Below are 53,725 nucleotides of genomic sequence, written 5' to 3'. Positions count from 1 at the left end.
TGCCGCAAGTAGATTGCCCCGAAGCGGCAAGAGCGAGCGGTGTTATTCGCCGAATTAGCATGATGGTGGATGCGAAAACCGCCGCAACGTCCACGTATCGTCTGACGACTCACATGCGCATCGCTGACGCTGATCGGTTCGCTAGGGTTATGTTCGCCGCACTGGAACGGAATGGCCAGAGGGCGGCTGGTCTGACCTCATCGCCAGGTCCGCGGTTCCGGCGGTTCATGGCCCAGGCCCGGCGCGACGCCGCGGTCGCCACAAGCCTTTGGAACATGGAAAAGGGGCGGGAAGATGCACTTCCCGCCCCCAACTTCCTCAAAACAAGACGGCTGTTACTGGTCCAGGAAGCTGCGCATCTTCCGGCTGCGGCTCGGGTGCTTCAGCTTGCGAAGCGCCTTGGCCTCGATCTGGCGGATGCGCTCGCGCGTCACGCTGAACTGCTGGCCGACTTCCTCCAGCGTGTGATCGGTGTTCATGCCGATGCCGAAGCGCATGCGCAGCACACGCTCCTCACGCGGCGTCAGCGACGCGAGCACACGGGTGACAGTTTCCTTCAGGTTCGCCTGAATCGCGGCATCCACCGGAATGACGGCATTCTTGTCCTCGATGAAGTCGCCGAGGTGCGAATCCTCCTCGTCGCCGATCGGCGTCTCGAGGCTGATCGGCTCCTTGGCGATCTTCATCACCTTGCGCACCTTCTCCAGCGGCATGGAAAGGCGCTCGGCCATTTCCTCCGGAGTCGGCTCGCGGCCCTGCTCGTGCAGGAACTGGCGGCTGGTGCGCACCAGCTTGTTGATCGTCTCGATCATGTGCACCGGGATGCGGATCGTACGCGCCTGGTCGGCGATCGATCGCGTGATCGCCTGGCGGATCCACCACGTCGCATAGGTCGAGAACTTGTAGCCGCGGCGATACTCGAACTTATCGACAGCCTTCATCAGGCCGATGTTGCCCTCCTGGATCAGATCCAGGAACTGCAGCCCGCGGTTGGTGTACTTCTTGGCGATCGAGATCACGAGGCGCAGGTTCGCCTCGACCATCTCCTTCTTGGCGATGCGCGCCTCACGCTCCGCCTTCTGCACCATGTTGACGATACGGCGGAATTCGCTGAGCGCCATGCCGGTCTGCTGCGAGATTTCGCTGATCTCGATGCGGATGCGATCAACGGCCGCCGCCTCGTTGGTCGCGAAAGCGGTCCACTTCTTGTCGAGGCCGTTCACGGTCGCCAGGAACGTGTCGTCCAACTCATGGCCCATGTAGCGATCGAGGAAGTCCTTGCGGCTCACCTTGTGCCGCTCGGCCAGGCGCAGCATCTGCCCGCCCAACGCGGTCAGGCGCCGGTTGTAGCTGTATAGCTGGTCGACCAGATACTCGATCTTGGCGTTGTGGAACTGGACGCTCTCGACCTCGGCGGTCAGCTCCTCGCGCAGCTTCTGGTACTTGCGCTCGTCCGCCGCAGTCAGCTCGGTCCCGCCGCCCATGGCGTCGAGCCGGCCCTGCTGCATCTTGGAAAATTTCTTGTAGATCGACGTGATGTTGGCGAACTTCTCAAGCGCCATTGGCTTGAGCGTTTCCTCCATCTGCGCGAGGCTGAGGGTATTGTCCTCCTCCTCGTCGTCCGACGGGCGCGGCGCGCGGCGCTCGGTCATGTCGTCGTCGTCATCCGACGCCGCTTCTTCCAGCTCTTCCTCTTCCTTGAAGCTGGTGCCGGCGGTCTTCTCGCTGATCTCGCCGTTATCGTCTTCCTCGGCGCCCTCGACCTGTTCGGCCGACGGTCCCTTGGAGAGCATTGCGTCGAGATCGAGGATCTCGCGCAGCTGCATCGTGCCTTCGTTGAGCTGCGTGGACCAGTCGATGATCGCGTTGAAGGTGATGGGCGATTCGCACAGGCCCATGATCATCGTATCGCGGCCGGCCTCGATCCGCTTGGCGATCGCGATCTCGCCCTCGCGGCTCAGCAGCTCGACGGCGCCCATCTCGCGCAGGTACATGCGCACCGGATCGTCGGTGCGGTCGACCGTTTCCTTCTTCTTCTCGACGACGGGCGCATTGTCCTGGTCGCCGTCGACCGATTCGACCTCGTCCTCGGGCTGCTCCTGCTCCTCGCCGTCCTCGCCCTGTTCCTCGTTCTCGACGATGTTGACGCCCATTTCGTTGAGCGCGGACATGATGTCCTCGAGCTGGTCGGACGACATCTGGTCCTGCGGCAGCGCGGCGTTGAGCTGTTCGTAGGTGATGTACCCGCGCTTCTTGGCGCGGGCGATCATCTTCTTGATGTCCGCGTCATTGAGGTCGATCAGCGGAGCATCGGCCACTTCAACGCCGTCTTCTGCACCGCTACCGTTAACCTTCGCCATCAATCGTCCTCGGATCCAAAAGCGCGGGCGTCTTCGTTCGACTGAACGAGATTTGCAAGCCGAAGCTCCAGCGCCTGTTTCTCTCTCACCAACGCCACCTGCCGTTCGAACGCTTCATCGGTGAAGCGCGCCTGCATGGCGGCGGTTGCATCAGCCAGCGCCGCATTCACTTCGGGCCCGGCGACAAGGATGGCGATCGCTTCGTCAAGGTCTTCCCTGGCGCGCGCTTCGTCCCCGATCGGCTGGGTGAAGGAATAGGGCATCGTATCTGCTCTCAGCAGGTCGCGGGCGACTGCTTCGAAACCACTGTTCCGCAATATGGTGACGAGCCGCGCGCTATCAAGCGCCCGATCTTCCAGCGCAACATCCACCACTGCCTCGAACAATCGCCCGAGCGCCCCGTCCGCCATCCGCAGCGAACCCAGCACTTCCATATGCCGGGCGATCTCCGCGGGGTGGCGGATCAGTCCGGCGAGCACCGCCTTAGCGATGACCGGGTCAACCCCGGCCGCGCGGAACGCCTTGGCATCCTCGGTGACGGGCAGGGGAGGGGGCGTCCACTTCTGTCCCGGCCGGCGCGGGGTGAAGGGCGCGCGCGGCTCGAAGGCTTTGCGCGCTGGCGCCGCGAACTGCTCGTCATAGCGTCGCCGGAACTCGGCCTGATATTCGGATCGCACGACCGGATCGACGATCGTCTTCGCCAGCTCACCCATCCGTGCGCGAAAGCCGGCGCGCTGCTCGGGCGTGGTCATCGGCTCGGCCGCCAGCTCATGCGCCCACAGCCGGTCGACCAGCGGCACCGCCTCGCGCACGCACACCTCGAAAGCGCCGGCGCCCTTGGCGCGGATCAGATCGTCGGGATCCTGCCCCTCTGGCAGCGTCACGAACGACAGGCTGCGCCCCGGTGCCAGCATCGGCAGCGCGCGATGCGCGGCGCGGATCGCCGCCTTCTGCCCGGCATTGTCGCCATCGAAGCACAGCGTCGGCACATCGACCATCCGCCACAGCCGCTCGAGCTGATGCTCGGTCAGCGCGGTGCCGAGCGGCGCCACCGTCTCGCCGATCCCCGCCTGCGCCAGCGCGATCGCGTCCATGTATCCCTCGACCACGAACACCCGGTCCGCCTTGCGCGCGGCGGGCGAGGCACGATCGAGATTGTAGAGCGTGCGCCCCTTGTCGAACAGCGGCGTGTCCGGGGAGTTCAGATATTTCGGCTCGCCATCGCCGATGATCCGTCCGCCGAACGCGATCACGCGGCCGCGCGCGTCGCGGATCGGGATCATCAGCCGCCCGCGAAAGCGGTCATACGGCTCCTTGCCCTCAACGCTGATCAGCAGCCCCGCCTCGATCAGCATCGCATCGCCAAACGACTTGAGCGCGCTGCGCAGCTTGCCCCGCGCATCCGGCGCGAAGCCGAAACCGAAGGTGCGCGCCGTGTCGGCCGAAATCCCCCTCCGCGCGAGCAGTTCACGCCCGGCCGCGCCCTCCAGCCCCTCAAGCTGCGCCCGGAACCAGTCAGCCGCGGCCTGCATCAGCCCGTGCAGCGACTGCGCTTTCTCCGCCCGCTCCGCCGAGCGCTTGTCCTGCGCCGGCATCTCCATACCGGCGGCTTGCGCAAGTTCCTTCACCGCATCGATGAAGGGAAGCCCGCGCTGATCGGTCATCCACCGGATCGCATCGCCATGCGCCGAACAGCCGAAGCAATGATAGAAGCCCTTGTCATCGTTGACATAAAACGATGGCGTCTTCTCGTTATGAAACGGGCAGCACCCCTTGTGCTCGCGCCCGGCCTTGGTGAGCTTGGTAGTCTTGCCGATCAGCGCGGAGAGCGAGGTACGCGCGCGCAGTTCGTCGAGAAAGGCGGGGGTCAGGGACATGGTGGTTCGGTCTGCTTGGACAGGCCCTCCCCCAACCCCTCCCGCAAGCGGGAGGGGAGTTCCGCAGGACGACCTTCTTCATCCCCCTCCCGCTTGCGGGAGGGGCTAGGGGAGGGCATGTCCGCGAGCACCCGCTCTATCTCGCAGATCACACCCTCAAGCCGCTCCAGCACATCATTGTTCCAGAACCGGATCACACGATAGCCCTGCGATTCGATGAAGCGCGTTCGCGCGTAATCACGCTCAGCACCGACGCCATGCTGCCCGCCGTCCACTTCGATCACCGGCTTGGCGCTGCGCGACACGAAGTCGCAGATGAACGGCCCAGCCGGAAACTGCCGGTTGAACCGCACACCCGCCACCTTCCTGGCGCTGAGGCAGGCCCACAGCTTCCGCTCGGCATCCGTCATCATGGCGCGGAGTTCACGCGAACGTGCGGTCGGGCGAGCATAACCGCGATCGGGCATGCGCATCACATGCCCTCACCCAGCTCCTCCGGCAAGCGGGAGGGGAGCAATGTTGTGCCGCTTCCGACCCAAGCGCTACGCCAACGCCGCCTTCACCAACCCGCTCGCCTTGGACATATCCAGCACGCTCCCATGCCGCGCCTTAAGCTCGGCCATCACGCGCCCCATGTCCTTCATGCCGCTCGCGCCCATCTCAACCTTGATCGCCTCGATCGCCGCGCTCGTCTCTTCCTCGCTCAACTGCTTCGGCAGGAAGCGATCGATCACCGCCACTTCCGCTTCCTCGGCCGCCGCCAGTTCCTCGCGCCCGCCATTGCGAAACATCTGGATCGATTCGATCCGCTGCTTCTTCATCTTCTGCAGCACTTCCACGACGAGCGGATCGTCGTCCGGCGCCTGGGCGGCGGTGCGCACCTCGATGTCGCGGTTCTTGATCGCCGCCTGGATCAGGCCGATCGCGGCGCGGGTGTCCTTGTCGCCGGCCTTCATGGCGGCAATCTGGGCTTGCTTGATATCGTCTCGAATCATGGTGCACCGGCCCATATCAGATTGACGCGGGGGAGGGTGGGGTTTAGCGCGCCGCTCTTAACGTACATCGCCGCTTACCAGGAGTGCCCGCCCCCATGGCCGACGCCAAGCCCTCGCACGCGCCTCAACCGGATGGCGCCACCGGCGTCCTTGTTCTCGCATCGGGCGACGTGCTGTGGGGCCATGGCTTCGGCGCCGAGGGGCAGGCGGTGGGCGAAGTGTGCTTCCACACCGCCATGACCGGCTATCAGGAGATCATGACCGATCCCTCCTTTGCCGGTCAGATCATCACCTTCACCTTCCCGCACATCGGCAACGTCGGCGCTAACCCCGATGACGTCGAGGCGGACGAGCCGCACGCGCTCGGCATGATCGTGCGCGAGGATCCCACCGCCCCGTCCAACTTCCGCGCGGCCGAAAACCTCGTGGGCTGGATGAAGCGCCACGCCCGCATCGGCCTGGCCGGCATCGATACCCGCGCGCTGACGCGGCGCATCCGCGGCGGCGGCGCCCCCAACGGCGTGATCGCGCATTCGGCCGATGGCACGTTCGACCTCGACCTGTTGCTGAACATGGCACGCGAGTGGCCCGGCCTCGAAGGCATGGACCTCGCCAAGGCCGTGACTCGTGAGACCCACGGCACTTGGGGCGACGATCGCGCCAGCGGCATCTGGCGGCTCGGCTTCGGCTACGAAACACGTCCTTCGACAAGCTCAGGACAAACGGAGGAAGATGGCAGCGCTCCTAGCCCCGTTCGTACTGAGCCTGTCGAAGCACGTGCCCCGAGCGACCGCCCCCATGTCGTCGCAATCGACTACGGCAGCAAGCACAACATCTTCCGTAACCTCGTCCAGGCCGGCGCGAAGGTTTCCGTCGTCCCCGCGGAAACCGATTTCGCCACGATCATGGCGCTCAACCCCGACGGCATCTTCCTGTCGAACGGTCCCGGCGATCCCGCCGCGACCGGCGAATACGCCGTGCCGGTGATCCGCCAGCTGCTCGAGACGGACAAGCCACTGTTCGGCATCTGCCTCGGCCACCAGCTGCTCGGCCTCGCGGTCGGCGCGCGCACGACCAAGATGTTCCAGGGCCACCGCGGCGCCAATCACCCGGTCAAGCGCCTCTCCGACGGCGCGGTCGAGATCACCAGCATGAACCACGGCTTCGCGGTCGAGCGCGACAGCTTGCCGGCGAACGCCCGCGAGACCCACGTCTCGCTGTTCGACGGCAGCAACGCCGGGCTGGAACTGACCGACAAGCCCGCGTTCAGCGTGCAATACCATCCCGAGGCAAGCCCGGGCCCGCAGGACAGCTTCTATTTGTTTGAACGGTTCGTAGGGTCGTTGCGGTGAACATGGCGGGTCGGCTTGCCGCCCCGTTGTTAATCCTGGTCTCGGCCGCCTGTTCGCAGGCGGCCCCGGCCAACCAGCACCAGTTACAGGCGCGCCTGTCTTCGATCCCGGGCAAGTGCGGGGAGGAGAGAGCGCGGCTGAAGGCAACATCGGCCACGCAGGTGACGGTGGAGCTGCCCGGCGACATGCCGCGTGAGGTCTCGCAACAGGTCTCTGCGTGCATCGCCGCCGAAGTGAAGAAGATCTCGGGAGCCAGCCTCAGCCCGATCGGCGCTGCGGCCGGTGCCGCCGACCAAGGACCAAGAGAGACATAATGCCAAAGCGCACCGACATCTCCTCCATCCTCGTCATCGGCGCAGGGCCGATCGTCATCGGCCAGGCGTGCGAGTTCGATTATTCGGGCACGCAGGCGATTAAGGCCCTCAAGGAAGAGGGGTATCGCATCGTCCTGGTCAATTCGAACCCGGCGACGATCATGACCGATCCCGAGCTCGCGGACGCCACCTATGTCGAGCCGATCACGCCCGAGATCGTCGCCAAGATCATCGAGAAGGAGCGCCCCGACGCGGTGCTCCCGACGATGGGCGGCCAGACCGCGCTCAATACCGCGCTGTCGCTGTTCCGCGACGGTACGCTGGAGAAGTTCGGCGTCACCATGATCGGCGCCGATGCGGAGGCGATCGACAAGGCCGAGGACCGGCTGAAGTTCCGCAACGCGATGGACAAAATTGGCCTCGAAAGCGCCCGCTCCGCCGTCGCGCATACTGAGGCGGAAGCGCTGGAGGGGCTGGACAAGGTCGGCCTGCCCGCGATCATCCGCCCGAGCTTCACGCTCGGTGGCACCGGCGGCGGCGTCGCCTACAACCGCGAGGAGTTCATCGAGATCGTCCGCAAGGGCCTCGACGCCTCGCCGACCACCGAGGTGCTGATCGAGGAGTCGCTGCTCGGCTGGAAGGAATATGAGATGGAGGTGGTCCGCGACCGCGCGGACAATTGCATCATCATCTGCTCGATCGAGAATATCGATCCGATGGGCGTCCACACGGGCGATTCCATCACCGTCGCGCCGGCGCTGACGCTGACCGACAAGGAATATCAGATCATGCGCAACGCCAGCATCGCGGTGCTGCGCGAAATCGGCGTGGAAACAGGCGGTTCGAACGTCCAGTTCGCGATCAATCCGAAGGACGGCCGCCTGATCGTCATCGAGATGAACCCGCGCGTGTCGCGGTCGTCGGCGCTCGCCTCCAAGGCGACCGGCTTCCCGATCGCCAAAGTCGCGGCGAAGCTCGCCGTCGGCTACACGCTCGACGAGATCGAGAACGACATCACCGGCGCTACCCCGGCGTCCTTCGAGCCGACGATCGATTACGTCGTCACCAAGATCCCGCGCTTCGCCTTCGAGAAGTTCAAGGGCGCCGAGGCAGTGCTGTCGACCGCGATGAAGAGCGTCGGCGAAGTCATGGCAATCGGGCGCAATATCCACGAGTCAATGCAAAAGGCGCTGCGTGGCCTAGAGACCGGCCTCAGCGGCTTCGACAGGGTCGAGCGCCTCGTCGGCGCGCCGCGCGCCGAGATCGAGGCCGCGCTCGCGGTCGCTTCGCCGGACCGGTTGCTGGTCGCGGCGCAGGCGCTGCGCGAAGGCTTCACCGTCACCGAAGTCCACGCAATCGCAAAGTACGATCCGTGGTTCCTGGAGCGGATTGAAGAGATCGTGCGCGCGGAGGAAGAGGTGTGCCGCAACGGCCTGCCGATCGACGCAGCCGGCATGCGCCGCCTCAAAGCAATGGGCTTCAGCGACAAGCGCCTCGCCTGGCTCGCGCTCCAGTCGGCCAACCTGCGCGGCATGCACCGCGGCATTGCTCAAGGCTCCGGCCTGATCCATGAGGCGGTCAAGGCGATGACCGGCGGGGTCACCGAGCAGGAGGTGCGCGAGCATCGCATCAAGCTCGGCGTGCGCCCCGTCTTCAAGCGCATCGACACCTGCGCGGCCGAGTTCGACGCCAAGACGCCCTATATGTACTCGACCTACGAGGCGCCGACCTTCGGCGAGCCCGAGAACGAGGCAATGCCGTCCGACCGCCGCAAGATCGTGATTCTGGGTGGTGGACCGAACCGGATCGGGCAGGGGATCGAGTTCGATTATTGCTGTTGCCACGCCTGTTTCGCGCTGGCGGACGCCGGCTTCGAGACGATCATGGTCAACTGCAACCCGGAGACGGTGAGCACCGACTACGACACCTCCGATCGCCTCTATTTCGAGCCGCTGACCGCTGAGGACGTGTTGGAGATCCTCCACGTCGAACAGTCCACCGGCGAACTGGTCGGGGTGATCGTCCAGTTCGGCGGCCAGACCCCGCTCAACCTGGCGCGCGCGATCGAGGCAGCGGGGATCCCGATCCTCGGCACCTCGCCGGCCGCGATTGACCTTGCCGAGGACCGCGAGCAATTCGCCGCTCTCGTCAACAAGCTGCGCCTGCTCCAGCCCAACAACGGCATCGCACGGAGCCGCGACGAGGCGATCAACGTGGCCGAACGCGTCGGCTATCCCGTGCTGATGCGCCCCAGCTTCGTGCTCGGCGGCCGCGCAATGGAAATCGTCGACGGCCCCGCGCAGCTTGACGATTATATCCAGACCGCGGTGCAGGTGTCGGGGGATGCCCCCGTGCTGATCGACCAGTATCTGCGCGACGCGATTGAGGTCGACGTCGATGCGATCTGCGACGGCGACGACGTGGTGGTCGCCGGTGTGCTCCAGCATATCGAGGAAGCCGGCGTCCATTCGGGCGACAGCGCCTGCTCGATCCCGCCTTATTCGCTGCCGCCCGAGATCATCGCCGAAATCGAACGTCAGACCGAGGCGCTCGCCCGCGGTCTCGACGTGCGCGGCCTGATGAACATTCAGTTCGCGGTGAAGGACGGCAAGGTGTACCTCATTGAGGTCAACCCGCGCGCCAGCCGTACCGTGCCCTTCGTCGCCAAGGCGATCGGCGCCCCCATCGCCAAGATCGCCGCGCGCGTCATGGCCGGTGAGAAGCTGCGTGACCTGCCCAAAATTGACCGCAGCATCGATTATTATGCGGTCAAGGAAGCGGTGTTCCCCTTCAACCGCTTCCCCGGCATCGATCCGGTCCTCTCGCCGGAAATGAAGTCCACCGGGGAAGTCATGGGAATCGATCGCGATTTCACCACCGCCTTCGCCAAGTCGCAGCTCGGCGCCGGCACGGTGCTGCCAACCGGCGGTGCGGTGTTCGTCAGCGTCAAGGATGAGGACAAGGCGGCTATCGTGCCCGCAGTGCGCGAATTGGCGGATGCCGGCTTCACCATTGTCGCAACCGGCGGCACCGCCGATCACCTCCAGCGCGCCGGCATTTCGGTGGAGCTGGTCAACAAGGTCGCGCAAGGGCGCCCGCACATCGTTGACCGGATCAAGGACGGCGGGATCGCGCTGATCTTCAACACCACGGAAGGATGGCAGAGCCTCAAGGACTCGCAGCCGATCCGCGCGTCGGCGGTGAATCAGAAGATCCCGTATTTCACCACGGCGCAGGCCAGCGTCCAGGCAGCGAAAGCGATCACTTCGGCGTCACGAAACCTTGAAGTACGGCCGCTTCAATCCTATTATTCGCAGCCGCACAATTGATCCCCGACATTCTGTTTGAGGTGCGAAGCGGCCGCCAGGGGGCCGCTCGGGGACATGTTTATTGAAGGGTGACGCGCGATGGCGACCGTCGAGAAGATGCCGATGCTGCAGGAAGGCTATGAAAAGCTGAATGCGGACCTGAAACGGCTGAAGATCGAGCGGCCGCAGATCGTCGATGCGATCGAAGAAGCACGCGCCCACGGCGACCTTTCGGAAAACGCCGAATACCATGCCGCGAAGGAGCGTCAGGGCCAAATCGAGGCGACCATTGCGGACATCGAGGACAAGCTCTCCCGCGCCCAGATCATTGATCCGCGCGAGCTGTCCGGCGACAAGATTGTGTTCGGCGCGACGGTGACGCTGCTTGATGAGGACGAAAAGCCGATCAAGTACCAGATCGTCGGCCAGACCGAGGCGGATGCCAAGAGCGGCCGGATCAGCTACAACTCGCCCCTGGGTCGCGCGCTGATCGGCCGCAGCGTGGACGATGAGGTCGAGGTGTCGGTGCCCGCGGGTGACCGTTATTACTTGGTGTCGAAGATCGAGTTCATCTGATCTGCACGTGGGAAGGCGGCCTGCCGCGGCTTTCCCACTCGTCACGTCAGGCGTCGACTGTGGATCAAGTTTCCGCGAGTGCTAGCGTCGCCTGGAAACAACCTGGTACTCACCGTCGTACCGGCACAAGGCCGGCGTGACGGGAACCATCCTACAGATCTGGTGCGCGCAGAGACCTGAATAGAGTTCTCTCAGAGGACACAAAAGGTCTCACCCTATCCGCTATCCCGCGTCAGCAACAAAAGAACCATTGCTGCCGCGCTTCTTGTCCCAACGCGCAACACCTCCGTGTGCTGCGTACTCTCTGTGAAAATCACTTCTTCGCGCCTCGGCCTCTTCGCGTGAATCAAGATCGCCAGCGTACGTGGAATCTTGGATCCAGGCGCACGGCCGGGATGACGAGCCGGGGAGGGCAGTTTGAAACAAAAATGCCGGGACAAAGCCCGGCATTATCTGCAACTTCTGCAACTCTCACTCAGCTTGCCGACTTCAGCAGGTCCGGCTCCAGCAGGCGGTGCAAATGCACCACCACATATTTCATCTCGGCATCATCGACGGTGCGCTGGGCGGCGCCGCGCCATGCTTTTTCCGCCGAGGCATAGTCGGGGAACACGCCCACGATGTCGATGGACTTGAGATCGGCGAAGTCCAGCGTGCGCGGGTCGGAAACCCGGCCGCCGAAGACGAGGTGTAGCTTGCTCATGGCCGGCTCCCTTATCGCCTCGGCGCGCAGGTTTGAACCCTCTCCGTGCCTTATCCGTGTGTCGTCTTGATCTCCTCGCGGCCGGCCTGCGCCGCCGCAGTGCCGGCGTGCGACGCGGCCTTGGCGACACTCTTGAGCAGCGACTTCACCTGATTGCGCGCAGCATCCTTGGTGAGCCCCAATTCCTCCAGCTCACCGCGCCCTGTCTCTTTGGCGGCAGCCAGCGCCGCGACCGCCGCCGCGCTCACCGTTTTGCCAACCGGCGCGAGCAGCTGCTTTTCACGATCGCTACGCGGAACCAGTGCGCCGATCAGCGCACCTACCGCCAAGCCGCCAGCGAGCGCGCCGAGCGGGTTCCCTTCGATAAAGTCCCCCGCCTGATGCGCCGCGTCGCGGGCTGTATCGCGTGAGCTTTCCACCGTGTCACCGGCGCGCGCCACGGCGCTTTCATAGGCGTGGCTGGCGCGATCGCGCAGCGTGTCCTGCCCGCTCGCCTGCGCGCCATTCTGGTTTTGGCCGGTCTGGTTGTTGGTATCGGTCATTATCTGTTCCTCTCGGCCGATTGGGGCCAGTCACCTGGGATCGAACGCGCTAGTGGCGCCTCGGTTTCGCGCTTGCGGCCGAGTAGGGCGGCGGCGATCCGGCGTCGTGCCAACCATGCCGTGGCAAGCGTCACCACCCAGACCACTGCTTCGGGATTGGCACGGGCGGACGCCACGCCGCTACGCAGCGCTTTTTCTCCCGTTTCCTGCAAGTTCTCGACCGCGTCGCGTGCCACCACGCGCGGGTTAAGCCGCATCTGGAGCGCGCCCGCAGTATTGGTCAGGCGCTGGCGGGCGGCCGCGGCACGCTGCTCGGCAAGTTTGACATTTGCTGCCTCCGGGTCGGCGCTCACGATATCACCTTCTTGCTCAGCTGCGCCTTGCCCATCAGCCCAAGGATCGTCGCCACCGCGAGCACGCCCGCCACGACGGCCAGCGTTGCCCAGCCCGGTCCGATCAGCGGCGCCAGCGCCATGATCAGTCCGACGAGCAATGCGATCAACGCTGCCAGCGCAAGCACCGCCGCGGCGCCGAAGTAGACGACTGCCCATTTGTAGCGCGTGACCGCAAAACCGGCCCGCGCCTTGACGAGCGCGACCTCCGCTTGCGCCGCCTCGCGCGCGTCGGTCGCGAGTTGTGATACGAGTTGGCCGATGCCGGCCTCCTCGAGGTCAGCGCGTTCTCCCCGCATGCGGGTCAGGCCTGGTCGCGACTGTCGAGCCCTGCCGACAGAAGGCGTGCGGCGACGAAGCCGACGGCCGCCGCCACGCCGATCGCTGCCGCCGGGCTCTTGCGCACCAGTGTGCGCGCATCGTCCAGCAGCTCGTCGACGCTGCGGTCGTTGAGCGAGGAGGAAAAGCCTTGCACCTGCTCCGCTGCGCTACGGGCATATTGCCCATATTGCTGCCCAAGCTTGTCATCGACCTGGCCGGCGGCGTCGTTCAGCATTGTGACGAGCTGGTCGAGCGCGCCGGTCGCCTTGGCCTTGCCCTGATCGGCATAGCCACGCGCGCGATCACCTGCTCCGCTCTTCAGCTTGGCCACGCCGTCGCTGATCGTCTGGCGCGCGGTCGCCGGCTCTGCGTCGCTGGTGGAGTTGTTCGCCGGCCCGCCCGGCTGTGACAGCGGGTCACCGCCATCGGTGTCCGTGCCCTTCAGCGGGTCGATCGGCTGCAACGCGTCGGTTGCCGCGAGCGGATCGGCAAGCGCGGGCGCGACGTCCTGGTCGGTCATCGGCTTGAGATTGTCGTCGGCCATTATGAGGTCCTTCCTTGATCGAGACGGAGAACCCCGCCGCGTGCGGGGTGGTTCCATCGCGAATTGCCGGGGACCGCGCGCCTCGTTATCGGGCATGCCGAACCCGTTTCCCGTCATCCTAGAAGGATCGTTACGTGACCGCAATCATCGACCTGCAAGGCCGCCAGATCATCGACAGCCGGGGCAATCCCACGGTGGAAGTCGATGTGTTCCTGGAGGACGGCAGCTTTGGCCGCGCCGCAGTGCCGTCGGGCGCGTCGACCGGCGCGCATGAGGCTGTGGAGAAGCGCGATGGCGACAAGAGCCGTTGGCTGGGGAAGGGCGTCGATGGAGCGATCGAGGCGGTGAATGGCGAAATCGCCGACACGATTCGCGGCCTCGAGGCGGAGGATCAGCTCGAGATCGACACGGCGCTGATCGAGCTCGACGGCACGGAGAACAAGGGCCGGCTCGGCGCCAATGCCATCCTGGGCGTCAGCCTCGCGGTTGCCAAGGCAGCGGCGGATGCACGTGGCCTGCCGCTCTATCGCTACGTCGGCGGTGTCTCGGCCCACGTCCTGCCGGTGCCGATGATGAACATCATCAACGGCGGCGAACATGCGGACAACCCGATCGATTTCCAGGAATTCATGATCATGCCCGTCGGGGCCGAGAACATCATGGAGGCGGTTCGCTGCGGGTCGGAAATCTTCCACACGCTCAAGAAAGGCCTGCATGAGAAGGGCTTGGCGACCGCAGTTGGCGACGAAGGCGGCTTCGCGCCCAATCTCGCCAGCACCACGGACGCGCTCGATTTTATCATGCAGTCGATCGAAAAGGCCGGCTACACGCCCGGCGAAGACGTGATGCTCGCGCTCGATTGCGCCGCGACCGAGTTCTTCAAGGACGGCAAGTACGTCATCTCCGGAGAGGGCCTGACGCTCGAGCCCGGCGCAATGGCGGACTATCTCGCCGATCTCGTCGCGCGCTATCCGATCCTGTCGATCGAGGACGGCATGGCCGAGGATGATTTCGAAGGCTGGAAGGCGCTGACGGATGCGGTCGGTAACAAGGTGCAGCTGGTCGGCGACGATCTGTTCGTGACCAACCCGGCGCGCCTGCGTGACGGCATTTCGCGCGGTCTCGCCAATTCGCTGCTGGTGAAGGTCAACCAGATCGGCACCCTGTCCGAAACGCTGGAGGCGATCCGCATCGCCGAGCGCGCCGGCTACACCGCCGTGATGAGCCACCGTTCGGGCGAGACCGAGGACGCCACGATCGCCGACCTCGCCGTCGCCACCAATTGCGGGCAGATCAAGACGGGCAGCCTCGCGCGCTCCGACCGGCTCGCCAAGTACAACCAGCTGATCCGCATCGAGGAGGAGCTCGGGACGGTCGCGGCTTATGCTGGCCGGGACGTTCTGCGCCTGCGCTAAAAACACCCGGAAACTACTTGAATCCAGGGGGGCTTTCGGCGAGAATCACACACGTGAACCGCCGCAAGCCCTCGACCCTTCGCGCTACCCTGAAGCGCGCCGCCTGGCCGGCGCTCGCGCTGATGGTGATGGCGTTCTTTGGCGGCTATGCCGTGCTCGGCGCCAACGGGCTGCTGGCATTCGGCGACTACAAGCGGCAGGTGGAGCAGCGCGAGCGCCGCTACGCCGCGCTCGATCAGAAGCGCGAGGAATTGCGCAACCGCGTGGCCTTGCTCGATCCCCGCCACGCCAACCCGGATATGGTGGATGAACTGGTGCGTCGGGAATTGAACGTTGCACATCCGGACGAGGTGATCGTTCCGCTCAACTGAGCGACCGGGCGACGGGCTCTTCCCTCCGCCCCTGATCCACGCCATGCTGATCATCGTCAGGGGGTATGTCTTGAAATCCATGTTGCTCGCCGCCGCCGCCGTTTGCGCGGCCGTTCCTGTTGCTGCCGAAACGGTGGTCATTACCGCGGCGCGGATGCTCGATGTCGAAAAGGGCGCGATCGTCCAGCAGCCGGTGATTACCGTCACTGATGGGCGAATCACTGCGATCGGCGGCACTGCGCCCGCGGATGCCAAGCGGCTCGACCTTGGCGACGTAACGCTGGTCCCCGGCCTCATCGACATGCATGTCCACCTCGACAGCACACCGCTCTACGGTGGCTACACCGGGCTCCAGTTTACCGACACTTTCTGGACCGCGCAGGGCGTCGGCAATGCCGAGGCGATGCTGCGCGCCGGCTTCACCACCTTGCGCAATCTCGGTTCGGAAAATTTCAACGATGTCGCTTATAAGCAGGCGATCGAGGAGGGGCTGATGGTCGGCCCGCGCATCGTGCCCGCGGCGCATGCCTTGTCAGCGACTGGCGGCCATTGCGACAGCACCTTCTATCCGCCGAGCTTCAACCAGCGCGGCAAGGCCGTGGGCGACACACCCGACGAACTGCGCACCCATGTCCGTCAGCAGCGCAAATATGGCGCGGAAGTGATCAAGGTCTGCGCCACCGGCGGCGTGTTCAGCCGCAACACCGAACCGGGCCAGCAGCAACTCTCCGAAGCCGAACTCCGCGCCGTTGCGGACGAAGCGCACCAATGGGGCCTCAAGACCGCCGCGCACGCGCATGGCGCCGCGGGCATCAAGGCCGCGATCCGCGCCGGCATAGACACGATCGAGCACGCTAGCCTGATCGACGACGAAGGCATCCGCCTCGCCAAGGAGCGGGGGACGTACCTGTCGATGGACATCTACAACACCGAATATACGCAGGCAGAGGGCGCCAAGAACGGCGTGCTCGAGGATAATCTGCGCAAGGATCGCGAGGTCGCCCAGATCCAGCGAGATAATTTCCGCAAGGCCAATGCGGCCGGCGTCAAGATGGTCTTCGGCACCGACGCGGGCGTCATGCCGCACAAGGATGCCGGCAAGCAGTTCCGAATCATGGTCCAGTACGGCATGAGCCCGCTTCAGGCGATCCGCGCTGCCACCGTTACCGCTGCTGAGGCGCTGGGTCGCAGCAAGGACGTCGGCACGATCACGGTCGGTCGCTACGGCGACATGGTCGCGGTCGCCGGCAACCCGCTGTCCGATGTGGCCGTGCTGGAACGCCCGGTGGCGGTCATCAAGGGCGGTGCACGGATCGACTGAGGCGGGGCGGGCACCATTGACCCCTTGCGACTCCCAACGTATAGGCGCGCCCGTTCGTGTCGGGTCCGCTCGCACGGGCAAGCTTGAACATTGCTGGATGCTTAGAGGGCCAGGGAGGTCGCGTTCGACCGCCCCGAGGTCCTTTTCGTATTCCTAGTGCTGTTATGGCTCCAGCAAAGTAACCTACGGAAAGGTGAAGGCTTCAATGCCGACGATCAACCAGCTGGTCCGCAAGGGCCGCGACCCGCAGAAGGCCAAGAGCAAGGTCCCTGCGATGGAGCAGAACCCGCAGAAGCGCGGCGTTTGCACCCGTGTTTACACGACGACCCCGAAGAAGCCGAACTCGGCGCTGCGCAAGGTGGCCAAGGTTCGCCTGACCAACCAGCGCGAGGTCATCAGCTACATTCCGGGCGAAGGCCACAACCTGCAGGAGCACTCGGTGGTGCTGATCCGCGGCGGCCGTGTGCGTGACCTTCCGGGCGTGCGCTACCACGTGCTGCGCGGCGTGCTCGATACGCAGGGCGTGAAGGACCGTCGCCAGTCCCGTTCCAAGTACGGCGCCAAGCGTCCGAAGTAAGCCGGTCGGCTACCTGTTCGACCACCAAGGCTGAAGTTTAGAAGGAAGATAAAAGATGGCACGTCGTCGTCGTCCCGAGAAGCGGGAAATCCTGCCTGATCCCGTGTATGGGGATGAGGTTCTCTCCAAGTTCATGAATTCGGTGATGCTGGACGGCAAGAAGTCGGTCGCCGAAGGCATCGTCTATTCTGCGCTGACCACCGTTGAGACCCGCGCCAAGCGCGAGCCGCTCGGCGTGTTCCATGACGCGCTGAACAACATCAAGCCGGGTATCGAAGTCCGGTCGCGCCGCGTCGGCGGTGCGACCTACCAGGTGCCGGTTGAGGTTCGTCCGGAGCGCGCGCAGGCGCTCGCGATCCGCTGGCTGATCGCCGCGGCGCGCGGCCGCAGCGAGAACACGATGGACGCGCGTCTGTCGGGTGAGCTGCTCGACGCGTCGAACAACCGCGGCAACGCGGTGAAGAAGCGCGAAGACACGCACCGCATGGCCGAAGCTAACCGCGCCTTCAGCCACTACCGCTGGTAATGGCCGCGGCTTCCGTCTTGGAAGCGCAACGCAGCTGAACTATATCGTGGGGAGCCGGCCGTGGGCCTGCTCCCCACATCGCTAAGGAAAGCCCGACATGGCCCGCAGCCATCCGCTCGAACTCTATCGCAATATCGGCATCATGGCGCACATCGACGCCGGCAAGACGACGACGACCGAGCGCATCCTCTATTACACCGGCAAGTCCTACAAGATTGGCGAGGTCCACGAGGGCACCGCGACAATGGACTGGATGGAGCAGGAGCAGGAGCGCGGGATCACGATCACGTCGGCTGCCACCACCTGCAAGTGGAAGGCCGAAGAGGGCAATGGCCCCGAGCATCTGATCAACATCATCGACACCCCGGGTCACGTCGACTTCACGATCGAGGTCGAGCGTTCGCTGCGCGTGCTCGACGGCGCGGTTGCGTGTTTCGACGGCGTTGCCGGCGTGGAGCCGCAGTCCGAGACGGTGTGGCGTCAGGCCGACAAGTACGGCGTGCCGCGCATGTGCTTCGTCAACAAGCTCGACCGTACCGGCGCTGACTTCTATTTCTGCGTGCAGTCGATCATCGATCGCCTCGGCGCGAAGCCGGCGGTGCTGTATCTCCCGATCGGCATGGAAGGCGGCTTCAAGGGCCTGGTCGACCTGGTCGAGAACCGCGCGATCATCTGGCTCGAGGAGTCGCTGGGTGCGAAGTTCGAATATCAGCCGATCCCCGACGACATGGCCGAGAAAGCTGCCAAGTATCGCAGCGACCTGATCGAACTCGCCGTCGAGCAGGACGACGACGCGATGGAAGCGTATCTCGAGGGCAACGAGCCCGACGCGAAGACGCTCAAGAAGCTCATCCGCAAGGGCACGCTGAACATGGCGTTCGTCCCGGTCGTTTGCGGCTCGGCCTTCAAGAACAAGGGCGTTCAGCCCCTCCTCGACGCGGTGGTCGACTTCCTGCCGAGCCCGCTCGACGTTCCCGCGATCAAGGGCGTGAAGCTCGACGGCGAAACGCCGGACGAGCGCCCGTCGTCGGACGACGCACCGTTCTCGGCGCTGGCGTTCAAGATCATGAACGATCCGTTCGTGGGCTCGCTCACCTTCGCGCGCATCTATTCGGGCGTCCTCACCAAGGGCGGCTACCTGAACTCGGTGAAGGACAAGAAGGAAAAGATCGGCCGTATGCTCCTGATGCACGCGAACTCGCGTGAGGACATCGAGGAAGCACGTGCGGGCGACATCGTCGCGATCGCTGGCCTCAAGGAGACCACGACCGGCGACACGCTGTGCGATCCGGCACATCCGATCATCCTCGAGCGGATGGAGTTCCCGGAGCCCGTGATTGAGCTGTCGGTGGAGCCGAAGACCAAGGCCGACCAGGAAAAGATGGGCATCGCGCTCAATCGTCTGGCTGCCGAGGATCCCTCGTTCCGCGTGTCGACCGATCACGAATCGGGTCAGACGATCATCAAGGGGATGGGCGAGCTCCACCTCGAGATCCTCGTCGATCGCATGAAGCGCGAGTTCAAGGTCGAGGCGAACGTCGGTGCGCCGCAGGTGGCATATCGCGAATACCTCAAGAAGCCGGTCGACATCGACTTCACGCACAAGAAGCAGTCGGGCGGCACGGGCCAGTTCGGCCGCGTCAAGGTGAAGCTGACGCCGGGCGAGCGCGGTGCGGGCATCGTCTTCAAGGACGAGATCAAGGGCGGTAACATTCCGAAGGAATATATCCCCGCGATCGAAAAGGGCTTCCGCGAGACGGCGGCTACGGGTTCGCTGGTCGGTTTCCCGATCATCGATTTCGACATCGTCCTGTATGACGGCGCGTACCATGACGTCGACTCGTCGGCGCTGGCGTTCGAAATCACCGCCCGGGGCGCGATGCGCGAAGCGGCGCAGAAGGCCGGCATCACGCTGCTCGAGCCGGTGATGAAGGTCGAGGTCGTGACGCCGGAGGATTATCTCGGCGACGTGATCGGTGACATGAACTCGCGTCGTGGCCAGATCCAGGGCACCGACACGCGCGGCAACGCGCAGGCGGTGACCGCGATGGTGCCGCTGGCGAACATGTTCGGCTACGTGAACTCGTTGCGTTCGTTCACCCAGGGCCGTGCGAGCTACTCGATGCAGTTCTCGCACTATGACGAAGTGCCGCAGAACGTCGCGGACGAGGTGAAGGCGAAGCTCGCCTAAGGCGGGTAGGGGCTAAGCTTGGCTTAGCCCCACCTCGCTAGGCCGGCCGGCGGGTCGGCAACGCCGAACCCGTCCGACGACGCGGGGCTTGCTCCCGCGTCGGCCCGCACGGGAAGAGTGAAGCCGGCCCCGCCCACAAGGCAGGGTTTGCGAAACAAAGATTCAGTCGTTATGGGGCCGCCTTCACGGCGAGTCCTCGTGCGGCTCCAGTGGAAATCCAGAAGGTAGGACAACAATGGCTAAGGCTAAGTTTGAGCGGAACAAGCCGCACCTGAACATCGGCACCATCGGTCACGTCGACCATGGCAAGACCTCGCTGACCGCAGCGATCACCAAGGTTCTGGCTGACCAGGGCCTGTCGGAAAAGGTCGACTTCGAGAACATCGACAAGGCGCCGGAAGAGCGCGCCCGCGGCATCACCATTTCGACCGCGCACGTCGAGTATGAGACCGGCAACCGCCACTATGCGCACGTCGACTGCCCGGGTCACGCCGACTACGTCAAGAACATGATCACCGGCGCCGCGCAGATGGACGGCGCGATCCTGGTCGTGTCGGCCACCGACGGCCCGATGCCGCAGACCCGCGAGCACATCCTGCTCGCCCGTCAGGTCGGCGTGCCGGCGATGGTCGTGTTCATGAACAAGGTTGACCTGGTCGACGACGCCGAGATCCTGGAGCTCGTCGAGCTCGAGGTTCGCGAGCTGCTGTCGTCGTACGAGTTCCCGGGCGACGACATTCCGATCATCAAGGGTTCGGCGACTGCCGCGCTCTCGGGTTCGGACGACAAGCTCGGCAAGGACGCCGTTCTTGAGCTGATGGCGGCCGTTGACGATTACATCCCGCAGCCCGAGCGTCCGCTCGACAAGCCGTTCATGATGCCGATCGAAGACGTGTTCTCGATCTCTGGTCGTGGTACGGTGGTCACGGGCCGCGTCGAGACCGGCATCATCAAGGTCGGTGAGGAAGTCGAGATCGTCGGCATCCACCCGGAGGTCCGCAAGACCACCGTCACCGGCGTCGAGATGTTCCGCAAGCTGCTCGACCAGGGCCAGGCCGGCGACAACGTCGGTGCGCTGATCCGCGGCGTCGCTCGCGACGAGGTGGAGCGTGGCCAGGTGCTCTGCAAGCCGGGCTCGATCAAGCCGCACACCGACTTCGCGTCGGAAGTGTACGTGCTGTCGAAGGAAGAGGGTGGCCGTCACACGCCGTTCTTCGCCAATTATCGTCCGCAGTTCTACTTCCGCACCACGGACGTGACCGGCACCGTTGAGCTGCCTGAGGGCACCGAGATGGTGATGCCGGGCGACAACGTCGCTCTCGGCATCAAGCTGATCGCGCCGATCGCTATGGACGTCGGCCAGCGCTTCACGATCCGTGAAGGCGGCCGCACCGTCGGCGCCGGTGTCGTCAGCGGCATCACCAAGTAAGATCTTTCACTAGATCTGCGGCTCGCCGCAAAAACAGCCGCCCGGTACACCAGCAGGTGTGCCGGGCGGTTGCTTTTTTATGAGAGCACGGTTACAGGCCGCGCCTTCGACAGTTTCTGAACAGCAAGAGCCGCGTTCACGCGGCCCGCTCTTTCGCATCGGTAGGGATTATGGACAGCAACATCCGCATTCGCCTGAAGGCGTTCGACCATCGCGTGCTCGATCAGGCAACCGGCGACATCGCCGACACCGCCCGTCGCACCGGTGCACTTATTCGCGGTCCGATCCCGCTTCCGACGCGTATCGAGAAGTTCACGGTCAACCGTGGTCCTCACGTCGATAAGAAGAGCCGTGAGCAGTTTGAGGTGCGCACTTACAAGCGCATGCTCGACATCGTTCAGCCGACCCCGCAAACCGTCGACGCGCTGATGAAGCTCGACCTCGCGGCGGGCGTTGACGTTGAGATCAAGCTGGCGTAATGGCCTGCATCCCGCGGTTGACGTGAGTCCCGCGGGTTTGTCGTTTCCGCAGGTTCGGAAACGGTTAGGACCCGAACAGGGCACCTAAAGCAAGAGATACCGCCAGCCGCTCCGGTGGCTGGGACAGCGTCTCCCGTCTGTTTCCTTCGGGAGGCAACCAGCCCGGGACGGGGGCGCGCTTCGCATATTCCGGGCTGGAAACGACGTCCTCTTGTAGAGGGTGTCACAAGCACCTTGGGGATGGGCCCCAGGGTGCCTCTGTTGAGGAGCTACGGATCATGCGTACAGGCGTGATCGCGAAGAAGATGGGCATGACCCGCCTGTTCCAGGATGATGGCCGCCACGTGCCGGTCACCGTCCTGCAGCTGGAAGGGCTTCAGGTCGTCTCTCGCCGCGAAACAGATCGTGATGGCTATACCGCCGTCCAGCTTGGCGCAGGTGTCGCCAAGGCAAAGAATGTCGCCAAGCCGCAGCGCGGCCACTTCGGCAAGGCCGAAGTCGAGCCCAAGGCGGTCGTCCACGAATTCCGCGTCACCGAGGACAACCTCCTCGACGTTGGCGCCGAGATCTCGGCCGACCACTTCGTCGCGGGCCAGTTCGTCGACATCCAGGGCCGTACCCAGGGTAAGGGTTTCGCTGGCGCCATGAAGCGCTGGAACTTCGGCGGTCTGCGCGCGACCCACGGCGTGTCGGTTTCGCACCGTTCGCATGGTTCGACCGGTAACCGTCAGGATCCGGGCCGCGTCTTCAAGAACAAGAAGATGGCCGGCCACATGGGTGACAAGAACCGCACCCAGCAGAACCTCGAGATCGTCGGCACCGACGTCGAGCGTGGCCTCATCTTCGTCAAGGGCTCGGTCCCTGGCTCGAAGGGTGGCTGGCTGTTCGTCAAGGACGCCGTGAAGCTGAAGCCGCACGCCGACGCACCGCGTCCGGCCGGCCTGAAGGCTGCCAATAGCAACAACGCAGCGGCTGCTCCGGCACCCGAAGCGACCGACGGCCAGGAGGGCTGAACGTGAAGGTCAAGGTTTCCTCCTTTGCCGGTACCGATGCTGCGGACATCGAGCTCAACGACGAGGTCTTCGGCCTCGATCCGCGCGCCGACATCCTGCACCGCGTCGTCACCTGGCAGCTCGAGAAGCGTCGCGGCACCGCCCGCGGTACGCGCGAGCGCGCCGATGTCGCCCGCTCGGGCAAGAAGCTAGGTCGCCAGAAGGGCGGCGGTGTGGCTCGTCACGGCGATCGCCGCGCTCCCGTCTTTATCGGCGGTGGTAAGGCTCACGGTGCCCGCGTTCGTGACTTCAATCCGGGTCTGAACAAGAAGGTTCGTGCGCTCGGCTTGAAGATGGCGCTGTCCAGCCACGTCAAGGCTGGCTCGCTGATCGTGCTCGACGGTTTCGAGGTCCAGAAGACCAAGGAACTCAAGGGTCACTTCGCGAACCTGAACGTCGGCAAGCGCACGCTCGTCATTGACGGTGAGACGGTTGAGAGCTTCCGTGCAGGCTACAACCTGCCGGGTGTCGATCTGCTCCCCGCGGTTGGCGCTAACGTGTACGACATCATCCGGGCCGATACGCTGGTGCTGACCCGCGCAGCGGTCGAAAAGCTGGAGGCGCGCTTCAATGGCTAAGCAGCAGCAGAAGGCGATCGACCCGCGTCACTATGACGTGATTGTCGCGCCGCACATCACCGAGAAGACCACCCTTCTCTCCGAGCAGAACGCCGTGGTGTTCAAGGTGGCCAAGAAGGCCTCCAAGCCGGAGATCAAGGCGGCGGTTGAAGCGATCTTCGACGTCAGCGTCGTTGGCGTGAACACCATCGTCCAGAAGGGCAAGACGAAGCGCTGGAAGGGCGCTCCGTACTTCCGTCAGGACATGAAGAAGGCGATCGTCACGCTCAAGGACGGGCAGTCGATCGACGTCACCGAGGGGGCCAACTAAGATGGCACTCAAGCATTACAACCCGACCAGCCCGGCCATGCGTGGCCTGGTCCTGATCGACCGTTCGAGCCTGCACAAGGGTGCGCCCGTCAAGGCGCTGACCGAGGGCAAGCACAAGACCGGCGGCCGGAACAACAAGGGTCACGTGACGTCGCGCGGCATCGCGGGCGGCCACAAGCAGAAGTATCGCTACATCGACTTCAAGCGTCGCAAGTGGGACGCCGAGGGCACGGTGGAGCGGCTCGAGTATGACCCGAACCGTACCGCGTTCATCGCGCTGGTCAGCTATGCGGATGGCGAGCAGGCGTATATCATCGCTCCCCAGCGCCTCGGCGTTGGTGACAAGGTGATCGCGGCCAAGAAGACCGACGTGAAGCCGGGCAATGCCATGGAGCTGGGTCAGGTCCCGGTCGGCACCATCGTCCACAATGTGGAGATGAAGCCGATGAAGGGTGGCCAGATCGCCCGTTCGGCCGGCACCTATGTGCAGGTCGTCGGTCGTGACCGCGGCATGGTGATCGTTCGCCTGAACTCGGGCGAGCAGCGCTATATCCGTGCGGATTGCATGGCGACGGTTGGCGCGGTGTCGAACCCCGACAACCAGAACCAGAACTTCGGCAAGGCTGGTCGCAGCCGCTGGATGGGCAAGCGTCCGCTTACCCGTGGCGTCGCGAAGAACCCGGTCGACCACCCGCACGGCGGCGGTGAAGGCCGCACCTCGGGCGGCCGTCACCCGGTCACCCCGTGGGGCAAGCCGACGAAGGGTGCGCGCACCCGCCACAACAAGGCGACGGACAAGATGATCATCCGCAGCCGTCACGCGAGGAAGAAGTAATGGCTCGCTCCGTTTGGAAGGGTCCGTTCGTGGACCTTCACCTGCTGCGGAAGGCAGAGGTGGCGCAGGATCAGAATGGCCGCTCGGGTCCGATCAAGACCTGGTCGCGTCGTTCGACCATCCTGCCGCAGTTCGTCGGCCTGACGTTCAACGTCTATAACGGCCGCAAGTTCGTGCCGGTGTCGGTGAACGAAGAGATGGTCGGCATGAAGCTGGGTGAGTTCGCGCCGACGCGCTACTTCCCGGGTCACGCCGCTGACAAGAAGGGCAAGCGCTGATGAGCAAGCCTCAGTCCCCCCGCAAGGTCGACGACAAGTCGGCGCTGTCGGTCGGCACGCAGATCCGTGGTTCGGCGCAGAAGCTGAACCTGGTCGCCGGCCTGATCCGCGGCCGCTCGGCGTCCGACGCGATGAACATCCTCGCTTTCTCCAAGAAGGCGATGGCGGTTGACGCGCGCAAGGTGCTGGCTTCGGCCATCGCCAATGCCGAGAACAACCACAACCTCGATGTCGACGCGCTCGTCGTTCACGAGGCGTCGGTCGGCAAGTCGATCACGATGAAGCGGTTCGCCACGCGCGGCCGCGGCAAGTCCACCCGCATCCTGAAGCCGTTCTCGCGGCTGCGGATCGTCGTGCGCGAGCAGGAAGAAGCCTAATGGGTCACAAGAGCAACCCGATCGGTCTGCGCCTGCAGATCAACCGCACCTGGGACAGCCGCTGGTACGCCGACGGCGCCGACTATGGTCGCCTGCTGCTGGAGGATCTCAAGATCCGCCAGTACATCCTGAAGACGCTGCCGCAGGCGGCGATCTCCAAGGTGGTGATCGAGCGTCCGGCCAAGCTGTGCCGCATCTCCATCTTCGCCGCACGCCCGGGCGTGATCATCGGCAAGAAGGGCTCGGACATCGAGAAGCTGCGCAAGACGCTCGGCGCGATGACCTCGTCGGACGTGTCGCTGAACATCGTCGAGATCCGCAAGCCGGAAGTCGATGCCAAGCTGGTCGCGCAGGGCATTGCCGATCAGCTCGAGCGTCGTATCGCCTTCCGCCGCGCCATGAAGCGTGCGGTCCAGTCGGCGATGCGCCTGGGTGCCGACGGCATCCGCGTCGCCTGCGGCGGCCGTCTCGGCGGCGCCGAGATCGCGCGTTCGGAAAGCTATCGCGAAGGCCGCGTTCCGCTGCACACGCTGCGCGCGAACATGGACTATGCCGAGGCGCAGGCCCACACCGCTTATGGCGTGTGCGGCGTGAAGGTCTGGATCTTCAAGGGCGAGATCCTCGGCCATGATCCGATGGCCACCGACCGGTTGATGATGGAGGCTCAGACCTCCGGCGTGCGCCCTGCGCGCGACGACCGCCGCTAAGGAGTAGAGAACAGTGCTACAACCGAAGCGCACCAAGTTCCGCAAGGCGTTCAAGGGCCGCATCAGCGGCGACGCCAAGGGCGGCACCGCGCTCAACTTCGGCGCCTATGGCCTGAAGGCAATGGAGCCGGAGCGTATCACCGCACGCCAGATCGAGGCGGCTCGCCGTGCGATCACGCGTCACATCAAGCGTCAGGGTCGTCTCTGGATCCGCGTGTTCCCGGACGTCCCCGTCTCGGGCAAGCCGGCCGAAGTCCGCATGGGCTCGGGCAAGGGCTCGCCGGAATATTGGGCGGCGCGCGTCAAGCCGGGCCGCATCCTGTTCGAGCTGGACGGCGTTCCGGGGCCGCTCGCTGCGGAGGCGTTCAGCCGCGCGGCGATGAAGCTCCCCATCAAGACCAAGGTCGTGGCCCGCCTCGGCGACACCACGCACCTCGGAGGTGAGTGATCATGGCAAATAAGACCGATTTCAACGGCCAGAGCGACGACCAGCTCGTCGAGCAGCTGGGCAACCTGAAGCGCGAGCAGTTCAACCTGCGCTTCCAGGCGGCCACCAACCAGCTGGAAAAGCCGAGCCGCGTGCGTGAGGTCCGCAAGGACATCGCCCGCATCAAGACCCTCCAGGCGCAGCGCACCGCTGCGGCTGGCAAGTAAGAGGACCGAGCACATGCCGAAGCGCGTGCTGACCGGGCTGATCGTCTCCGACAAGGGCGACAAGACGGTGGTCGTGAACGTAGAGCGTAAGGTGAAGCACCCGCTCTACGGCAAGATCATCCGTCGTTCGAAGAAGTACCATGCCCATGATGAGGGCAATGAGTTCAAGCAGGGCGAAACCGTGCGGATCGAAGAGACCGCGCCGATCTCCAAGCTGAAGACCTGGAAGGTCGTCGATCGGGTGAACACCCATGCGACGCCCGAGCGGGTCGAGATCGACGAGCCGGCCTCGGCGTAAGCCGCGGCTGGTATCGTGTGAACCAGGGCGCCTTCGTCAGTATCGGCCAGGGTCCGGCATCAGCCGGAGACCAGCCGAGGGGCGAGGGGGTTACGAGAGCAGGTGAACGGCGGCGCCCCGCGGGGCATTGCCTTTTATTTGCGGAGCGGCTAACGGGCCGCTCCCCCTGGACGCGGGCAGCCGCGGCCGGGGTCGTTTTTTTAAAGGCGGGGTTGGGTCGGTATCCACCCCAGTAGCGAGAAGGAAGCGGATCAATGATCCAGATGCAGTCCAATCTCGACGTCGCTGACAACAGCGGCGCGAAGCGGGTGCAGTGCATCAAGGTGCTTGGTGGTTCCAAGCGCCGCACCGCCAGCGTCGGCGACATCATCGTCGTGTCGATCAAGGAAGCTCAGCCGCGTGGCAAGGTGAAGAAGGGCGACGTCCATCGCGCCGTCATCGTGCGCACCGCCAAGGACATTCACCGTGCGGACGGGTCGACCATCCGCTTCGACGGCAATGCCGCGGTGCTGGTCAACAAGAACGAGGAGCCGATCGGCACCCGTATCTTCGGCCCGGTCGTGCGCGAACTGCGCGGCAAGAAGCACATGAAGATTATCTCGCTGGCTCCGGAGGTCCTGTAATGGCCGCTGCCAAGATCAAGAAGGGCGACCAGGTCATCGTCCTGTCCGGCAAGGACAAGGGCAAGACCGGCACCGTCACTCAGTCGATGCCGAAGGAAGGCAAGGTCGTGGTCGGCGGCGTGAACGTCGCGACGCGCCACACCAAGCCGTCGCAGGCGAACCCGCAGGGCGGCCTCAACCGCTTCGAAGCACCGCTGCACATCTCGAAGGTCGCGCACGTGACCGCCGACGGCAAGCCGACCCGCGTCCGTTTCGAGACGCAGGATGGCAAGAAGGTCCGTGTCGCCGTGAAGACCGGGGAGAAGATCGATGGCTGATTACAAGCCCCGCATGAAGGCGATCTATGACGATCGCATCGTCAAGGCGATGACCGACAAGTTCGGTTACAAGAACGTCATGGAAATCCCGCGCATCGAGAAGATCGTTCTGAACATGGGCGTCGGCGAAGCGACCCAGGACAAGAAGCGCGTCGAGCAGGCGGCTTCGGAAATGGAGCTGATCGCGGGCCAGAAGCCGGTGATCACCAAGGCGAAGAAGTCGATCGCGCAGTTCAAGCTGCGTGAAGGCATGCCGATCGGCGTGAAGGTCACCCTCCGTCGTGAGCGCATGTACGAGTTCCTCGACCGCTTCATCACGATCGCGCTTCCCCGCGTTCGCGACTTCCGCGGCCTGAACCCGAAGAGCTTCGACGGACGCGGCAACTATGCCTGCGGCCTGAAGGAGCAGATCGTGTTCCCGGAAATCAACTATGACCGCATCGACAAGGTGCGTGGCATGGACGTGATCGTGACCACCAGCGCCAAGACCGACGACGAGGCGCGCGAGCTGCTGCGTCTCTTCGGCTTCCCCTTCCCGAAGGAAGAGGAAGAAGAGGCCAAGAAGGCCGCGTAACCAGATGCTCCCCTCCCGCTTACGGGAGGGGCATCGACTTTCCCCTCCCGCTTGCGGGAGGGGCTAGGGGAGGGGATGGCGTACCGGGTCGTATCCGGACAGACCCACCCCCGACCCTCCCGCAGGCGGGAGGGGAGCAGGACAAAGAAAGAGAGCTTAAGTCCATGGCGAAACTGAGTTCCGTGAACAAGAACGAGCGTCGCAAGAAGCTCGTGAAGCAATATGCCCCTAAGTGGGCGAAGCTGAAGGCTGCTGCGAACGATCAGTCGCTTGACGAGACCGAGCGTCTCATCGCGCGCCTGAAGATGGCCGAGCTGCCGCGCAATTCGAACCCGACGCGCATCCGCAACCGTTGCGAGATCACCGGCCGTCCGCGCGCTTATTATCGCAAGTTCCGTCTTGCCCGCGTCATGCTGCGTGAACTGGCCAACAAGGGCCTGATTCCCGGTCTGACGAAGTCGAGCTGGTAAGGATCAGAAGATGGCAGTGACCGATCCCCTGGGTGACCTGCTCACCCGCATCCGCAACGGCCAGCGCGCGAAGAAGGACTCCGTCCTCTCGCCCGCGTCGAAGCTGCGGATCCGCGTTCTCGATGTGCTCCAGCGCGAAGGCTACATCCGTGGCTACAGCGACGAGGAACTCGGCCCGATCAAGGGCGTGCGCATCGAGCTCAAGTATTTCGAAGGCCAGCCGGCGATCAAGCACGTCGCGCGCGTCTCGAAGCCCGGCCGCCGCATCTACAGCGGGTCGCAGGACCTGCCGCGCGTGATGAACGGCCTTGGCATCACCATCGTCTCGACGCCGCGTGGCGTGCTTTCGGATGCCGAAGCACGCGAGCAGAACGTCGGCGGCGAAGTGCTGGCGGAGGTGTTCTGATGAGCCGCATCGGCAAGAAGGCGGTCCCGGTTCCGGCCGGCGTCACCGCAACCGTCAACGGCAACCAGCTGTCGGTGAAAGGTCCCAAGGGCACCCTCGCGATGCAGATGTCCGACCTGATCCAGTTCGACATCCAGTCGGACGCGATCGGCGTGCAGCCCGCGAACGACACCAAGAAGGCACGCGCCTTCTGGGGCATGCAGCGCACCATGGTGCAGAACCTCGTCACCGGCGTGACCGAGGGCTTCACCAAGAAGCTGCTGATCACCGGCGTCGGCTATCGCGCTGCCGCCCAGGGCCGCAGCTTGAAGCTGCAGCTCGGCTACAGCCATGACGTTAACATCGACGTGCCGGAAGGCATCGAGGTGAAGACCCCGGATGCGACCACGGTCGAAATTTCGGGCGCCGACAAGCAGAAGGTGGGCCAGCTGGCCGCCGAGATCCGCCGCTGGCGCAAGCCCGAGCCGTACAAGGGCAAGGGCATCAAGTACGACGGCGAGTTCATCTTCCGTAAGGAAGGAAAGAAGAAGTGACCAAGGGCCTTTCGCTTTTCGAGAAGCGGCGTCGCCGCAACCGTACGGCGCTTCGTGCGCGCAGCGGCACGCGTCCGCGTCTGTCGATCCATCGTTCGGGCAAGCATATCTATGCCCAGGTGATCGACGATGCGCAGGGTCGCACCGTTGCGGCCGCATCGACGCTGCAGGGCCACGAGGGCGCCACCGCGAACATCGACGCGGCAACGGCGGTCGGCACCCGCATCGCGGAGGCAGCCAAGGCTGCCGGCGTGACGCAGGTCGTGTTCGACCGTGGCGGCTTCCTCTTCCACGGCCGTGTCAAGGCGCTGGCGGAAGCCGCGCGCGCAGCCGGACTGGAGTTCTAAAAACATGGCTGAAGAGAACAACACGCCGGCAGCGGCGCCGCAGGACGCAGCACCTGCCAGCAACGACGCTCCCCAGCAGGGTGGCGGCGGTTACCAGGGCGGCGGTCGCGGCCGTGGCGGTCCTGGCGGCGGCGGCGGTGGCCGTGGTCGTGGCGGCCCCGGTGGCAATCGCGGCGGCCGTGACGGCAACCGTGGTGGTCGTCGTGACGATCGCCGTGGCGGTCAGGACGACGGTGGTGAGGAGCTGATCGAGAAGCTCGTCCACATCAACCGCGTGTCCAAGACGGTGAAGGGCGGCAAGCGCTTCGGCTTCGCGGCACTGGTCGTCGTTGGTGACGGCAAGGGTCGCGTCGGCTTCGGCCACGGCAAGGCCCGCGAAGTGCCGGAAGCGATCTCCAAGGCGACTGCGGCGGCCAAGAAGGCCATGGTCCGCGTGCCGCTGAAGGAAGGCCGCACGCTGCACCATGACGTCAACGGTCACTTCGGTGCCGGCCGCGTCACGGTTCGCTCGGCGCCGCAGGGTACCGGCATCATCGCCGGCGGTCCGATGCGCGCTATCTTCGAATCGCTCGGCGTCGCAGACGTGGTGACCAAGTCGGTCGGCACGTCCAACCCGTACAACATGATCCGCGCCACGTTCGAGGCGCTGAACAACCAGACTTCGCCGAAGTCGGTTGCCCAGCGTCGTGGCAAGAAGATCGCCGACCTGCTCGGTCGCGGCCATGGCGCTGATGCGCAGACCGCCGCTGCCGAAGCCGCGGCCGTCACGGAGTAAGCCGACATGGCAACCATCAAGGTGAAGCAGACCGGATCGCCGATCCGTCGCACCAAGGATCAGCGCGCGACGCTCGTCGGCCTGGGCCTGAACAAGATGCACCGTGTTTCGGAGCTCGAGGATTCCCCCGAGGTCCGCGGCATGATCCGCAAGGTGCAGCACATGGTCGAGGTTCAGGACTGATCGTCCGCCTCTTCGACTAGTGACAAATACGGGGAAGGGGGCTAACGGGCCCCCTTCCTTTTTCTCAGCGCGAACACAGCGAAAGCGAGTGCACACATGAAACTGAACGAACTGCGCGACAACGAAGGCGCACGTCACCGCAAGATCCGCGTCGGCCGTGGTATCGGCTCGGGCAAGGGCAAGACCGGCGGTCGCGGCCAGAAGGGCCAGAAGAGCCGTGAAGGCGTGTCGATCGCGGGCTTCGAGGGCGGCCAGATGCCGCTCCACATGCGTCTGCCGAAGCGCGGCTTCAACAACATCTTCGCCAAGGATTATGCCGAGGTGAACCTCGTCGCGATCCAGAAGGCGGTCGATTCGGGCAAGCTGACCGCGACCGACATCGATCACGCAGCGCTCAAGGCCGCTGGCCTGGCGCGTGGCGGCAAGGACGGCGTGCGGGTCCTCGGCAAGGGCGAGATCTCGGCCAAGCTGAACTTCACCGTCGCCGGTGTTTCGGCCGGTGCGCGTGAGGCGATCGAAAAGGCCGGCGGTTCGGTCAACGTGATCGAAGTCGTGCCCGCTGCCGAGAAGGCCGCTGCCAAGAAGGGCAAGGCGCGCGAAGCACGTCTCGCCGACAAGGCTGCCAAGCAGGGCAAGTAACATTCACCGTTCGCGCTGAGCCTGTCGAAACACGTGTGTTCTGCGGAGCACGCCCTTCGACAAGCCCAGGCGAACGGGTGTGTTGACCACCCGGCATTAGACAAGGCGCTTCTGGCGCTTATATGAGCGGCGGGGCGGGGGCATCAGCACCTATCCCGCCGTTTTTCGTTTCCGAAGGCACCGACGTAGTATGGCATCCGCAGCCGACCAGATGGCGCAAAGCATCAGCCTCGCGAAGTTCGCGCAGGCGACCGATCTCAAGAAGAGGTTGTGGTTCACGATCGGTGCGCTGATCGTCTTCCGCCTGCTCAGCTACGTGCCGCTCCCCGGTATCGATCCGACCGGCCTTGCCGCGCTTGCGCAGCAGACCAAGGGCGGCGTGCTCGATTTCTTCAACACCTTTTCGGGCGGCGCGCTGGAGCGTGCCTCGCTGATCGCACTCGGCGTGATGCCGTACATCACCGCCTCGATCGTGGTGCAGCTCGCGACCTCGCTGTCGCCGCAGCTCGCCGCGATCAAGAAGGAAGGCGAGAGCGGGCGCAAGAAGCTCAACCAGTATACGCGCTACGGCACGGTCGCGCTCACCGCGATTCAGGGTTATGTCATCGCCACCGGCCTTGAGGCGGGCGGCGCGGTGGTTGAACCGGGCATGCTGTTCCGCGTCGCTGCGGTGATCTCGCTGATCGGCGGCACGATGTTCCTGATGTGGATCGGCGAGCAGATCACCAGCCGCGGTATCGGTAACGGCATTTCGCTGATCATCATGGCCGGCATCGTCGCGCACCTGCCGACGACGATCGTCAATCTGCTGGAGGGTGGCCGCACCGGCTCGATGAGCCCGGCGATCGTCATCGCGATCATTCTCGCGGTCGCCGGCCTCGTGCTGTTCATCTGCTTCATGGAGCGCGCGCAGCGCCGCATCCTGATCCAGTATCCGAAGCGTCAGACGGCGCGTGGCGTTCAGGCCGATCGCAGCCACCTGCCGCTGAAGATCAACACCGCGGGCGTGATCCCGCCGATCTTCGCCTCGTCGCTGCTGCTCCTCCCGCTCACCATCACCCAGTTCGCCGGTAACAGCGTGTCGGGTGACAGCTGGTGGGGCGATGCGATCATCAGCCTCAACCAGTATCTGCAGCACGGCAGCCCGCTCTACATGCTGCTGTATGGCGCCGGCATCATCTTCTTCTCGTTCTTCTACACCGCGGTGGTCTTCAACCCGGAGGAGACGGCCGAGAACCTGAAGCGCTACGGCGGGTTCATCCCGGGCATTCGTCCTGGCAAGAACACCGAGCAATATTTCGATTACGTGCTGACGCGCATCACCGTGATCGGTGCGGCCTATCTGGCGTTCATTTGCCTGGTGCCGGAGTATCTCGTGTCGGCGCTGTCGATCCCGTTCTATCTGGGCGGCACCAGCCTGCTGATCGTCGTCAACGTGACGATGGATACGGTGACTCAAATTCAGTCGCACCTGCTGGCGCACCAATATGGCGACCTCATCAAGAAGGCGAAGCTGAAGGGTGGCCGGCTGCGCTAAGCCGCGCTAGCGACCGCAACAGGGGAGGCGTTTTCGCGTGAACATCATTCTTCTCGGCCCGCCGGGTGCGGGCAAGGGCACCCAGTCGGAACGGCTGGTCGCCGAGCGCGGCATGGTTCAGCTGTCGACCGGCGACATGCTCCGCGCCGCGGTAAAGGCCGGCACGCCGGTGGGCGTGCAGGCGAAAGCGGTGATGGACGCGGGCGAGCTCGTCTCTGACGCCATCGTTTCGGCGCTGATCGGCGAGAATCTCGATCGACTCGCTCAGGATCAGGGCGCGATCTTTGACGGTTACCCCCGCACCGCGGCACAGGCAGAGGCGCTCGACCTGTTGCTGGACGAACGCGGCCGCACGCTTGATCATGTCATCGAGCTCGAGGTGAACGAGGACGCGCTGGTGGAGCGTATCGTTGGCCGCTTCACCTGCGGCAATTGCGGCGCCGGCTATCACGATACCTTCAAGCAGCCCAAGGTCGCGGATACCTGCGACGTGTGTGGCGCGCATGAGTTCAAGCGCCGCCCGGACGACAACGAGGAAACCGTGCGCACGCGCATGGCCGAGTATCGCGCCAAAACCGCGCCGATCCTGCCGATCTACGACGCGCGAGGTCTCGTCCGCCGGGTCGACGGCATGGCCGATATCGCGGTGGTGACCCAGTCGATCGAATCGATCCTGGACGGCAAGTAAGGCCCCGGCGCCTCCGCTGCGCTGTCCTCACCCCGTCACCCCCACTCCTTTATTCCGGCCTTGAGCCGGGATCCCGCTTCTTCTTCTGCTCACCGTCGATGCGCAGAAAGCGGGACCCCGGATCACGTCCGGGGTGACGTCGAAAGTTTATTCCGAGTGACGTCGGCACTCAGCCGCGGAACCCCCACGCCCCGCCCCGGGGAACCGATCGCTTGACATGGCGTTTGCGCGCGCCTAACTGACCGCCCTTCCAGCACCCCGGTTGTCGGCAGCGCGATTTGCGCTTGCCGCTTTCCTGCGTGGTGGAAGTCATGCTGAGAGATGGGGTGCGTGATCCATGCCGCACCTCGTGGAGCACGAGGAGAAAGAGTTCCATGGCACGTATCGCGGGTGTCAACATCCCGACCAACAAGCGCGTCCTGATCGCGCTTCAGTACATTCACGGCATTGGCCCGGCCAAGGCCAAGGAAATCACGACCAAGCTCGAGATCGCACCGGAGCGCCGCGTGCAGGACCTGTCGGACCAGGAGGTCCTTCAGATCCGCGAGGCGATCGACGCCGGCTACACGGTGGAAGGTGATCTTCGTCGCGAGACCGCGATGAACATCAAGCGCCTGATGGACCTGGCCTGCTATCGCGGCCTGCGTCACCGCAAGGGTCTGCCGGTCCGCGGTCAGCGCACGCACACCAACGCGCGCACCCGCAAGGGCAAGGCGAAGCCGATCGCGGGCAAGAAGAAGTAAGAAAACAGTCCGGCGGACTGTTTTTACTTCTTCTCCGTCGGAGACAGGTTTGAGGCTGACCGCCTCCCGGTCTCCGTACCACGACAAAGGGTCAGGATTACCAAATGGCACAGGCACCGCAGCGTATTCGCCGTCGCGAGCGCAAGAACATCACCGCGGGCGTGGCGCACGTCAACGCCAGCTTCAACAACACCATGATCACCATCACCGATGCGCAGGGCAATGCGATCAGCTGGTCGTCGGCCGGCATGATGGGCTTCAAGGGTTCGCGTAAGTCGACCCCTTACGCCGCCCAGGTCGCTGCCGAGGACGCGGGCAAGAAGGCCGCCGAGCACGGCGTCCGCACGCTCGAGGTCGAGGTGAAGGGTCCGGGTTCGGGCCGCGAATCGGCGCTTCGCGCGCTGCAGGCGGTCGGCTTTCAGATCACGTCGATCCGCGACGTGACCTCGATCCCGCACAATGGTGTGCGTCCGTCGAAGCGCCGCCGCGTCTGATGATTTCTGGCCCCCGGCTGACGAGTCGGGGTGCCCTTTTATTTCCCGGCTGGTCGCGCCCCACGACTGGCCCAACATCAGGGGACACGAGCCTTGTCCGTCAACGCAAAGAACTGGCAGGAACTTAAGAAGCCCAACGCGCTCGAGAAGAAGGGCGGCGATGGCAAGCGCAAGGCGACCTTCGTCGCCGAGCCGCTGGAGCGTGGCTTTGGTCTGACGCTCGGCAACGCGCTTCGTCGCGTGCTGCTGTCGAGCCTTCAGGGCGCGGCGGTCACTTCGATCAAGATCGAGAACGTGCTGCACGAATTCTCGAGCCTCGCCGGCGTGCGCGAGGACGTGACCGACATCGTCCTCAACGTGAAGCAGATCGCGCTCAAGATGCAGGGTGAAGGCCCCAAGCGCCTTCAGCTGTCCGCGACCGGCCCGGCCGAAGTGAAGGCTGGTGACATTGCGGTGTCCGGCGACATCGAGGTGATGAATCCGGAGCTGGTGATTTGCCACCTAGATGAAGGCGCGACCTTCAACATGGAGCTGACCGCCGACACCGGTAAGGGCTATGTGCCCGCGACCGTCAACCGCCCGGCCGATGCGCCGATCGGTTTGATCCCGGTCGACGCGCTCTACTCGCCGGTTCGCCAGGTCAGCTACAAGGTCGATCCGACCCGTGTCGGTCAGGACCTCGACTACGACAAGCTGACGCTGACGGTCGAGACCGATGGCACGGTGACCCCGGAAGACGCGCTCGGCTATGCCGGCCGCATCCTCCAGGACCAGCTCGCACTTTTCGTCCACTTCGACGATTCGGCCGTGACCCGGTCGGCCCCGGTCGGCGTTGCCGCTCCGGCGGCTGGTGCGGAGCCGGCGAGCGACACGCAGCAGATCAACCGCTACCTTCTCAAGAAGGTGGACGAGCTGGAGCTGTCGGTCCGTTCGGCGAACTGCCTCAAGAACGACAATATCATCTACATCGGCGATCTGGTCGGCAAGACCGAGGCCGAGATGCTGCGCACGCCGAACTTCGGCCGCAAGTCGCTGAACGAGATCAAGGAAGTGCTCTCGTCCATGGGCCTGCGCCTCGGCATGGAAATCCCGGGCTGGCCGCCTGAGAACATCGAAGAGATGGCCAAGAAGCTCGAGCAGGAGATCATGGGCTGAGCCTTCGGCTCATCCCATGATCTCGTCACCCCGGCCTTGAGCCGGGGTCCCGTTTCTTCCGGAGCGGGGAGTAGTTATCGGGACCCCGGCACAAGGCCGGGGTGACGTACATCTGGGTGGCCCCGCACGTCCCACCTGGTCCGGGGTACCTGACACGGCCCCCGAACGAACAAGAAGGAAGAATATCATGCGTCACCGTGTAGGCGGCCGTAAGCTTCAGCGGACCTCGGCCCACCGCATCGCGCTGTTCCGCAACATGTCGGCAGCGCTCATCAAGCACGAGCAGATCACCACCACGCTCGCCAAGGCGAAGGAGCTTCGCCCGTACATCGAGAAGCTGATCACGCTGGGCAAGAAGGGCGGCCTCTCCAACCGCCGTCTCGCGCACGCTCGTCTGCTCGACGATGCGCAGCTGGTGAAGCTGTTCGACACGCTCGCCCCGCGTTACGCCGATCGTAACGGCGGCTACACCCGCGTCATCAAGGCCGGCATCCGCATGTCGGACGCATCGCCGATGGCGATCATCGAGTTCGTCGGCCGCGACGTAGCGGCCAAGGGCCAGGACTCGGGTCCGGTGATGAACGACGAGGATTTCGACGAGGCGGCCTAAGTCGCAGCCGGGCTGCGACGAGGCTCCAGCCTCGTTCGGCCGTGGGCGCTAAAGCGCCGTGCGACGGCGCGGCGTTGCCGCGGTGGGACTGAAACGAAAGAAACGAAAGTGGCCGCTCCGGAAACGAGGCGGCCATTTTCGTTTGGTCGCCGCTCGACTGGCCACGGCGGCCCGCGTGTGGATCGCGCCGGATCGGAAACGCCCGGTGCGGCTCCGCCACTGCCCGTCTCAGGTCCGCCACGACCACTCTTTCGCCCGGCGCGGCCTGCCGCTACAGGCTCGCCATGGAACACCCCGACAGCATCCTCATCATCGATTTCGGCAGCCAGGTAACCCAGTTGATCGCCCGCCGCGTGCGCGAGGCGGGGGTTTATAGCGAGATCGCCCCGTTCCAGTCCGCCGCCGATGCTTTTGCCCGGATGCAGCCTAAGGGGGTGATCCTCTCGGGCGGCCCGGCCTCCGTCGTGGACGAGGGCAGCCCGCGTGCCCCGCAGTCGGTGTTTGACAGCGGCGTGCCGGTCCTGGGCATCTGCTACGGCCAGCAGGTCATGAATGCGCAGCTCGGCGGGCAGGTCGAGAAGGGCTATTCCGGCGAGTTCGGCGAGGCGTTTGTCCAGGTCGACGCTGGATGCGGCCTGTTCGACGGCTTGTGGCAGGAGGGCGAGCGGCACCAGGTATGGATGAGCCATGGCGACCACGTCGCCGCTCTGGCTCCGGGTTTTACCCCGGTCGCCTCCTCGTCTGGCGCCCCCTTCGCGATCACTGCGGATGAGAGCCGCCGCTTCTACGGCATGCAGTTCCACCCGGAGGTAGCGCATACGCCCGATGGCGCGAAGCTGATCAAGAATTTCGCCCGTCATGTGTGCGGCTTGGCCGGCGACTGGACGATGGCCGAGTTCCGCGAGACCAAGATCGCCGAGATCCGCGCGCAGGTCGGCAAGGGCAGGGTGATCTGCGGCCTGTCGGGCGGGGTCGACTCGGCCGTGGCGGCGGTGCTGATCCACGAAGCGATTGGCGACCAGCTCACCTGCGTCTTCGTCGATCACGGCTTGATGCGGTCTGGCGAGGCCGAACAGGTCGTCAGTCTGTTCCGCGGCCATTACAACATCCCGCTCGTCCATGTGAACGCCGAGGCGCTGTTCATGAACGGCCTTGCCGGCGTCACCGACCCTGAGGCCAAGCGTAAGTTCATTGGCAAGACCTTCATCGAAGTCTTTGAAGACGAGGCGAAAAAGATCGGCGGCGCCGAGTTCCTGGCGCAGGGCACCCTCTATCCCGACGTGATCGAAAGCGTCAGCTTCACCGGCGGCCCGTCCGTGACGATCAAGAGCCACCACAATGTCGGTGGCCTGCCGGACCGCATGAACATGGAGCTCGTCGAGCCGCTTCGCGAGCTGTTCAAGGACGAGGTCCGCGAACTCGGCCGCGAGCTCGGCCTTCCCGACATATTCGTCGGTCGCCATCCGTTCCCAGGGCCCGGCCTCGCGATCCGCATCCCCGGTGAGGTGACTCGCGAGCGGTGCGACATCCTGCGCAAGGCCGATGCCATCTATCTCGAGGAGATTCGCAACGCCGGCCTCTATGACGCGATCTGGCAGGCGTTCGCGGTGCTGCTGCCGGTTCGCTCGGTCGGCGTCATGGGCGATGGCCGAACCTATGATAGCGTGCTTGCCCTACGCGCCGTCACCTCCACCGACGGCATGACCGCTCAGGCGTTTGAATTCCCTGGCGGGTTCCTGCCACGTATTTCCACTCGCATCGTCAACGAGGTGAAGGGCATCAACCGCGTCACCTACGATTATACATCCAAGCCGCCCGGCACGATCGAGTGGGAGTGACGGATACAAACCGCGCGGTAATAGCGTAGTTTTGGCCGTGGTCTTCTCCGTCCTCTAAGAGCAGTTCTCGTCCATCTTGGGTCTGCGATCGACCGTTATACTCCGTTGTTACTTAGGTCGATCTGCGCACCTATCCTAGATAATGTAAAGCCACTCCAACGGGTGGGAGTGCTCTGGCGTAGAATGGCGCGCAAAACGGCGGTTCGCGAGCCATTCCGGCCCCCTGCCGTGCCGATGCGCGGATCCGCAACCTGCCATTCGCTCATCAAACTCCGAGCTGTGATCCGGAAAGACCAACATGGGGACATAGCCGCCGGTCAGCTATCGGGAGCCCCGAAGTGGATAGCTGCCGCTCGCTCTGCTTGGACTGCTGCGGAATCGCGCAAGGCCAAAGTCAGCGTCGAGCACCTAAGTTGCGAAGCATGGGTCGCTATGGGCACCGTGCTCGCGCAATGTCATTCGATGACGCGTGATTGAACACGACACGCCGTCTTTCTTCGTGAACTAGCGAAAAGCCTTGACCCTAACACGGTGTCAGACCCGATCTGAGGCTCATGGACGAACACGAGACCTCAGCCGCTCCCTTGCCTAACCACCAAATCTTCCGCGGCTGCGGAGGTGAAACATGAACATCGGCCAAGCCGCGAAGGACACCGGTCTCAGCGTCCGGATGATTCGGCACTACGAGAAGATCGGCCTCATCCCCGAGGCGCTGCGGCGAGACTCGAACTATCGCGACTATGATCGGTCGGACCTTTCGCGGTTGAAGTTCATCCGCCGCGCCCGCGATCTGGGATTTAGCGTCAAGGACATCGGCACCCTTCTCGGTCAACAAAAGGAGGAAGGGCGTGACGACCGGCGGGTGCGCGAGATCGGCGATGGTCACCTCTTGCGCCTTAAGGGTCAGCTCCGGGAGTTGCAGGAGATGATCGCGCTGCTGGAAAGCATCGCCGAACGCTGCAGGCACAGTGGGCGATGTGGCTGCATCATACTGGACGTCCTGTCGGAGGACTGACGTCCTTCTCCATCATTGCAACACGCATCAGCGCTGAACCGCAAGTCGATCCGCGACTTGGCCAGGGGAAGAAGCGCGCAGATTGCACTTCAAGCTATCGGAGGCGACATCATCATGTTCACCGAAACCAACAAGCGGCAGATCGTCACACGCGAGCAGGTCATGCCGGACGAAGTGGCCGGGCTCGCCGCCCGCGGTGCCACGATGCTCATCAACAACCGCCCCGACGGCGAAGTCGCCGATCAGCCCACATCGGCGGTGCTGGAGGCCGAAGCGCACAAGCATGGGCTGGCCTACCGGTACATCCCGGTGTCGTCCGGCCATGAGACTGCCGCGGACGCGGAAGCTTTCCGCACCGCGATCAACGATGCCGAGGGCAAGGTGGTCGCCTTCTGCCGCACGGGCAACCGCTCCTCCGCCCTGCTCAGGCTCGCGGAGCGCGATGACGCCAATCAGAGGAACGATAGCATGGCGCAGGGTAACAACATGAGTGTCGGAGACGACGCGAGCCGCCTGATCCGCAAGACCATCGACAGCGTGGCCCAGTTCAAGGCCATGCAGCCCGACCACCGGATCGACAACGGCGGCAACCCGGCGTGGCAGCTCGCCGCGTACAAGTACACCGATAACGATAATCCAGGCCTGTGCGCCACTGTCCCGCCCGCTACCTTCAGCAGCGAGTTCCGCCTGACTGCCGGCCTGGTCGAACCCGGCCGGGGCGCGCCGCTGCACGATCATACCGGCGAGGAACTGATGTTTGTCGCCGAAGGCCGCTTCGTTGTCTTCTTCGACGAGGAGGAAACGCAGAAGGTCTATCTCGAGAAATGGGACGTGATCCTGGTTCCCGGCAATCTGCCCCGGGGCTGGCGCAACGTGAGCGATGGAGTCGGTTACTTCCTTAATTTCAGCGGCACGCACGACCGGATGACCACTCTGGTCTGACACTTCCGTCACCATCCCGCCGGCGGCCTGCAGGCCGCTGGTTCCTCCTTCAGGAGCAACCAACATGCCCGATCGGGACCAGGCTCTGAAGACCGCAGTTGGGATCGTCACCGGAAGCGCATCGCCGGCGCCGACCATCGAAGCACTCTTCGACGACGACAGCTCCGCCGTCAGCTACGTGGTGCACGACGGCACGAGTGCCGCTTGGCTTGGCTGGAGGTGGCGGCTCGATCCTTGCCGTGCCGCTGATGGTCTACTTCGTCGGCGTGGAAAGCGCTCATGTTGCGATCGGCACTAGCGCCTTCGCTGTCGCCGCTAACGCCTTTGGCGGCGCTCGCCAGTCATTCCCGACAGGGAACGGTAAAGTGGCGGTATGGGGCCATCTACGCGACGACGGGCGTGGTCGGCGCGCTTCTTGGCTCGACACTCGGCAAGGCAGTCGACGGCCAGAAGCTGCTCCTGCTCTTCGCGGTGCTGATGATTATCCGCGGCGAATGATATTCATGCTGCGCACGACACGGATAGCCTGAGCAGTAAACCGACACGCTGACGCACGAAGCGTTCTCGAGGAGGTCGCCCGCTCGCGTATCAGCAAACGCGAGCGAACATCGCTGCACCGCGGCCGCTTGGCGGGGGCTGCCCAGCGGCACTGTTCCGTAAAGTGACGAGGTCGCCGCCCAGGCTGTCGAGGAAGGTGCTCGCATCGGAGACACGTGCATGATTGACCCGGTAGAAGACGAGCTTCGACTTTCGACGGGTCTCAACCAGCGCCGCATTGCGGAGCACGGCGAGTTGCTGCGACAATGCGGGCTGGCCGACGCCCGATGCTTGTTCGAGGTCGCCGACCGATCGCTCGCCACCAGCAAGGGCTCTTAGGATCGCCAGTCGGACGGGGTGAGCCAGCGCCTTCAGCAACTCGGCCTCCGCTTCGAGGTCGTTCTTGCTCATGACGCGTCCGGGACGGGCTGGTAGAACCAGGCGGAGGGCTCCTCAGCAGCAACGATCTCGGCAACCTCCTGGCTTGGCTCGCGCAGCAGCTTGTCGCCGGGTGTCCAGTCTGCCGGTGCCAGCACACCGCCGCCGTGCACGCGCTGAAGCGCCTGCACCATCCGCAGGATCTCCGAGATCGATCGACCGATTTCGGCGGGATAGACCGTCATGGCGCGCACCACACCTTCGGGATCGAGGATCATTGTCGTGCGCACCGTCGAAGCGTCGACTGCGTCCGGCGCAACCATCCCGTAGGCCTTGGCAACTTCCAGCGTCGGATCCTCGATGATTGGGAAGCCGATCTCCACGCCAAAGCGGTCATGGATCGCCCGCACCCAGGCGAAGTGCGAGAAGAGGCTGTCGACCGACAGACCGAGCAAGGCGCAGTCGATCCCTTCGAATGCGTCGGAAAGCCGCGCGAACGCAACGAACTCGCTGGTGCAGACCGGCGTGAAGTCCGCCGGATGCGTGAAGAACACCAGCCAGCGCCCGCGATAGTCGGACAGGCGGACCGGCCCCTTGGTCGTGCGCGCAGTGAAGTCTGGCGCGATGTCGCCAAGGCGCGTCGGGGGGCGGGAAGTCGGGTCCATGGTCCTCCGGAACGTAACGTTGCTGCAGATGTGGCGCAGCGCTCTGATTGACTCAAGTCGTTTACACATATACATGGTTTCTGAAATCAAAGGAGAGTCCAAATGGGACAGCCTCTCTTCAGCGCCAATTCCGTGGTCGAACGAGCTCGCAAGGGCGAACGGCCCCGACCGGAAGTGCGCGCGTTCTTCGATGAAGCGACGTTCACGGCTAGCTACGTCGTTCACGATCCTGTCTCGCGTAAGGCGGCGGTGATCGACTCGGTTCTGGACTTCGATGCCGCCGCGGGTCGGACCTCCCGCGCATCGGCCGATGCCATCGTCGCGTATGTTCAGTCGGAGAGTCTGGAGGTCGAGTGGTTGCTCGAAACCCATGCTCACGCAGACCATCTCTCGGCGGCCCCGTACCTGCAGGAGCAGATTGGCGGACGGCTTGCGATTGGCGCACAGATCGCGACGGTTCAGCAGGTTTTCGGCAAGCTGTTCAACGCGGGTACCGAATTCGAGCGCGACGGATCGCAATTCGACCGGCTGCTCAGCGATGGCGACACATTCTCGATCGGCGAACTTGAGGTGGCGGTCCTTCACCTGCCGGGCCACACACCTGCAGATGTCGCCTATGTCATCGGCGACGCGGTGTTCTGCGGGGACACCATCTTCATGCCCGACTATGGCACCGCGCGTGCCGATTTTCCCGGCGGCGACGCGCGCCAGCTATATCGCTCGATCCGGCGTCTGCTGAGCCTGCCCGCCGAGGCGCGGTTGTTCCTGTGCCACGATTACAAGGCGCCGGGCCGCGACACCTTCGCCTGGGAAACGACGATCGGCCATCAGCGCACTGCAAACGTCCATGTGCATGACGGCGTGAGCGAGGACGATTTCGTCGCCATGCGCACGGCGCGGGACGCGACGCTCTCCATGCCCAAGCTGATCTTGCCGGCCGTGCAGGTGAACATGCGGGGCGGCGAGCTTCCCCCGACCGAGGCGAACGGCACTCGATACCTGAAGATCCCGCTCGACGCGATCTGACCCGGCGGGCGCGCCCGCATCGACAGAATGGAACCCGTTCGTCATGACTCCCAAGCAGCTCACCCCCGGCCTGTCGGTCAGTCCTCAACTCAGCCTGGCTGATGTCGGGGCAGCCCAGGCGCAGGGATTTCGAACGATCATCGTCAACCGGCCTGATGGGGAAGAACCCGATCAGCCGACCATTGCGGCCATCCGGCACGCCGCTGGTGCCGCAGGGTTGGGGGTTGCTGCCATCCCCGTGACGCCCGGCAAGGTCAGCGACGAGGATATCGCGCAGTTCGCCGACGCCTTGCGCATGCTCGAAGGGCCGGTGCTAGCCTATTGCCGTACCGGTACGCGCTCGGCGACCTTGTGGGCGCTCGCCGAGGCAAAGACCCTTTCGCCCGACGCAGTGCTAAAGGCCGCGGCGACTGCAGGCTACGATCTGTCGCAACTTCGTGATCGCCTGGAAGAGCGTCACGGCGACGTTCGCTCTTTCTCTCCGACTGCTCGCGCGCATGACGTGCTGATCGTCGGCGGAGGTGCCGCGGGGATCGCGACTGCCGCTTCGTTGCTCGCCCGGCGGCGCGGGCTCGACATCGCGATCATCGAACCGCGTGAGGAGCATTATTATCAACCCGGCTGGACGCTGGTCGGCGGTGGGGTGTTCGATCGACGTCGGACCCAACGCTCGATGGCGTCGGTGATGCCGAAAGGCGTCACGTGGATCAGGGCGGCCGCGGCCGGCTTCCGCCCCGAGGCGAACGAGGTCGTGCTCGAGGACGGCACGACGCTAGGCTATCGCGTGCTTGTCGCGGCACCGGGCGTAATGCTCGACTGGGCAGCCATTGATGGTCTGGAGGCGACGCTCGGGCGGAATGGCGTCACGTCCAACTACCGCTTCGATATGGCGCCTTATACCTGGGAGTTGATCCAGGGGCTGCGTGAGGGCGTGGCGCTCTTCACGCAGCCGCCGATGCCGATCAAATGCGCTGGCGCGCCGCAAAAGGCGATGTATCTCGCATCCGACTTTTGGCGCCGAAACGGGCGCATCGGCGGCATCGACGTCGGTTTCAACACATCAACGCCTGCGCTGTTCGGCGTGAAGGAATATGTCGCCGCGCTGATGGAGTATGTCGACACCTATGGCATCGATCTCCAGCTGAACTCCACGCTGGTGGCGGTGGACGGGGAGCATCGCCGGGCGACCTTCCGCCGTGCCGATGGCGAGGTGACGATCGCTTTCGACATGATGCATGTCACACCGCCGCAGCGCGCACCCCACTTCATTGCGGAGAGCGCCCTCGCCGCGTCCAGCGGCTTCGTCGACGTCGACCAGCAGACGTTGCGGCACAGCCACTTCGGCAATGTCTTTGGGCTTGGGGACGGGTGCAGTGCGCCGAACGCCAAGACGGCTGCCGCAGCGCGAAAACAGGCTCCCGTGGTCGCCGTGAACGCGCTCGCGGTGCTCGATGGCAAGGAGCCGCGCGCCATCTACGACGGCTATGGTTCCTGCCCGTTGACCGTGGAGCGCGGCAAGATCGTGCTTGCCGAGTTCGGCTATGGCGGGGTCCTCCAGCCCAGCTTCCCCAAGTGGCTGGTGAATGGCGAGCGCCCGTCGCGGCTTTCCTGGCTGCTGAAGGAAAAGGCGCTGCCGTGGATCTATTGGAACGGCATGCTCAAGGGACATGAATGGCTGGCGAAGCCGGAGATGCTCCCGCACGCCCCCACGCCGCATGCATCAGCCGCCAATCCCTGCGGCGAACCGGTTCGCCGCGCATCCTGACATGCTTTCCACCCTGCAATATGGCCTCGGCGCCCTGTCGGGGGGACTGGTGGGCTTCACCCTGGGTCTGGTTGGAGGTGGCGGATCCATCCTGGCCGTGCCGCTGATGGTCTATCTGGTGGGCGTGACGAGCCCGCATGTCGCCATCGGCACTTCGGCGCTCGCAGTTGCCGCCAATGCCGCGACCGGGCTCGCAAGCCACGCCCGCGAACATACGGTGAAATGGCGCTGTGGCGGCATGTACGCGGCGGCCGGCGTGGCTGGCGCCTTCGCCGGATCGACGATCGGTAAGGCGATCGACGGGCAGAAACTGCTGTTCCTTTTCGCGCTGCTGATGGTCGCTGTTGGTGTGCTCATGCTCAGGGGCAGGCACGCGCAGGGCATTGCGGGCGCACAGTGCAACCGGGAGAACGCGTCCAAGGTGCTCGGTTTCGGTCTCGGCACGGGAGCCTTTTCCGGCTTCTTCGGGATCGGCGGCGGCTTCCTCATCGTACCCGGCCTCGTTGCATCCACCCGGATGCCGATGATCAATGCAGTCGGTACCAGCCTCGTGGCGGTCACCGCCTTCGGCCTAACTACTGCGCTCAACTATGCCATGTCCGGCCTGGTCGATTGGCCGCTTGCGGGCGTCTTCATTGCGGGCGGCATCGCGGGAGGTCTCGGCGGCACCATGCTGGCGAAGAGGCTGTCCGCCGGCGGTACGCTGACGACGGTCTTCGCCGGCCTCATCTTCCTGGTGGCTGCTTATACGCTGTGGCGCAGCGCCCCGACATTCTAGGACGGCAGATGTTCGACTCACTCGATCCGGTGATGCTGGCACGCATCCAGTTCGGCTTCACCGTCAGCTTCCATTTCATCTTTCCGTCCTTCTCGATCGGACTGGCAAGCTATCTGGCCGTGCTTGAAGGCCTGTGGCTGCGAACGGGGCGGGATCTGTACCTCGACCTGTTCCGCTATTGGTCAAAGATCTTCGCCATCGCCTTCGCCATGGGCGTCGTGTCCGGCATCGTCCTGTCCTACCAGTTCGGCACGAACTGGTCGGTGTTCTCCACCAAGGCGGGCCCGGTGATCGGTCCGCTCATGGCCTATGAGGTGCTTACCGCCTTCTTCCTGGAGGCGGGGTTCCTCGGCGTCATGCTGTTCGGCATGAAGAAGGTCGGGCGGAAGCTGCACTTCGCGGCCACCTGCATGGTTGCGCTCGGCACGTTCATTTCTGCCTTCTGGATCCTGAGCGTGAACAGCTGGATGCAGACGCCGACCGGCTTCGTGATGGACGCGGGAGGGCGCTTCCTGCCGGGCGACTCCTGGCCGGCGATCATCTTCAATCCAAGCTTCCCCTACCGCCTCGTGCATACAGTGATCGCGGCCTATCTCACTACCTCGCTGGTGGTAGGCGCTGTGGGGGCGTGGCACTTGCTGCGGGACCGAACGAACCCGCATGCGCGCAAGATGTTCTCCATGGCGATGTGGATGGCGGCGATCGTCGCGCCGGCGCAGATCGCCGTCGGCGATGCACACGGCCTCAACACGCTCGAACATCAGCCCGCCAAGGTCATGGCCATGGAGGGGCATTACGACAGCCATCCCGGTGGCGCTCCGCTGATCCTGTTCGGTATCCCGAACGCTGCCGAGAAGCGGATCGACCACGCCGTGGAAATTCCGAAGGCGTCATCGCTGATCCTGAAGCACGACCTCAATGCGCCGCTCGCCGGGCTCGACACGATCCCGGATGACCGGGAGCCGCCCGTCTCCGTGGTCTTCTGGTCATTCCGCATCATGGTCGCGCTGGGGTTCGCCATGTTGGGCCTGGGATTGTGGAGCCTCGTTGCCCGCTGGCGCGACGACTATTCGACTGGCCGTGGCTGCACCGCGCGGCGATCCTGATGGGACCATCCGGGTTTGTGGCCGTGATCGCAGGCTGGATCACGACGGAGGTGGGGCGCCAGCCCTATACCGTCTATGGCCACCTCCTGACCGGGCAGTCGCACTCGCCGCTGGCGGCGCCGGCTGTCGCCACCTCGCTGGTCGCTTTCGTGCTGGTCTACTTCGCCGTGTTCGGTGCCGGCACCTGGTACATCCTGCACCTGATGCGCAACCCGGCACGTCCGCAGGAAGCCGAGCCCGACCAAGCGCTCGTTCGCACGGTTGGCATCACACCAGCGCCCGCACTTAGCGCGGCGGCGGGGGAGTAAGCGCGATGGCGATCAACATCGATCTCACCACGGTGTGGGCGTTCATCATCGCGTTTGCCGTGTTCATGTACGTCGTGATGGACGGGTTCGACCTCGGCATCGGCATCCTCTTTCCGACCTTCCAGGTCGGCGAGGAGCGCGATCAAGCGATGAACTCGATCGCGCCGGTCTGGGACGGGAACGAGACCTGGCTGGTGCTGGGTGGCGGCGGACTGCTTGCGGCGTTCCCGCTCGCCTACAGCGTGATCCTGCCCGCCACCTATCCGCCGATCATCGCCATGCTTCTGGGCCTCATCTTCCGCGGTGTCGCGTTTGAGTTTCGCTGGCGCGCCCCCCGGCATCGGCCACTCTGGGACTTGGCGTTCAGCCTGGGCTCGCTGGTCGCCGCCTTCTGCCAGGGCGTAATCCTTGGCGCGGTCCTGCAGGGCGTGCGCGTAGAAAATCAGGCGTACGCAGGAGGCTGGGTAGACTGGCTATCCCCGTTCACGATGCTGACGGGCGCAGGCGTGGTCGCCGGCATGCTCTGCTCGGCTCCACCTGGCTCGTCTGGAAGGTCGAAGGCACGGCCGAGGTACATGCCCGCCGGCTCTCCCTGTACGCCGGAATATGCACCTTGGCCGCGATCGCGGCGGTCAGCGCGGCGACGCCGTTCCTCCATCACGAGTATTGGAAGCGCTGGTTCGACATGCCTGGCGTCTTGGCCACGGCACAGGTGCCGCTGCTGACCATCATCATCGCCTTTCTCTTCTTCCGCCGGCTACAAGGCGGTGCGACGGTCGCGCCCTTCCTCCTCTCCCTCGCAATCTTCGCCCTTGGTTTCGCGGGACTGGGCATCAGTCTCTTCCCGTATATCGTGCCGGACAGCATCACGATCTGGGATGCGGCAGCCCCGGAGAGGAGCCAGTTGTTCATGCTGGTCGGCACGGTCGTCATCATGCCGATGATCCTCGCATACACCGGCTGGTCGTACTGGGTGTTCCGCGGCAAGGTCGGAACGCACGGGTACCATTGATGACGCCGGATGAGGTCCCATTCTGGCGGCGCCTGCTCTGGATGGCCGCGCTCTGGGTGGCGAGCGTCACGACGCTTGGTCTGGTCGCAGGCGTGATCCGTTTCTGGCTGAAGAGCTAGGAACTGGCGGATTGTACCGCCGGGCCTGCCCCGGCCTTGAAGCGCTGACGGAACTGGTTGGGCGAAAGGCCCACGATCCGCAGGAACACCTTCCGGAATGCGCTTGGATCGGCATAGCCCACGTCCCATGCGATCCTGTTCACCGGATCGGTCGTGAACTGGAGCCGCTCTTGCGCCTTGGCGACGCGAAGCCGCTGGCAGTAATCCGTCGAAGTGAGTCCCGTCGCCTTTTGAAACCGCCGCAGGAACGTGCGTTCTTCCAGTCCGGCCTGCGCGGCCAGTGTGGCAAGGCTCACATCCTGCGCCTGCGTCGCCTGCAGCCAGTGCTGCACCTTTAGCACTGCGGCATCACCGTGGGTGAGCTTGGGGGAGAAGGTGCTGTAGTAGCGCTGTTCGCGCCCGGGCGGGTCGACGAGCAGGTGGCGTGCGGTTTCCAGCATGACCGTGGGACCCAGGAAGCGATCCACCAGCTTCAGGCCAAGGTCGGTCCAGGCCATAGCGCCGCCGACGGTTATGATGTCCCCATCGTCGATGATGAGCTGATCCGTCTCAACTCCGCCCACGTCCGGGAACCGGCTCTGGAGCATGTCGCCGTACGCCCAGTGGGTGGTGACGGTGCGGCCGGTCAGCACGCCCGCCTCACCGAGCACCAGCACGCCCGAGCAGACTGACGCCAGCGTCGTTCCGGCGCCATGCCCCTGCCTCAGCCAATCCGAGTAGAGCGCCGCCACTTCTCCCGCGATCGGAGCACCCAGTGCGGGCGGAAGGATCAGCACATTCGGCTGCCATTGGCCTGCAGGATGCGTGTCATACACCCGCACCGGAGTCGGTCCTTGGTCCGTTCTTTTCCAATGACTTACGCGCAGCAGCGGCGTGTCGCTCGGCTCGCGCTTGGGTCTTGCAAACGCCTCTGCAACGGCGAAGACATCCGTGAGTCCCAGCACGGCTGCCATCTGCGCGCCTGGATAGATGACGATGCCGATCTCAGGCACCTGCTCGACCATCATGTCGGTATTGCCTCGTATTTTGTCGTTCTCGCCAATCCATATCGGACTTCTGCGGGTCTATTCCAGTGTCATCGAACCAACCTGCTTCAGAAGGAAATGCCCATGAGCAAGCGAGCAATCGTCGTCGTCGACCTGCAGAATGATTATTGGCCTTCCGGCAAGTTCCCGCTGGTCGGCATCGACGCAGCGGCGGCCAACGCCGCCAAGGTCGTCGAGGCGGCACGCGCGTCGGGAGACGAGGTGATCCACGTGCGCCATGAGTTCACCGATCCTGCCATGCCCTTCTTCAATCCCGGCACCGAGGGCTCGGAGATCCATCCGGTCGTACAGCCGGTGGGCGAGGAGACGGTCATCCTCAAGAACTATCCGAATTCCTTCAAGGACACCGGTCTGAAGCAGCACCTCGAGGAACAGGGCATCGAAGAAGTGGTGATCGTCGGTGCGATGAGCCACATGTGCATTGCCGCAACGGGCCGCGCTGCGTCGGACTACGGGTACAAGACGGTCGTGGTGCACGACGCTTGCGCCACGCGCGACGTCGAGTTCGGCGGCGTGACGGTGCCGGCGGCCGAGGTTCATGCCGCCAACATGTCGGCCCTTGCCTTCGCCTATGCGCAAGTCGTCGGGACCGACGAATACACCGCGCGCTGATCTTCGGACGCTGAAACGAGACGCGGCAGGGAGGCTCGCCTCCCTGCCTTTTCCGCGCCTGCCTCGGACGCGTGCAGAACCTCAGGAACGATGATGATGTCTTCGATCTTCGGAACACGGCAAGGGTCCGCGCCGGTGCCCTTGTCCCTTCTCGACTTCGCGATGGCGGGCAAGGGCTATACGGCGCGCGAGGGCCTTGCCGGGAGCATCGAGCTTGCTCGCCTGGCGGATCGGCGCGGCTTCACGCGTTACTGGATCGCCGAGCACCATTCGATGCCGGGGGTGACCACCTCTTCCCCGGCGCTTTTGCTGGCGCGACTGATTGGCGAAACCAGGCAGATACGCCTCGGGTCGGGCGGCATGATGCTGCCGAATTTCCCGCCCCTGGTGGTCGCGGAGCAGTTCGGCCTGCTCGCCTCGCTTGCACCGGGGCGGATCGATCTGGGAGTCGGCCGCGCACCGGGAACGGACGGTGCCACCGCCGCCGCGCTGCGCCGCGGCGTCCTGGACGCGGAGGACTTTCCCAATCAGGTGCTGGAGCTGATCGCCTACCTCGACGACGACTTCCCCTCAGATCACCCGGCAGGGAGAAGCGTCTACGCCGTTCCCGGTCCTCGGCAGGATCGGGAGAACGGGGTGCCGCGCTCGTTCGAGCGGCCGCCGGTCTGGCTGCTCGGCTCCTCGGGCTATTCGGCGCAGCTCGCGGCACATCTCGGCTTCCCGTTCGCCTTCGCAGCACACCTTGCCGACGAAAACCTGATGCCGGCCCTGTCGCTCTATCGGCAGAACTTCAGGCCCTCGGCCGTACTCGACCGGCCCTATGTCATCGCCAGCTTCGGTGTTTTTGCGGCGGAGGATGTGCAGGAAGCCAAGCGCCAGGCCTGGGCCTATTCCCACGCGATGATGCGCATGTCGCAGCGCAAGTCGTTCGTGGTGCCGGGACCGGAGGAGGCGGCTGCCTATCCCTACACCGCCTCGGAACGCCAGATCATCGAGATGTGGAACGCAAAGATCATCAGCGGCACGGGCGAGCATGTTGCCGCGAGGCTGAACGCTCTGCATGAGCGCGTCCAGGCGGACGAACTGATGTTGCTGAACCTCGGTCATTCGCCCACTGCCATCGGGCGTTCGGTGGAACTGATCGCCGACGCCTTCGACATGCCCAATCTGGAAGGAGCGACGCAGAGTGGTGGCAATCATGCAGCGACCTGACGAGTGCCGCCTCGCCCGCGATCGGAGTTTCACATGAGCATCTTTGGTTCAGGTCGCGCAACCGTATGGCAGCTGTCGGCCGCGCAGGCGCTCGCGGGCTCGCATGCGACCGTCGTCTTCGCCACGGGTGCCGTGGTCGGCCGGGATCTCGCGCCGGAGGCGGCGCTTGCGACCTTGCCGATCTCGCTGTTCGTCGTGGGAATGGCAGCCAGCACATTGCCTGCCGGCATGATCGCGACCCGCTATGGGCGCTCCCGTGTGTTCCTGATCGGCAACATCCTGGGGGTTCTGTCAGGCCTGTTCGCGGCGCTTGCGTTGTCGATCCAGTCCTTTCTGACCTTTTGCCTCTCGACGATCCTGGCGGGAGCCTATGCGGCGGTCGTGCTGACGTTTCGCTTCGCGGCAGCAGAATGCGTTCCGCCCGTGGCGAAGGCGCGGGCGCTCTCCACGGTCTTGGCGGGGGGCGTTCTCGCCGGGATCGTCGGCGGGCAGCTCGTCAGCCTCACGATGGACTGGATTCCGGGACGCGACTTTCTCGGCACCTATCTTGCGAGTTCGGTCGTGGCCCTCTTGGCAGGCCTGCTTCTCTCCCGCGTGACACTGGACCGGCCGATCGCCGGCCCGGCGACCTCCGGGCGACCGTTCCGGGAGATCGCGCGCCAGCCTCTCTTCCTGACGGCCGTGATCTCCGGATTGGTGACGTACCTGCTGATGAACTTCCTGATGACATCGGCGCCGCTCGCCATGCGCATGCATGGCCTGGCGCAGCATCACGCCAACACGGCGGTGCAATGGCATGTCGTCGCCATGTATGCTCCGAGCTTCATCGTCGGACGGCTCATCACCCGCTTCGGCGCGACCATCGTGACGGCCGCTGGTCTCATCATCATCGCGATCGCGGCAGCGATCGGACTGGTGGGCATGACGAGCGCCCACTTCCTCGCCACGATGATCGTGCTGGGAGTCGGGTGGAACTTCGGCTTCGCGGGCGCTTCGGCCATGGTCCTGGAGACACACCGTCCCGAGGAACGCGCGCGCGTTCAATCCGCGAATGACTTCATCGTGTTCGGTGCGGTCGCGGTCGGCTCGTTCCTGTCGGGCGGCGTGCTCGTGCGGTTCGGCTGGGAAGTGGTCTGCGCGTCCGCGTTCCCGCTGGTACTGGCGGCGGTGATCGTCCTGATCGCCTTTCGGCAGCGCCGAACAGCCGCCCCGCCGCTTGCATCGGTCTAGCTACGGCTATGCGCAGGTGTTCACTTGGCGTGCCTGGTCAGCCATGCTTTCATCTGCGCGATCTCGCGTTCCTGAGCCGCGATGACCTCGGCAGCGAGGCGGCGGACTTCGGGATCCTTGCCGTACTTCAGGGCGACCCTTGCCATCTCCACCGCGCCTTCGTGATGCGGGATCATCCCCCGCATGAAGTCGATGTCGGCATTTCCGGTGAACTCAACCGCCATATCGCGATGCATGCGGCTGTTGATTTCCTGGAACTCGCGGACGGCGGGATCATCTGACGCACCGGCGGCGCCGTGGCTCGAATGTTGATGCTCCGACATTCCCCTATCCTTCTCCTGTGGCTCCGCCGCCACGGCGGCCGATGGCGCCGACGCGAAGAACACGGCGGCGCTGATTAGAAAGCTGGCGGTTTTTCTCACGCTTCGTCTCCTCGTTCCTAGAGAGCCGTAGCCGGATAGCCGTCTTCCGCGAGAACCCGGCAGATTTCTTCCTGGCTTGCGGCGGTCGTCACGGTGATCTTTCGGGACACCGTGTCGGCCTCGATCTTCGCCGCCGGATCGGTCGTCGCGATCGCCTCGTTGATGTGGCGCACGCACGAGCCGCAGCTCATGTCCGGAACATGGAATTGCATTGCGATCTTCCTTTCCCATCGGGTTGATGGACCCCAGATGGGGCTTCCCATCGTTGGAAGGTCAAGGCTGGTTTCTCAAAAAGAGCATCGTGCGCCAACTGACCTAGCCGTGCGCTTCAAGGCAGCGGTCGAACGCGGCACTTGCTCATCCCGCCCCTTGACCTTCCAACGATGGGAAGCCCCACATGGGCGGGGTCAAGAACATCGAGTGCCAGCAAATCATGATGTTAGCCGCCAAGAATGACGTCGCTGATCCCGGCGTTCGGACCATCGACCTGCCGATCGAGGGCATGACCTGCGCCTCGTGCGTCGGGCGGGTCGAACGCGCGCTGAGGAAAGTGCCCGGCGTCCGTGCAGCCAACGTCAACCTGGCGACCGAGCGCGCGGCGATCGAGGGGGATGAACGCGCTGATCGGGGCGCGCTCGTCGCCGCAATCCAGTCAGCCGGCTACCACGTGCCCACCAGCACAGTCGAGCTCGGCATCGAGGGGATGACCTGCGCCTCCTGCGTCGGGCGTGTCGAACGCGCACTGGCGATGGTGCCGGGCGTGGAGCAAGCGAGCGTCAATCTGGCGACCGAGCGGGCAACGGTGCGGGGCGCAGCCGACAGGGCTGCGCTCATCGCCGCGATCGGACGCGCGGGCTATTCCGCACGTGCGCTTGGGGCGACGGGCGCCTCGGACGAGGAAGCAGCCGGCCGCAAGGAAGAGGAGCGCCGCGGCCTCA

General features: G+C 64.6%; 63 protein-coding genes and 3 pseudogenes (1 of these 66 cut by a window edge). 52 read left to right on the top strand and 14 right to left on the bottom strand.

From position 1 onward, the window contains the following. Positions 1–335 precede the first annotated feature (335 nt). The 4 genes from rpoD to SPHI_RS03115 form a co-directional block, all read right to left on the bottom strand. Positions 336–2,360, bottom strand: a complete 2,025-nt coding sequence (rpoD, locus tag SPHI_RS03130) for an RNA polymerase sigma factor RpoD (protein WP_076743426.1) — start codon at positions 2,358–2,360, stop codon at positions 336–338. Beyond that, positions 2,360–4,237: a DNA primase gene (gene dnaG, locus SPHI_RS03125; RefSeq protein ID WP_076743425.1), complete on the bottom strand. Its 1,878-nt coding sequence runs from the start codon at positions 4,235–4,237 to the stop codon at positions 2,360–2,362. Before dnaG ends, rpoD begins: the two co-directional genes overlap by 1 nt. Continuing rightward, a complete protein-coding gene (locus SPHI_RS03120) occupies positions 4,228–4,704 on the bottom strand; it encodes an endonuclease domain-containing protein (RefSeq protein ID WP_083719741.1) in 477 nt (158 codons plus the stop codon). Before SPHI_RS03120 ends, dnaG begins: the two co-directional genes overlap by 10 nt. A 75-nt stretch (positions 4,705–4,779) precedes the next feature. Beyond that, positions 4,780–5,232 (bottom strand): GatB/YqeY domain-containing protein, encoded by a 453-nt coding sequence (locus SPHI_RS03115; RefSeq protein WP_076743591.1) that lies wholly within the window; start codon positions 5,230–5,232, stop codon positions 4,780–4,782. Positions 5,233–5,327: 95 nt separating this feature from the next. Between SPHI_RS03115 and carA the strand changes: the two genes are divergently transcribed. The 4 genes from carA (at position 5,328) to greA (ending at position 10,782) form a co-directional block, all read left to right on the top strand. Then, the gene (gene carA, locus SPHI_RS03110) at positions 5,328–6,584 is read left to right on the top strand and encodes a glutamine-hydrolyzing carbamoyl-phosphate synthase small subunit (RefSeq protein WP_076743424.1); all 1,257 of its coding nucleotides are present in this window, start codon (positions 5,328–5,330) and stop codon (positions 6,582–6,584) included. Between the two features lie 2 nt (positions 6,585–6,586). After that, positions 6,587–6,898, top strand: coding sequence for a hypothetical protein (locus tag SPHI_RS03105; protein ID WP_076743423.1), 312 nt, complete (start codon positions 6,587–6,589; stop codon positions 6,896–6,898). After that, entirely contained in the window at positions 6,898–10,227 is a 3,330-nt protein-coding gene (gene carB / locus SPHI_RS03100) for a carbamoyl-phosphate synthase large subunit (RefSeq protein WP_076743422.1), read from the top strand. Before SPHI_RS03105 ends, carB begins: the two co-directional genes overlap by 1 nt. A 78-nt stretch (positions 10,228–10,305) precedes the next feature. Beyond that, entirely contained in the window at positions 10,306–10,782 is a 477-nt protein-coding gene (greA, locus tag SPHI_RS03095; protein ID WP_076743421.1) for a transcription elongation factor GreA, read from the top strand. 475 nt (positions 10,783–11,257) lie between these two features. Here the strand turns inward: greA and SPHI_RS03090 are convergent, their stop codons facing one another. From SPHI_RS03090 to SPHI_RS03070, 5 genes are read right to left on the bottom strand one after another with little or no spacing between them, the layout of a single operon-like run. Then, positions 11,258–11,485, bottom strand: coding sequence for a DUF4170 domain-containing protein (locus SPHI_RS03090; RefSeq protein WP_076743420.1), 228 nt, complete (start codon positions 11,483–11,485; stop codon positions 11,258–11,260). Between the two features lie 50 nt (positions 11,486–11,535). Beyond that, positions 11,536–12,027 (bottom strand): DUF883 family protein, encoded by a 492-nt coding sequence (locus SPHI_RS03085; RefSeq protein WP_076743419.1) that lies wholly within the window; start codon positions 12,025–12,027, stop codon positions 11,536–11,538. Then, positions 12,027–12,380, bottom strand: coding sequence for a DUF3618 domain-containing protein (locus SPHI_RS14930; RefSeq protein ID WP_076743418.1), 354 nt, complete (start codon positions 12,378–12,380; stop codon positions 12,027–12,029). The genes SPHI_RS03085 and SPHI_RS14930 overlap by 1 nt, the downstream gene beginning before the upstream one ends. Further along, the gene (locus SPHI_RS03075) at positions 12,377–12,718 is read right to left on the bottom strand and encodes a phage holin family protein (RefSeq protein WP_076743417.1); all 342 of its coding nucleotides are present in this window, start codon (positions 12,716–12,718) and stop codon (positions 12,377–12,379) included. The genes SPHI_RS14930 and SPHI_RS03075 overlap by 4 nt, the downstream gene beginning before the upstream one ends. A gap of 5 nt (positions 12,719–12,723) precedes the next feature. Beyond that, positions 12,724–13,284: a hypothetical protein gene (locus tag SPHI_RS03070; RefSeq protein WP_096348711.1), complete on the bottom strand. Its 561-nt coding sequence runs from the start codon at positions 13,282–13,284 to the stop codon at positions 12,724–12,726. Between the two features lie 134 nt (positions 13,285–13,418). Between SPHI_RS03070 and eno the strand changes: the two genes are divergently transcribed. From eno to SPHI_RS02880, 38 genes and pseudogenes are all read left to right on the top strand, one after another. Continuing rightward, positions 13,419–14,699 (top strand): phosphopyruvate hydratase, encoded by a 1,281-nt coding sequence (gene eno / locus SPHI_RS03065; RefSeq protein ID WP_076743416.1) that lies wholly within the window; start codon positions 13,419–13,421, stop codon positions 14,697–14,699. 122 nt (positions 14,700–14,821) lie between these two features. Beyond that, positions 14,822–15,070 (top strand): FtsB family cell division protein, encoded by a 249-nt coding sequence (locus SPHI_RS03060; protein ID WP_083719739.1) that lies wholly within the window; start codon positions 14,822–14,824, stop codon positions 15,068–15,070. A 79-nt stretch (positions 15,071–15,149) separates the two neighbouring features. Beyond that, positions 15,150–16,391: a Xaa-Pro dipeptidase gene (locus SPHI_RS03055; RefSeq protein WP_096348713.1), complete on the top strand. Its 1,242-nt coding sequence runs from the start codon at positions 15,150–15,152 to the stop codon at positions 16,389–16,391. A gap of 205 nt (positions 16,392–16,596) precedes the next feature. Continuing rightward, positions 16,597–16,968 (top strand): 30S ribosomal protein S12, encoded by a 372-nt coding sequence (rpsL, locus tag SPHI_RS03050; RefSeq protein WP_019516007.1) that lies wholly within the window; start codon positions 16,597–16,599, stop codon positions 16,966–16,968. A gap of 55 nt (positions 16,969–17,023) precedes the next feature. Next, a complete protein-coding gene (rpsG, locus tag SPHI_RS03045) occupies positions 17,024–17,494 on the top strand; it encodes a 30S ribosomal protein S7 (RefSeq protein ID WP_076743413.1) in 471 nt (156 codons plus the stop codon). 97 nt (positions 17,495–17,591) lie between these two features. Further along, complete coding sequence (gene fusA, locus SPHI_RS03040; RefSeq protein ID WP_076743412.1) at positions 17,592–19,685, top strand: elongation factor G; 2,094 nt, start codon at positions 17,592–17,594, stop codon at positions 19,683–19,685. 235 nt (positions 19,686–19,920) lie between these two features. Beyond that, positions 19,921–21,114, top strand: a complete 1,194-nt coding sequence (tuf, locus tag SPHI_RS03035) for an elongation factor Tu (protein WP_076743411.1) — start codon at positions 19,921–19,923, stop codon at positions 21,112–21,114. 170 nt (positions 21,115–21,284) lie between these two features. Beyond that, positions 21,285–21,593 carry a 30S ribosomal protein S10 gene (gene rpsJ / locus SPHI_RS03030; RefSeq protein ID WP_066776796.1) on the top strand — a complete coding sequence of 103 codons (309 nt, stop codon included), beginning with the start codon at positions 21,285–21,287 and terminating at the stop codon, positions 21,591–21,593. 278 nt (positions 21,594–21,871) lie between these two features. Next, the gene (gene rplC / locus SPHI_RS03025; protein WP_076743410.1) at positions 21,872–22,606 is read left to right on the top strand and encodes a 50S ribosomal protein L3; all 735 of its coding nucleotides are present in this window, start codon (positions 21,872–21,874) and stop codon (positions 22,604–22,606) included. A 2-nt stretch (positions 22,607–22,608) separates the two neighbouring features. Continuing rightward, entirely contained in the window at positions 22,609–23,223 is a 615-nt protein-coding gene (gene rplD, locus SPHI_RS03020; protein ID WP_076743409.1) for a 50S ribosomal protein L4, read from the top strand. Continuing rightward, positions 23,216–23,533, top strand: coding sequence for a 50S ribosomal protein L23 (locus SPHI_RS03015; protein WP_076743408.1), 318 nt, complete (start codon positions 23,216–23,218; stop codon positions 23,531–23,533). Before rplD ends, SPHI_RS03015 begins: the two co-directional genes overlap by 8 nt. A 1-nt stretch (position 23,534) precedes the next feature. Continuing rightward, positions 23,535–24,368 carry a 50S ribosomal protein L2 gene (gene rplB, locus SPHI_RS03010; RefSeq protein ID WP_076743407.1) on the top strand — a complete coding sequence of 278 codons (834 nt, stop codon included), beginning with the start codon at positions 23,535–23,537 and terminating at the stop codon, positions 24,366–24,368. Next, positions 24,368–24,646, top strand: coding sequence for a 30S ribosomal protein S19 (gene rpsS / locus SPHI_RS03005; RefSeq protein WP_076743406.1), 279 nt, complete (start codon positions 24,368–24,370; stop codon positions 24,644–24,646). Before rplB ends, rpsS begins: the two co-directional genes overlap by 1 nt. Beyond that, on the top strand, positions 24,646–25,023 hold the full coding sequence (gene rplV, locus SPHI_RS03000; protein WP_076743405.1) for a 50S ribosomal protein L22: 378 nt from the start codon (positions 24,646–24,648) through the stop codon (positions 25,021–25,023). Before rpsS ends, rplV begins: the two co-directional genes overlap by 1 nt. After that, entirely contained in the window at positions 25,023–25,730 is a 708-nt protein-coding gene (rpsC, locus tag SPHI_RS02995; protein ID WP_046408557.1) for a 30S ribosomal protein S3, read from the top strand. Before rplV ends, rpsC begins: the two co-directional genes overlap by 1 nt. A 13-nt stretch (positions 25,731–25,743) precedes the next feature. Continuing rightward, on the top strand, positions 25,744–26,178 hold the full coding sequence (gene rplP, locus SPHI_RS02990; RefSeq protein WP_076743404.1) for a 50S ribosomal protein L16: 435 nt from the start codon (positions 25,744–25,746) through the stop codon (positions 26,176–26,178). Positions 26,179–26,180: 2 nt separating this feature from the next. Further along, positions 26,181–26,384 carry a 50S ribosomal protein L29 gene (gene rpmC, locus SPHI_RS02985; protein ID WP_076743403.1) on the top strand — a complete coding sequence of 68 codons (204 nt, stop codon included), beginning with the start codon at positions 26,181–26,183 and terminating at the stop codon, positions 26,382–26,384. A 13-nt stretch (positions 26,385–26,397) separates the two neighbouring features. After that, the gene (gene rpsQ, locus SPHI_RS02980) at positions 26,398–26,682 is read left to right on the top strand and encodes a 30S ribosomal protein S17 (protein WP_076743402.1); all 285 of its coding nucleotides are present in this window, start codon (positions 26,398–26,400) and stop codon (positions 26,680–26,682) included. Between the two features lie 254 nt (positions 26,683–26,936). Then, positions 26,937–27,305 (top strand): 50S ribosomal protein L14, encoded by a 369-nt coding sequence (rplN, locus tag SPHI_RS02975; RefSeq protein ID WP_017979484.1) that lies wholly within the window; start codon positions 26,937–26,939, stop codon positions 27,303–27,305. After that, complete coding sequence (gene rplX, locus SPHI_RS02970) at positions 27,305–27,622, top strand: 50S ribosomal protein L24 (protein ID WP_076743401.1); 318 nt, start codon at positions 27,305–27,307, stop codon at positions 27,620–27,622. The genes rplN and rplX overlap by 1 nt, the downstream gene beginning before the upstream one ends. Continuing rightward, positions 27,615–28,196 (top strand): 50S ribosomal protein L5, encoded by a 582-nt coding sequence (rplE, locus tag SPHI_RS02965; RefSeq protein ID WP_076743400.1) that lies wholly within the window; start codon positions 27,615–27,617, stop codon positions 28,194–28,196. Before rplX ends, rplE begins: the two co-directional genes overlap by 8 nt. A gap of 164 nt (positions 28,197–28,360) precedes the next feature. Continuing rightward, on the top strand, positions 28,361–28,666 hold the full coding sequence (rpsN, locus tag SPHI_RS02960) for a 30S ribosomal protein S14 (RefSeq protein ID WP_076743399.1): 306 nt from the start codon (positions 28,361–28,363) through the stop codon (positions 28,664–28,666). A gap of 10 nt (positions 28,667–28,676) precedes the next feature. After that, entirely contained in the window at positions 28,677–29,072 is a 396-nt protein-coding gene (gene rpsH / locus SPHI_RS02955) for a 30S ribosomal protein S8 (protein ID WP_076743398.1), read from the top strand. Beyond that, the gene (rplF, locus tag SPHI_RS02950) at positions 29,072–29,605 is read left to right on the top strand and encodes a 50S ribosomal protein L6 (protein ID WP_076743397.1); all 534 of its coding nucleotides are present in this window, start codon (positions 29,072–29,074) and stop codon (positions 29,603–29,605) included. The genes rpsH and rplF overlap by 1 nt, the downstream gene beginning before the upstream one ends. Next, on the top strand, positions 29,602–29,952 hold the full coding sequence (rplR, locus tag SPHI_RS02945; protein ID WP_076743396.1) for a 50S ribosomal protein L18: 351 nt from the start codon (positions 29,602–29,604) through the stop codon (positions 29,950–29,952). Before rplF ends, rplR begins: the two co-directional genes overlap by 4 nt. Positions 29,953–29,956: 4 nt before the next feature. Beyond that, on the top strand, positions 29,957–30,727 hold the full coding sequence (rpsE, locus tag SPHI_RS02940; protein ID WP_076743395.1) for a 30S ribosomal protein S5: 771 nt from the start codon (positions 29,957–29,959) through the stop codon (positions 30,725–30,727). A gap of 6 nt (positions 30,728–30,733) precedes the next feature. Beyond that, complete coding sequence (gene rpmD / locus SPHI_RS02935) at positions 30,734–30,910, top strand: 50S ribosomal protein L30 (protein WP_076743394.1); 177 nt, start codon at positions 30,734–30,736, stop codon at positions 30,908–30,910. A 96-nt stretch (positions 30,911–31,006) separates the two neighbouring features. Further along, positions 31,007–31,549, top strand: coding sequence for a 50S ribosomal protein L15 (gene rplO / locus SPHI_RS02930; RefSeq protein ID WP_076743393.1), 543 nt, complete (start codon positions 31,007–31,009; stop codon positions 31,547–31,549). A gap of 190 nt (positions 31,550–31,739) precedes the next feature. Next, positions 31,740–33,086, top strand: coding sequence for a preprotein translocase subunit SecY (secY, locus tag SPHI_RS02925; RefSeq protein WP_076743392.1), 1,347 nt, complete (start codon positions 31,740–31,742; stop codon positions 33,084–33,086). Positions 33,087–33,123: 37 nt separating this feature from the next. Next, positions 33,124–33,774, top strand: coding sequence for an adenylate kinase (locus tag SPHI_RS02920; protein WP_076743391.1), 651 nt, complete (start codon positions 33,124–33,126; stop codon positions 33,772–33,774). Between the two features lie 374 nt (positions 33,775–34,148). Then, positions 34,149–34,517 carry a 30S ribosomal protein S13 gene (gene rpsM, locus SPHI_RS02915; RefSeq protein WP_076743390.1) on the top strand — a complete coding sequence of 123 codons (369 nt, stop codon included), beginning with the start codon at positions 34,149–34,151 and terminating at the stop codon, positions 34,515–34,517. A 104-nt stretch (positions 34,518–34,621) separates the two neighbouring features. Beyond that, positions 34,622–35,011, top strand: coding sequence for a 30S ribosomal protein S11 (gene rpsK / locus SPHI_RS02910; RefSeq protein WP_019516037.1), 390 nt, complete (start codon positions 34,622–34,624; stop codon positions 35,009–35,011). Positions 35,012–35,104: 93 nt separating this feature from the next. Continuing rightward, positions 35,105–36,166: a DNA-directed RNA polymerase subunit alpha gene (locus SPHI_RS02905; RefSeq protein ID WP_066776726.1), complete on the top strand. Its 1,062-nt coding sequence runs from the start codon at positions 35,105–35,107 to the stop codon at positions 36,164–36,166. Between the two features lie 187 nt (positions 36,167–36,353). Beyond that, positions 36,354–36,776, top strand: a complete 423-nt coding sequence (rplQ, locus tag SPHI_RS02900) for a 50S ribosomal protein L17 (protein WP_076743389.1) — start codon at positions 36,354–36,356, stop codon at positions 36,774–36,776. Between the two features lie 284 nt (positions 36,777–37,060). Next, positions 37,061–38,614, top strand: a complete 1,554-nt coding sequence (gene guaA / locus SPHI_RS02895) for a glutamine-hydrolyzing GMP synthase (RefSeq protein WP_076743388.1) — start codon at positions 37,061–37,063, stop codon at positions 38,612–38,614. Positions 38,615–39,239: 625 nt separating this feature from the next. Next, the gene (locus SPHI_RS15390; RefSeq protein ID WP_076743387.1) at positions 39,240–39,629 is read left to right on the top strand and encodes a MerR family transcriptional regulator; all 390 of its coding nucleotides are present in this window, start codon (positions 39,240–39,242) and stop codon (positions 39,627–39,629) included. A gap of 114 nt (positions 39,630–39,743) precedes the next feature. Next, the gene (locus SPHI_RS02885) at positions 39,744–40,571 is read left to right on the top strand and encodes a TIGR01244 family sulfur transferase (RefSeq protein ID WP_076743386.1); all 828 of its coding nucleotides are present in this window, start codon (positions 39,744–39,746) and stop codon (positions 40,569–40,571) included. A gap of 197 nt (positions 40,572–40,768) precedes the next feature. Continuing rightward, positions 40,769–41,063 (top strand): annotated as a pseudogene (locus SPHI_RS02880) (TSUP family transporter); the annotation flags it as partial. Between the two features lie 96 nt (positions 41,064–41,159). Here the strand turns inward: SPHI_RS02880 and SPHI_RS02875 are convergent. Then, entirely contained in the window at positions 41,160–41,519 is a 360-nt protein-coding gene (locus SPHI_RS02875; RefSeq protein WP_076743385.1) for an ArsR/SmtB family transcription factor, read from the bottom strand. Beyond that, positions 41,516–42,151, bottom strand: coding sequence for a peroxiredoxin (locus tag SPHI_RS02870; protein WP_076743384.1), 636 nt, complete (start codon positions 42,149–42,151; stop codon positions 41,516–41,518). Before SPHI_RS02870 ends, SPHI_RS02875 begins: the two co-directional genes overlap by 4 nt. Before the next feature lie 102 nt (positions 42,152–42,253). On the opposite strand from SPHI_RS02870, the gene SPHI_RS02865 reads away from it, so the two are divergent. The 6 genes and pseudogenes from SPHI_RS02865 (at position 42,254) to SPHI_RS02840 (ending at position 48,265) form a co-directional block, all read left to right on the top strand. After that, entirely contained in the window at positions 42,254–43,177 is a 924-nt protein-coding gene (locus SPHI_RS02865; RefSeq protein ID WP_076743383.1) for an MBL fold metallo-hydrolase, read from the top strand. A 43-nt stretch (positions 43,178–43,220) separates the two neighbouring features. After that, positions 43,221–44,942: a bifunctional protein tyrosine phosphatase family protein/NAD(P)/FAD-dependent oxidoreductase gene (locus tag SPHI_RS02860; RefSeq protein WP_076743382.1), complete on the top strand. Its 1,722-nt coding sequence runs from the start codon at positions 43,221–43,223 to the stop codon at positions 44,940–44,942. Between the two features lies 1 nt (position 44,943). Continuing rightward, on the top strand, positions 44,944–45,720 hold the full coding sequence (locus tag SPHI_RS02855; RefSeq protein ID WP_076743589.1) for a sulfite exporter TauE/SafE family protein: 777 nt from the start codon (positions 44,944–44,946) through the stop codon (positions 45,718–45,720). An 8-nt stretch (positions 45,721–45,728) separates the two neighbouring features. Beyond that, positions 45,729–47,134: pseudogene (locus SPHI_RS02850) on the top strand (cytochrome ubiquinol oxidase subunit I). A gap of 5 nt (positions 47,135–47,139) precedes the next feature. Further along, positions 47,140–48,146: pseudogene (cydB, locus tag SPHI_RS02845) on the top strand (cytochrome d ubiquinol oxidase subunit II). Beyond that, positions 48,146–48,265, top strand: a complete 120-nt coding sequence (locus SPHI_RS02840) for a DUF2474 family protein (RefSeq protein WP_076743381.1) — start codon at positions 48,146–48,148, stop codon at positions 48,263–48,265. Before cydB ends, SPHI_RS02840 begins: the two are co-directional and overlap by 1 nt. On the opposite strand, the gene SPHI_RS02835 is transcribed toward SPHI_RS02840, so the two are convergent. Beyond that, complete coding sequence (locus SPHI_RS02835; RefSeq protein WP_076743380.1) at positions 48,262–49,272, bottom strand: GlxA family transcriptional regulator; 1,011 nt, start codon at positions 49,270–49,272, stop codon at positions 48,262–48,264. The genes SPHI_RS02840 and SPHI_RS02835 overlap by 4 nt on opposite strands. 102 nt (positions 49,273–49,374) lie before the next feature. On the opposite strand from SPHI_RS02835, the gene SPHI_RS02830 reads away from it, so the two are divergent. The 3 genes from SPHI_RS02830 to SPHI_RS02820 all read left to right on the top strand — a co-directional run bounded on the left by SPHI_RS02830 (position 49,375) and on the right by SPHI_RS02820 (position 52,365). After that, positions 49,375–49,923 (top strand): cysteine hydrolase family protein, encoded by a 549-nt coding sequence (locus SPHI_RS02830; RefSeq protein WP_076743379.1) that lies wholly within the window; start codon positions 49,375–49,377, stop codon positions 49,921–49,923. Between the two features lie 90 nt (positions 49,924–50,013). Then, positions 50,014–51,135 carry an LLM class flavin-dependent oxidoreductase gene (locus SPHI_RS02825; protein ID WP_076743378.1) on the top strand — a complete coding sequence of 374 codons (1,122 nt, stop codon included), beginning with the start codon at positions 50,014–50,016 and terminating at the stop codon, positions 51,133–51,135. 3 nt (positions 51,136–51,138) lie between these two features. Then, on the top strand, positions 51,139–52,365 hold the full coding sequence (locus tag SPHI_RS02820; protein ID WP_198927804.1) for an MFS transporter: 1,227 nt from the start codon (positions 51,139–51,141) through the stop codon (positions 52,363–52,365). A 20-nt stretch (positions 52,366–52,385) separates the two neighbouring features. On the opposite strand, the gene copM is transcribed toward SPHI_RS02820, so the two are convergent. Next, on the bottom strand, positions 52,386–52,688 hold the full coding sequence (gene copM, locus SPHI_RS02815; RefSeq protein WP_076743376.1) for a CopM family metallochaperone: 303 nt from the start codon (positions 52,686–52,688) through the stop codon (positions 52,386–52,388). Positions 52,689–52,804: 116 nt separating this feature from the next. Next, positions 52,805–52,999, bottom strand: coding sequence for a heavy-metal-associated domain-containing protein (locus SPHI_RS02810; protein ID WP_076743375.1), 195 nt, complete (start codon positions 52,997–52,999; stop codon positions 52,805–52,807). Positions 53,000–53,223: 224 nt separating this feature from the next. Between SPHI_RS02810 and SPHI_RS02805 the strand changes: the two genes are divergently transcribed. Continuing rightward, positions 53,224–53,725, top strand: the 5' portion of a protein-coding gene (locus tag SPHI_RS02805; protein ID WP_076743588.1) for a heavy metal translocating P-type ATPase. Its footprint extends 1,991 nt past the window's final position; the window shows 502 of its 2,493 coding nt (coding positions 1–502); its start codon is at positions 53,224–53,226; its stop codon lies off the right edge, out of view.

The organism is Sphingomonas jeddahensis (assembly GCF_001981525.1).
Taxonomy (GTDB): Bacteria; Pseudomonadota; Alphaproteobacteria; order Sphingomonadales; family Sphingomonadaceae; genus Sphingomonas; species Sphingomonas jeddahensis.
This window is presented reverse-complemented; position numbering and strand designations above follow the sequence as displayed.

Excerpts from the sequence above, each read along its gene's own strand:
- rpoD (WP_076743426.1), bottom strand. The coding sequence starts at position 2,360 with ATGGCGAAGGTTAACGGTAGCGGTGCAGAAGACGGCGTTGAAGTGGCC.
- dnaG (WP_076743425.1), bottom strand. The coding sequence starts at position 4,237 with ATGTCCCTGACCCCCGCCTTTCTCGACGAACTGCGCGCGCGTACCTCG.
- SPHI_RS03120 (WP_083719741.1), bottom strand. The coding sequence starts at position 4,704 with ATGCCCGATCGCGGTTATGCTCGCCCGACCGCACGTTCGCGTGAACTC.
- SPHI_RS03115 (WP_076743591.1), bottom strand. The coding sequence starts at position 5,232 with ATGATTCGAGACGATATCAAGCAAGCCCAGATTGCCGCCATGAAGGCC.
- carA (WP_076743424.1), top strand. The coding sequence starts at position 5,328 with ATGGCCGACGCCAAGCCCTCGCACGCGCCTCAACCGGATGGCGCCACC.
- SPHI_RS03105 (WP_076743423.1), top strand. The coding sequence starts at position 6,587 with ATGGCGGGTCGGCTTGCCGCCCCGTTGTTAATCCTGGTCTCGGCCGCC.
- carB (WP_076743422.1), top strand. The coding sequence starts at position 6,898 with ATGCCAAAGCGCACCGACATCTCCTCCATCCTCGTCATCGGCGCAGGG.
- greA (WP_076743421.1), top strand. The coding sequence starts at position 10,306 with ATGGCGACCGTCGAGAAGATGCCGATGCTGCAGGAAGGCTATGAAAAG.
- SPHI_RS03090 (WP_076743420.1), bottom strand. The coding sequence starts at position 11,485 with ATGAGCAAGCTACACCTCGTCTTCGGCGGCCGGGTTTCCGACCCGCGC.
- SPHI_RS03085 (WP_076743419.1), bottom strand. The coding sequence starts at position 12,027 with ATGACCGATACCAACAACCAGACCGGCCAAAACCAGAATGGCGCGCAG.
- SPHI_RS03075 (WP_076743417.1), bottom strand. The coding sequence starts at position 12,718 with ATGCGGGGAGAACGCGCTGACCTCGAGGAGGCCGGCATCGGCCAACTC.
- SPHI_RS03070 (WP_096348711.1), bottom strand. The coding sequence starts at position 13,284 with ATGGCCGACGACAATCTCAAGCCGATGACCGACCAGGACGTCGCGCCC.
- SPHI_RS03060 (WP_083719739.1), top strand. The coding sequence starts at position 14,822 with ATGGTGATGGCGTTCTTTGGCGGCTATGCCGTGCTCGGCGCCAACGGG.
- SPHI_RS03055 (WP_096348713.1), top strand. The coding sequence starts at position 15,150 with ATGTTGCTCGCCGCCGCCGCCGTTTGCGCGGCCGTTCCTGTTGCTGCC.
- rpsL (WP_019516007.1), top strand. The coding sequence starts at position 16,597 with ATGCCGACGATCAACCAGCTGGTCCGCAAGGGCCGCGACCCGCAGAAG.
- rpsG (WP_076743413.1), top strand. The coding sequence starts at position 17,024 with ATGGCACGTCGTCGTCGTCCCGAGAAGCGGGAAATCCTGCCTGATCCC.
- fusA (WP_076743412.1), top strand. The coding sequence starts at position 17,592 with ATGGCCCGCAGCCATCCGCTCGAACTCTATCGCAATATCGGCATCATG.
- tuf (WP_076743411.1), top strand. The coding sequence starts at position 19,921 with ATGGCTAAGGCTAAGTTTGAGCGGAACAAGCCGCACCTGAACATCGGC.
- rpsJ (WP_066776796.1), top strand. The coding sequence starts at position 21,285 with ATGGACAGCAACATCCGCATTCGCCTGAAGGCGTTCGACCATCGCGTG.
- rplC (WP_076743410.1), top strand. The coding sequence starts at position 21,872 with ATGCGTACAGGCGTGATCGCGAAGAAGATGGGCATGACCCGCCTGTTC.
- SPHI_RS03015 (WP_076743408.1), top strand. The coding sequence starts at position 23,216 with ATGGCTAAGCAGCAGCAGAAGGCGATCGACCCGCGTCACTATGACGTG.
- rplB (WP_076743407.1), top strand. The coding sequence starts at position 23,535 with ATGGCACTCAAGCATTACAACCCGACCAGCCCGGCCATGCGTGGCCTG.
- rpsS (WP_076743406.1), top strand. The coding sequence starts at position 24,368 with ATGGCTCGCTCCGTTTGGAAGGGTCCGTTCGTGGACCTTCACCTGCTG.
- rplV (WP_076743405.1), top strand. The coding sequence starts at position 24,646 with ATGAGCAAGCCTCAGTCCCCCCGCAAGGTCGACGACAAGTCGGCGCTG.
- rpsC (WP_046408557.1), top strand. The coding sequence starts at position 25,023 with ATGGGTCACAAGAGCAACCCGATCGGTCTGCGCCTGCAGATCAACCGC.
- rpmC (WP_076743403.1), top strand. The coding sequence starts at position 26,181 with ATGGCAAATAAGACCGATTTCAACGGCCAGAGCGACGACCAGCTCGTC.
- rpsQ (WP_076743402.1), top strand. The coding sequence starts at position 26,398 with ATGCCGAAGCGCGTGCTGACCGGGCTGATCGTCTCCGACAAGGGCGAC.
- rplN (WP_017979484.1), top strand. The coding sequence starts at position 26,937 with ATGATCCAGATGCAGTCCAATCTCGACGTCGCTGACAACAGCGGCGCG.
- rplX (WP_076743401.1), top strand. The coding sequence starts at position 27,305 with ATGGCCGCTGCCAAGATCAAGAAGGGCGACCAGGTCATCGTCCTGTCC.
- rplE (WP_076743400.1), top strand. The coding sequence starts at position 27,615 with ATGGCTGATTACAAGCCCCGCATGAAGGCGATCTATGACGATCGCATC.
- rpsN (WP_076743399.1), top strand. The coding sequence starts at position 28,361 with ATGGCGAAACTGAGTTCCGTGAACAAGAACGAGCGTCGCAAGAAGCTC.
- rpsH (WP_076743398.1), top strand. The coding sequence starts at position 28,677 with ATGGCAGTGACCGATCCCCTGGGTGACCTGCTCACCCGCATCCGCAAC.
- rplF (WP_076743397.1), top strand. The coding sequence starts at position 29,072 with ATGAGCCGCATCGGCAAGAAGGCGGTCCCGGTTCCGGCCGGCGTCACC.
- rpsE (WP_076743395.1), top strand. The coding sequence starts at position 29,957 with ATGGCTGAAGAGAACAACACGCCGGCAGCGGCGCCGCAGGACGCAGCA.
- rpmD (WP_076743394.1), top strand. The coding sequence starts at position 30,734 with ATGGCAACCATCAAGGTGAAGCAGACCGGATCGCCGATCCGTCGCACC.
- rplO (WP_076743393.1), top strand. The coding sequence starts at position 31,007 with ATGAAACTGAACGAACTGCGCGACAACGAAGGCGCACGTCACCGCAAG.
- secY (WP_076743392.1), top strand. The coding sequence starts at position 31,740 with ATGGCATCCGCAGCCGACCAGATGGCGCAAAGCATCAGCCTCGCGAAG.
- rpsM (WP_076743390.1), top strand. The coding sequence starts at position 34,149 with ATGGCACGTATCGCGGGTGTCAACATCCCGACCAACAAGCGCGTCCTG.
- rpsK (WP_019516037.1), top strand. The coding sequence starts at position 34,622 with ATGGCACAGGCACCGCAGCGTATTCGCCGTCGCGAGCGCAAGAACATC.
- rplQ (WP_076743389.1), top strand. The coding sequence starts at position 36,354 with ATGCGTCACCGTGTAGGCGGCCGTAAGCTTCAGCGGACCTCGGCCCAC.
- guaA (WP_076743388.1), top strand. The coding sequence starts at position 37,061 with ATGGAACACCCCGACAGCATCCTCATCATCGATTTCGGCAGCCAGGTA.
- SPHI_RS15390 (WP_076743387.1), top strand. The coding sequence starts at position 39,240 with ATGAACATCGGCCAAGCCGCGAAGGACACCGGTCTCAGCGTCCGGATG.
- SPHI_RS02885 (WP_076743386.1), top strand. The coding sequence starts at position 39,744 with ATGTTCACCGAAACCAACAAGCGGCAGATCGTCACACGCGAGCAGGTC.
- SPHI_RS02875 (WP_076743385.1), bottom strand. The coding sequence starts at position 41,519 with ATGAGCAAGAACGACCTCGAAGCGGAGGCCGAGTTGCTGAAGGCGCTG.
- SPHI_RS02870 (WP_076743384.1), bottom strand. The coding sequence starts at position 42,151 with ATGGACCCGACTTCCCGCCCCCCGACGCGCCTTGGCGACATCGCGCCA.
- SPHI_RS02865 (WP_076743383.1), top strand. The coding sequence starts at position 42,254 with ATGGGACAGCCTCTCTTCAGCGCCAATTCCGTGGTCGAACGAGCTCGC.
- SPHI_RS02860 (WP_076743382.1), top strand. The coding sequence starts at position 43,221 with ATGACTCCCAAGCAGCTCACCCCCGGCCTGTCGGTCAGTCCTCAACTC.
- SPHI_RS02855 (WP_076743589.1), top strand. The coding sequence starts at position 44,944 with ATGCTTTCCACCCTGCAATATGGCCTCGGCGCCCTGTCGGGGGGACTG.
- SPHI_RS02840 (WP_076743381.1), top strand. The coding sequence starts at position 48,146 with ATGACGCCGGATGAGGTCCCATTCTGGCGGCGCCTGCTCTGGATGGCC.
- SPHI_RS02835 (WP_076743380.1), bottom strand. The coding sequence starts at position 49,272 with ATGATGGTCGAGCAGGTGCCTGAGATCGGCATCGTCATCTATCCAGGC.
- SPHI_RS02830 (WP_076743379.1), top strand. The coding sequence starts at position 49,375 with ATGAGCAAGCGAGCAATCGTCGTCGTCGACCTGCAGAATGATTATTGG.
- SPHI_RS02825 (WP_076743378.1), top strand. The coding sequence starts at position 50,014 with ATGATGATGTCTTCGATCTTCGGAACACGGCAAGGGTCCGCGCCGGTG.
- copM (WP_076743376.1), bottom strand. The coding sequence starts at position 52,688 with ATGTCGGAGCATCAACATTCGAGCCACGGCGCCGCCGGTGCGTCAGAT.
- SPHI_RS02810 (WP_076743375.1), bottom strand. The coding sequence starts at position 52,999 with ATGCAATTCCATGTTCCGGACATGAGCTGCGGCTCGTGCGTGCGCCAC.